This is a genomic window from Paenibacillus mesotrionivorans, assembly GCF_046098205.1.
GTDB classification, from domain to species: Bacteria; Bacillota; Bacilli; order Paenibacillales; family NBRC-103111; genus Paenibacillus_AR; species Paenibacillus_AR mesotrionivorans.
The window spans coordinates 173,014-230,684 of the sequence record NZ_JBJURJ010000011.1 but is presented as its reverse complement, the minus strand read 5'-3'; the positions used below and the strand labels follow the sequence as shown (position 1 = coordinate 230,684).

At 55.9% G+C, this 57,671-nt stretch carries 49 protein-coding genes (2 of these 49 only partly in view); 32 read left to right on the top strand and 17 right to left on the bottom strand.

What is annotated here, in order from left to right; translation table 11 throughout:
• Positions 1 to 67, bottom strand: the start of a protein-coding gene (locus tag ACI1P1_RS17790; protein ID WP_416217777.1) for an extracellular solute-binding protein. The gene continues 1,472 nt to the left of window position 1, outside the view; only the first 67 of its 1,539 coding nucleotides appear in the window; it begins with the start codon at positions 65 to 67; its stop codon lies off the left edge, out of view.
• Positions 68 to 138: 71 nt separating this feature from the next.
• On the opposite strand from ACI1P1_RS17790, the gene ACI1P1_RS17785 reads away from it, so the two are divergent.
• Both ACI1P1_RS17785 and ACI1P1_RS17780 read left to right on the top strand, forming a co-directional pair.
• Positions 139 to 582: a GNAT family N-acetyltransferase gene (locus ACI1P1_RS17785; RefSeq protein WP_416217776.1), complete on the top strand. Its 444-nt coding sequence runs from the start codon at positions 139 to 141 to the stop codon at positions 580 to 582.
• Between the two features lie 130 nt (positions 583 to 712).
• Positions 713 to 3,043 (top strand): AraC family transcriptional regulator, encoded by a 2,331-nt coding sequence (locus tag ACI1P1_RS17780; protein WP_416217775.1) that lies wholly within the window; start codon positions 713 to 715, stop codon positions 3,041 to 3,043.
• Here ACI1P1_RS17780 and ACI1P1_RS17775 read toward each other — a convergent pair.
• Complete coding sequence (locus ACI1P1_RS17775; RefSeq protein ID WP_416217774.1) at positions 2,976 to 3,833, bottom strand: hypothetical protein; 858 nt, start codon at positions 3,831 to 3,833, stop codon at positions 2,976 to 2,978. The genes ACI1P1_RS17780 and ACI1P1_RS17775 overlap by 68 nt on opposite strands.
• A gap of 181 nt (positions 3,834 to 4,014) precedes the next feature.
• On the opposite strand from ACI1P1_RS17775, the gene ACI1P1_RS17770 reads away from it, so the two are divergent.
• Complete coding sequence (locus ACI1P1_RS17770; RefSeq protein ID WP_416217773.1) at positions 4,015 to 4,719, top strand: pirin family protein; 705 nt, start codon at positions 4,015 to 4,017, stop codon at positions 4,717 to 4,719.
• A gap of 60 nt (positions 4,720 to 4,779) precedes the next feature.
• Here the strand turns inward: ACI1P1_RS17770 and ACI1P1_RS17765 are convergent, their stop codons facing one another.
• Positions 4,780 to 5,895: a DUF4037 domain-containing protein gene (locus ACI1P1_RS17765; protein WP_416217772.1), complete on the bottom strand. Its 1,116-nt coding sequence runs from the start codon at positions 5,893 to 5,895 to the stop codon at positions 4,780 to 4,782.
• Between the two features lie 202 nt (positions 5,896 to 6,097).
• Here ACI1P1_RS17765 and ACI1P1_RS17760 point away from each other — a divergent pair, with 202 nt between their 5' ends.
• From ACI1P1_RS17760 to ACI1P1_RS17750, 3 genes are all read left to right on the top strand, one after another.
• Entirely contained in the window at positions 6,098 to 7,096 is a 999-nt protein-coding gene (locus ACI1P1_RS17760) for a GNAT family N-acetyltransferase (protein WP_416217771.1), read from the top strand.
• A 262-nt stretch (positions 7,097 to 7,358) separates the two neighbouring features.
• Entirely contained in the window at positions 7,359 to 8,096 is a 738-nt protein-coding gene (gene pyrH, locus ACI1P1_RS17755; RefSeq protein ID WP_416217770.1) for a UMP kinase, read from the top strand.
• A gap of 29 nt (positions 8,097 to 8,125) precedes the next feature.
• A complete protein-coding gene (locus ACI1P1_RS17750; RefSeq protein WP_416217769.1) occupies positions 8,126 to 8,902 on the top strand; it encodes an AAC(3) family N-acetyltransferase in 777 nt (258 codons plus the stop codon).
• A 16-nt stretch (positions 8,903 to 8,918) separates the two neighbouring features.
• Here ACI1P1_RS17750 and ACI1P1_RS17745 read toward each other — a convergent pair whose 3' ends face one another.
• Positions 8,919 to 11,942 (bottom strand): ATP-binding protein, encoded by a 3,024-nt coding sequence (locus ACI1P1_RS17745; protein WP_416217768.1) that lies wholly within the window; start codon positions 11,940 to 11,942, stop codon positions 8,919 to 8,921.
• A 259-nt stretch (positions 11,943 to 12,201) separates the two neighbouring features.
• Between ACI1P1_RS17745 and ACI1P1_RS17740 the strand changes: the two genes are divergently transcribed.
• Positions 12,202 to 12,948 carry an ABC transporter ATP-binding protein gene (locus tag ACI1P1_RS17740; protein WP_416217767.1) on the top strand — a complete coding sequence of 249 codons (747 nt, stop codon included), beginning with the start codon at positions 12,202 to 12,204 and terminating at the stop codon, positions 12,946 to 12,948.
• Complete coding sequence (locus ACI1P1_RS17735) at positions 12,945 to 14,912, top strand: FtsX-like permease family protein (protein ID WP_416217766.1); 1,968 nt, start codon at positions 12,945 to 12,947, stop codon at positions 14,910 to 14,912. The genes ACI1P1_RS17740 and ACI1P1_RS17735 overlap by 4 nt, the downstream gene beginning before the upstream one ends.
• Before the next feature lie 39 nt (positions 14,913 to 14,951).
• Here the strand turns inward: ACI1P1_RS17735 and ACI1P1_RS17730 are convergent, their stop codons facing one another.
• Both ACI1P1_RS17730 and ACI1P1_RS17725 read right to left on the bottom strand, forming a co-directional pair.
• The gene (locus tag ACI1P1_RS17730; RefSeq protein ID WP_416217765.1) at positions 14,952 to 15,947 is read right to left on the bottom strand and encodes a sensor histidine kinase; all 996 of its coding nucleotides are present in this window, start codon (positions 15,945 to 15,947) and stop codon (positions 14,952 to 14,954) included.
• The gene (locus tag ACI1P1_RS17725; protein ID WP_416217764.1) at positions 15,944 to 16,615 is read right to left on the bottom strand and encodes a response regulator transcription factor; all 672 of its coding nucleotides are present in this window, start codon (positions 16,613 to 16,615) and stop codon (positions 15,944 to 15,946) included. Before ACI1P1_RS17725 ends, ACI1P1_RS17730 begins: the two co-directional genes overlap by 4 nt.
• A 146-nt stretch (positions 16,616 to 16,761) precedes the next feature.
• Here ACI1P1_RS17725 and ACI1P1_RS17720 point away from each other — a divergent pair, with 146 nt between their 5' ends.
• The 3 genes from ACI1P1_RS17720 (at position 16,762) to ACI1P1_RS17710 (ending at position 18,913) form a co-directional block, all read left to right on the top strand.
• The gene (locus ACI1P1_RS17720; RefSeq protein WP_416217763.1) at positions 16,762 to 17,334 is read left to right on the top strand and encodes a CBO0543 family protein; all 573 of its coding nucleotides are present in this window, start codon (positions 16,762 to 16,764) and stop codon (positions 17,332 to 17,334) included.
• 157 nt (positions 17,335 to 17,491) lie between these two features.
• Positions 17,492 to 18,331 (top strand): KPN_02809 family neutral zinc metallopeptidase, encoded by an 840-nt coding sequence (gene ypfJ / locus ACI1P1_RS17715; protein ID WP_416217762.1) that lies wholly within the window; start codon positions 17,492 to 17,494, stop codon positions 18,329 to 18,331.
• 207 nt (positions 18,332 to 18,538) lie between these two features.
• Positions 18,539 to 18,913 carry a hypothetical protein gene (locus ACI1P1_RS17710; RefSeq protein WP_416217761.1) on the top strand — a complete coding sequence of 125 codons (375 nt, stop codon included), beginning with the start codon at positions 18,539 to 18,541 and terminating at the stop codon, positions 18,911 to 18,913.
• A gap of 87 nt (positions 18,914 to 19,000) precedes the next feature.
• Here ACI1P1_RS17710 and ACI1P1_RS17705 read toward each other — a convergent pair whose 3' ends face one another.
• On the bottom strand, positions 19,001 to 20,023 hold the full coding sequence (locus tag ACI1P1_RS17705; RefSeq protein WP_416217760.1) for a 3-oxoacyl-ACP synthase III family protein: 1,023 nt from the start codon (positions 20,021 to 20,023) through the stop codon (positions 19,001 to 19,003).
• A 383-nt stretch (positions 20,024 to 20,406) separates the two neighbouring features.
• Between ACI1P1_RS17705 and ACI1P1_RS17700 the strand changes: the two genes are divergently transcribed.
• The 8 genes from ACI1P1_RS17700 to ACI1P1_RS17665 all read left to right on the top strand — a co-directional run bounded on the left by ACI1P1_RS17700 (position 20,407) and on the right by ACI1P1_RS17665 (position 32,348).
• A complete protein-coding gene (locus tag ACI1P1_RS17700) occupies positions 20,407 to 21,465 on the top strand; it encodes an LLM class flavin-dependent oxidoreductase (protein ID WP_416217759.1) in 1,059 nt (352 codons plus the stop codon).
• Between the two features lie 760 nt (positions 21,466 to 22,225).
• Positions 22,226 to 23,224, top strand: a complete 999-nt coding sequence (locus tag ACI1P1_RS17695) for a substrate-binding domain-containing protein (protein ID WP_416217758.1) — start codon at positions 22,226 to 22,228, stop codon at positions 23,222 to 23,224.
• Positions 23,221 to 24,696, top strand: coding sequence for a sensor histidine kinase (locus tag ACI1P1_RS17690; protein ID WP_416217757.1), 1,476 nt, complete (start codon positions 23,221 to 23,223; stop codon positions 24,694 to 24,696). The genes ACI1P1_RS17695 and ACI1P1_RS17690 overlap by 4 nt, the downstream gene beginning before the upstream one ends.
• On the top strand, positions 24,671 to 26,023 hold the full coding sequence (locus ACI1P1_RS17685) for a response regulator transcription factor (RefSeq protein ID WP_416217756.1): 1,353 nt from the start codon (positions 24,671 to 24,673) through the stop codon (positions 26,021 to 26,023). The genes ACI1P1_RS17690 and ACI1P1_RS17685 overlap by 26 nt, the downstream gene beginning before the upstream one ends.
• 188 nt (positions 26,024 to 26,211) lie before the next feature.
• On the top strand, positions 26,212 to 27,660 hold the full coding sequence (locus ACI1P1_RS17680) for a sugar porter family MFS transporter (protein WP_416217755.1): 1,449 nt from the start codon (positions 26,212 to 26,214) through the stop codon (positions 27,658 to 27,660).
• Positions 27,661 to 27,942: 282 nt separating this feature from the next.
• Complete coding sequence (locus ACI1P1_RS17675; protein WP_416217754.1) at positions 27,943 to 28,458, top strand: SRPBCC domain-containing protein; 516 nt, start codon at positions 27,943 to 27,945, stop codon at positions 28,456 to 28,458.
• Positions 28,459 to 28,609: 151 nt separating this feature from the next.
• Complete coding sequence (locus ACI1P1_RS17670; RefSeq protein WP_416217753.1) at positions 28,610 to 30,712, top strand: carbohydrate-binding domain-containing protein; 2,103 nt, start codon at positions 28,610 to 28,612, stop codon at positions 30,710 to 30,712.
• Between the two features lie 394 nt (positions 30,713 to 31,106).
• A complete protein-coding gene (locus tag ACI1P1_RS17665) occupies positions 31,107 to 32,348 on the top strand; it encodes an MFS transporter (RefSeq protein ID WP_416217752.1) in 1,242 nt (413 codons plus the stop codon).
• Between the two features lie 65 nt (positions 32,349 to 32,413).
• Here the strand turns inward: ACI1P1_RS17665 and ACI1P1_RS17660 are convergent, their stop codons facing one another.
• Positions 32,414 to 33,649 carry a GIY-YIG nuclease family protein gene (locus tag ACI1P1_RS17660; RefSeq protein WP_416217751.1) on the bottom strand — a complete coding sequence of 412 codons (1,236 nt, stop codon included), beginning with the start codon at positions 33,647 to 33,649 and terminating at the stop codon, positions 32,414 to 32,416.
• 94 nt (positions 33,650 to 33,743) lie between these two features.
• Positions 33,744 to 34,982: an NAD(P)/FAD-dependent oxidoreductase gene (locus tag ACI1P1_RS17655; RefSeq protein WP_416217750.1), complete on the bottom strand. Its 1,239-nt coding sequence runs from the start codon at positions 34,980 to 34,982 to the stop codon at positions 33,744 to 33,746.
• Between the two features lie 817 nt (positions 34,983 to 35,799).
• On the opposite strand from ACI1P1_RS17655, the gene ACI1P1_RS17650 reads away from it, so the two are divergent.
• A complete protein-coding gene (locus ACI1P1_RS17650; protein ID WP_416217749.1) occupies positions 35,800 to 35,982 on the top strand; it encodes a response regulator in 183 nt (60 codons plus the stop codon).
• A gap of 4 nt (positions 35,983 to 35,986) precedes the next feature.
• Here ACI1P1_RS17650 and nudC read toward each other — a convergent pair whose 3' ends face one another.
• Positions 35,987 to 36,832 (bottom strand): NAD(+) diphosphatase, encoded by an 846-nt coding sequence (gene nudC, locus ACI1P1_RS17645; protein ID WP_416217748.1) that lies wholly within the window; start codon positions 36,830 to 36,832, stop codon positions 35,987 to 35,989.
• Between the two features lie 124 nt (positions 36,833 to 36,956).
• Between nudC and rlmN the strand changes: the two genes are divergently transcribed.
• A complete protein-coding gene (gene rlmN, locus ACI1P1_RS17640; RefSeq protein WP_416217747.1) occupies positions 36,957 to 38,015 on the top strand; it encodes a dual-specificity RNA methyltransferase RlmN in 1,059 nt (352 codons plus the stop codon).
• Between the two features lie 83 nt (positions 38,016 to 38,098).
• On the opposite strand, the gene ACI1P1_RS17635 is transcribed toward rlmN, so the two are convergent.
• The 3 genes from ACI1P1_RS17635 to ACI1P1_RS17625 form a co-directional block, all read right to left on the bottom strand.
• The gene (locus tag ACI1P1_RS17635; RefSeq protein ID WP_416217746.1) at positions 38,099 to 38,503 is read right to left on the bottom strand and encodes a DUF2752 domain-containing protein; all 405 of its coding nucleotides are present in this window, start codon (positions 38,501 to 38,503) and stop codon (positions 38,099 to 38,101) included.
• Positions 38,478 to 38,822, bottom strand: a complete 345-nt coding sequence (locus ACI1P1_RS17630; RefSeq protein WP_416217745.1) for a DUF4234 domain-containing protein — start codon at positions 38,820 to 38,822, stop codon at positions 38,478 to 38,480. Before ACI1P1_RS17630 ends, ACI1P1_RS17635 begins: the two co-directional genes overlap by 26 nt.
• Before the next feature lie 105 nt (positions 38,823 to 38,927).
• On the bottom strand, positions 38,928 to 40,010 hold the full coding sequence (locus ACI1P1_RS17625) for a DUF3048 domain-containing protein (protein ID WP_416217744.1): 1,083 nt from the start codon (positions 40,008 to 40,010) through the stop codon (positions 38,928 to 38,930).
• Between the two features lie 166 nt (positions 40,011 to 40,176).
• Between ACI1P1_RS17625 and ACI1P1_RS17620 the strand changes: the two genes are divergently transcribed.
• Genes ACI1P1_RS17620 through ACI1P1_RS17595 form a run of 6 tightly spaced genes read left to right on the top strand, consistent with a single transcriptional unit; the run spans position 40,177 to position 48,589 of the window.
• Positions 40,177 to 41,322 carry a hypothetical protein gene (locus tag ACI1P1_RS17620; protein WP_416217743.1) on the top strand — a complete coding sequence of 382 codons (1,146 nt, stop codon included), beginning with the start codon at positions 40,177 to 40,179 and terminating at the stop codon, positions 41,320 to 41,322.
• 22 nt (positions 41,323 to 41,344) lie between these two features.
• The gene (gene wsfD, locus ACI1P1_RS17615) at positions 41,345 to 42,898 is read left to right on the top strand and encodes a glycan biosynthesis hexose transferase WsfD (protein ID WP_416217742.1); all 1,554 of its coding nucleotides are present in this window, start codon (positions 41,345 to 41,347) and stop codon (positions 42,896 to 42,898) included.
• Positions 42,899 to 44,314, top strand: coding sequence for a hypothetical protein (locus ACI1P1_RS17610; RefSeq protein ID WP_416217741.1), 1,416 nt, complete (start codon positions 42,899 to 42,901; stop codon positions 44,312 to 44,314).
• A gap of 9 nt (positions 44,315 to 44,323) precedes the next feature.
• Positions 44,324 to 45,574, top strand: coding sequence for a glycosyltransferase family 2 protein (locus ACI1P1_RS17605; RefSeq protein ID WP_416217740.1), 1,251 nt, complete (start codon positions 44,324 to 44,326; stop codon positions 45,572 to 45,574).
• A 19-nt stretch (positions 45,575 to 45,593) separates the two neighbouring features.
• Positions 45,594 to 47,738, top strand: coding sequence for a cellulose biosynthesis cyclic di-GMP-binding regulatory protein BcsB (locus tag ACI1P1_RS17600; protein ID WP_416217739.1), 2,145 nt, complete (start codon positions 45,594 to 45,596; stop codon positions 47,736 to 47,738).
• On the top strand, positions 47,735 to 48,589 hold the full coding sequence (locus ACI1P1_RS17595; protein WP_416217738.1) for a diguanylate cyclase domain-containing protein: 855 nt from the start codon (positions 47,735 to 47,737) through the stop codon (positions 48,587 to 48,589). The genes ACI1P1_RS17600 and ACI1P1_RS17595 overlap by 4 nt, the downstream gene beginning before the upstream one ends.
• A 13-nt stretch (positions 48,590 to 48,602) precedes the next feature.
• Here the strand turns inward: ACI1P1_RS17595 and ACI1P1_RS17590 are convergent, their stop codons facing one another.
• Complete coding sequence (locus ACI1P1_RS17590) at positions 48,603 to 49,994, bottom strand: aldehyde dehydrogenase (protein ID WP_416217737.1); 1,392 nt, start codon at positions 49,992 to 49,994, stop codon at positions 48,603 to 48,605.
• A gap of 148 nt (positions 49,995 to 50,142) precedes the next feature.
• Between ACI1P1_RS17590 and ACI1P1_RS17585 the strand changes: the two genes are divergently transcribed.
• Positions 50,143 to 50,928 (top strand): DUF6492 family protein, encoded by a 786-nt coding sequence (locus ACI1P1_RS17585; RefSeq protein ID WP_416217736.1) that lies wholly within the window; start codon positions 50,143 to 50,145, stop codon positions 50,926 to 50,928.
• A gap of 487 nt (positions 50,929 to 51,415) precedes the next feature.
• Here the strand turns inward: ACI1P1_RS17585 and ACI1P1_RS17580 are convergent, their stop codons facing one another.
• Positions 51,416 to 52,282 (bottom strand): transposase, encoded by an 867-nt coding sequence (locus ACI1P1_RS17580; RefSeq protein WP_416217735.1) that lies wholly within the window; start codon positions 52,280 to 52,282, stop codon positions 51,416 to 51,418.
• Positions 52,283 to 52,684: 402 nt separating this feature from the next.
• On the bottom strand, positions 52,685 to 53,524 hold the full coding sequence (locus tag ACI1P1_RS17575) for an AraC family transcriptional regulator (RefSeq protein ID WP_416217734.1): 840 nt from the start codon (positions 53,522 to 53,524) through the stop codon (positions 52,685 to 52,687).
• 167 nt (positions 53,525 to 53,691) lie between these two features.
• Here ACI1P1_RS17575 and ACI1P1_RS17570 point away from each other — a divergent pair, with 167 nt between their 5' ends.
• The 3 genes from ACI1P1_RS17570 (at position 53,692) to ACI1P1_RS17560 (ending at position 55,442) form a co-directional block, all read left to right on the top strand.
• Positions 53,692 to 53,838 carry a hypothetical protein gene (locus tag ACI1P1_RS17570; protein WP_416217733.1) on the top strand — a complete coding sequence of 49 codons (147 nt, stop codon included), beginning with the start codon at positions 53,692 to 53,694 and terminating at the stop codon, positions 53,836 to 53,838.
• 203 nt (positions 53,839 to 54,041) lie between these two features.
• On the top strand, positions 54,042 to 54,773 hold the full coding sequence (locus tag ACI1P1_RS17565; protein WP_416217732.1) for an SDR family NAD(P)-dependent oxidoreductase: 732 nt from the start codon (positions 54,042 to 54,044) through the stop codon (positions 54,771 to 54,773).
• A 30-nt stretch (positions 54,774 to 54,803) separates the two neighbouring features.
• On the top strand, positions 54,804 to 55,442 hold the full coding sequence (locus ACI1P1_RS17560) for a ThuA domain-containing protein (protein ID WP_416217731.1): 639 nt from the start codon (positions 54,804 to 54,806) through the stop codon (positions 55,440 to 55,442).
• A 41-nt stretch (positions 55,443 to 55,483) separates the two neighbouring features.
• On the opposite strand, the gene ACI1P1_RS17555 is transcribed toward ACI1P1_RS17560, so the two are convergent.
• The gene (locus ACI1P1_RS17555) at positions 55,484 to 56,377 is read right to left on the bottom strand and encodes an AraC family transcriptional regulator (protein ID WP_416217730.1); all 894 of its coding nucleotides are present in this window, start codon (positions 56,375 to 56,377) and stop codon (positions 55,484 to 55,486) included.
• A gap of 183 nt (positions 56,378 to 56,560) precedes the next feature.
• On the opposite strand from ACI1P1_RS17555, the gene ACI1P1_RS17550 reads away from it, so the two are divergent.
• Positions 56,561 to 57,671, top strand: the start of a protein-coding gene (locus ACI1P1_RS17550; protein WP_416217729.1) for a tetratricopeptide repeat protein. Its footprint extends 2,312 nt past the window's final position; only the first 1,111 of its 3,423 coding nucleotides appear in the window; it begins with the start codon at positions 56,561 to 56,563; its stop codon lies beyond the right edge, outside the window.

Below are 57,671 nucleotides of genomic sequence, written 5' to 3'. Positions count from 1 at the left end.
AGCCGGCCGGGACTAGCCCTAAGCCCAATAGAAGCGGTATCATGAAGTAAGACCGGAAACGGCTCATATCCTTTTTAAAACCTCCTGGTGACACATGTAAGGTAAAGTTGATTGATGCTCGTAAAAGGAGAATCTGCGGTGAATGATATCTCGGCTAAAATTGTCATTAGAAGTGCAGTCGGCGGCGATGCCGATACACTGCGCAGTATCTTTCGTTGCGCTTCGCTGACCTATGAGGGTGCCCGTGAGCTCTTCGCTGCCCATCCGGAATGGCTCGAGTGGGACGATTCCATGCTGCCGTTCGCGCGTGTTGCTGTTGTGGACGGACGTGTGGTCGGTTTTGCGTCTGCACGTCCTGTTGATGATTTCCTTGAGCTTGAGGATCTGTTCACAGATCCCCATTGGATGCGCAAAGGCGTTGCAACTGCCCTGATCGAAGACGCTGCGAGCCGCGGCTTGCGTATTGAGGTAACCGCCAGCCCGCAGGCGGCAGGGTTTTATGAATCTGTTGGTTTCATCACTAACGGCGTAACCCACACACAAGGGGGACCGGCGCCGCGGATGCAGCTTGATGTTACGTGAGCGGATGTTCGCCGGACTTCTTCTCCTGCCCATTATACCTGATATCACCCTGCTTGCCTCAACGAAATCGCGGCGATGTGGTACACTTTAACCAGCTTCGAACAGCATGGTTTTACCGGAGGTCCTTATAGTGAAGCATAGAAGCATTTACCGCAGTTTATTATGGTTCGGGTTCGCCATCGGCGTGATTCCGGTGTTGGCGTTCGGCGTGTTCTCTTATATGAAATCCAGCGGTGAAATCCGCTCCCATCTGGATCAGACCAGCCATGATCTGCTCCGCCAGCTGGCGGGCAACGTGGAGCAGGTGCTGAAAAACACCGATACCAACCTCAACCAGGTGGTGAATTCCGCCGCCGTGCAGGATGCCCTGTACCAGCCCATTACCAGCCGGGAGTTTGCTCTGAACAACAGCTTCCGCAAAAATCTCAGCAACCTCCAGTCAGGAGGCTCTCCGGTGACGGACGTGGTGCTGTTGAACTTCAGCGATAATTGGCTGATTAACAACGAGCGTCTCTATGAGTTTGAAGAATTCCCCGCCAAGGACGCGCTTCTGGCATTCAACGACCTCCCGTATGACTCCAGCTGGTCCCTGCGGCAGACGGGATCTCTGGGATCTCCGTCCTCGGAGGTGTCCGGGTGCAAGTATACCATAGCCCTGTCCAAAAAACTCCCCGTCCGCAGCTCGGAAAAGCGGGGCCTGGCGATGGCCTATATCCCTAGCTGCCGCCTGGATCAATGGGTGGATCTGGAGTCGGATTTTCAGGATATGTTTATTATCGGGCCCGACCGGCATCTGCTGTTCCACCGCGACCCGGCCCTGACCGGCATGTCCGCCATGGATACGGGCTATATCACCAAGGAAACTCTGGATAGGCTGACGGAAGAGAGCGGCCAGATGGAGGTCGAGGCAGGCCGGGGGGACTATACCCTTACTTATGTCCGCTCGGATTACAACGGGTGGATCTACGTGCTGGTAACGGATCTCAACCTGATGTCGGCGCAATCCACACAGCTGGCGTGGGTGATGCTGATTATATTCCTGGCCATCGTCTCTGTTACCCTGTGTTTCGTCTGGCTGGGCAGCAGGAGCATGTATACCCCGATTCAAAGCCTTCTGCAGCGGATCGGCAAGCGCCAGCCTGTGCGGGCACAGAATGAATTTCAGATGATCGAGGAGCACCTGGACCATTTAACAGCCTCTAACTCCTATATGAAAAAGGAAATCTCCATCAACACCCGGCAGCTGCGGGTGCTGTTTCTGATGAAGCTGTATCAGGGCCAGCTGAAGGAGTCGGAGATCGGGGAGCAAATTGCCCGTTACGGCTTGGGGGAACGGATGAAGCAGTGGGACAGGCTGGCCGTAGTGGCCATGCAGACCGATACTCTGGAGGGAACCCCGTATTCCCCGGGAGATGCTGATCTTCTTTTGTTTGCCGCCAATAATATCGTAGAGGAGAGTCTGGGGCCGGAGATTTGCTTTCCTCCCGTCACTCTGGACCAAACCCAAATTACCCTGATCGGGGCGGCAGGGATGACGGAGGATGCGTTCCGCCGGCATGTTTTTTCCCTGACTGAAACCATGCGGCGGAATATGGAAGCTTATTTGAAGCTATCCATCAGTATGGGCATCAGTCTGCCCTTCCGAAGCGTGCGGGAGTCCGCACGGGGGTACAGAGAAGCGGCGGATGCCCTGAAGCACCGCCTGAAGCTGGGAACAGGGGTAACCATCCATTTTGCAGACGTCAACCGGGGCCATCATTCCGCCTTGTACCATTATCCGCGGCAGCTGCTGCATGAGCTGACGGATGCGGTGAAGCTGGCGGATGAGGAGAAGGCGCTTGGAATATTGCATCAATGGATGGAGGAAACCTTCTCAGCTGAGCGCAGCCCGGGTGAATACCAGATTGCGCTGGTCCGCCTCCTGAACGATTTGATGATCCTCATGCAGGAGTCCGGGATAACGCTGTCCCAGCTGGAGGCGGAGGAGTATGCCCAGCTGTATAATGAGCTGCTCCAGCTGTATGTGCCAGGGGAAATCGAAAAATGGTTTGCCCGCCGTCTGGTGGCACCTTTGGCCCGCATCTTCCAGGAGCGGGGGGATTCCCAGTACCGCAATCTTTCCGAGGCTATGATCGACATGATCCACAAACGGTTTGATACGGATTTCACCCTGGAGGAATGTGCTTCGATCCTGCACTACAACACCCATTATCTCAGTGGTGTGTTCAAGCGGGAGACCAACCAGCTGTTCAGCGAATACCTGGCCGCCTACCGGGTTCATATGGCCAAGCGGTGGCTGGTGGAAACGGATATGCCCATAAAGGACATCGCCGAACGCCTGACCTATAACAACTCGCAGAACTTTATCCGCTTTTTCCGGAAGCAGGAGGGGATCACCCCCGGCCAATACCGGGAGCGGAACCGGCAGGACGGCGGAGGAGCCGCATCGCCAACCAAATGAGTCCGGCTCCAACCAGAAGGCTGATAGTGTAAATCGGCCAGTAGGTCCATGGGGAGATAAACAGCTTCAGAATACCCGCGCTGACGAGAACATAGTGGAGGCCGAGCAGAACAGCCACAACTGCCAAGGTCCACCGGAGCTTCCGCGTCCAATAAATGGCGTTTGTCAGGAGGATCCCCTTCAGGAAAACATACGGAACCGTGAAGGCAACATCATCCCGTGTTGGATTTTCAAAAAATCCCGGCTCGAAAATACCTATGTTCACTAGCATTCTTACAAATGCCAGCGTATTTAGGACACTTAAGGAAAACATCAGCAGGCTGACGTATTGGAAGAGGCGGTTTCCGTGCTCAACTCGGCGCGCCCAAAAGCTAACCAGCCAAAAGAAGAAAATAAACGCGACGAAGGAGTAAGACAGTCTCCACCATTCATGCTCATAAATTCCCAGCCTCAAAAACAGCCACTCAATCCCAATCATTAAACAAGAAAATAGGATGGCCCAGCGGAACCTCAGCCGGTAAATCACCATGGCCAGGCCTAGGGTAGGGACCGTCAGGAAATTGGAGATAAACGCACCCATCATGCTGTCCATATACGGGTCTGGCAGCATCCGGGGATGATAGGTATAGGAATGGAACAGGACCAGAATGACATATTCGAAGACGTAGATCATGCCGACATACGCTAAGAACAGGAATACAATGAAGTAGCTTTTAGTCCGGACAATAAAAAAGATGAGGGTAGCTAAAGCTATTAGGGCCAGCACCGCAAACGATACAGTATTCATCATATTTTGGGGTCCGTCCTTTATAGGTGTGTTGGACCGGAGAGTGTGCACCCTCCAAAAAGGCCTAATTAGCAGTATGCCCCAAATGTAAAAACCCATGAATTTTACTACACATATATTAGTCGCTTGACAATAGTAAGTAAATAACTCTATAATACAGATATACGAAATGGAGGGATCACAAATGATTAACGTCTATTCTGCAGCAGACAGATTCTCCGCAGACCATGGTTGGCTGCAAAGCAATTTCAGCTTTTCCTTTGCCGAGTACCGCGATCCGGACAATATGCATTTTGGTCCGCTCCGGGTGTTCAACGATGATTTTGTCGCCCCGCTGAAGGGCTTCGGCTCCCATCCCCACAAGGAAATGGAGATTGTGTCCGTCGTGTTGAAGGGGGAGCTCCAGCATCAGGACAGCACGGGGAACCGGGAGGTGCTCCGGCGTGGTGAGGTTCAACGGATGACCGCTGGTACCGGGATTGTCCATTCGGAGATAAATCCATCGGGGGAGGAGGAAGTGAACTTCCTCCAGCTGTGGTTTATGCCCGGCGAGCAGGGCTTGCAGCCATCCTACGAGCAGATCGCCTACGATCTGTCCGCCATGAAAAACCGTCTGCTGCCGGTTGTCTCCAACACAACCCATTCTGACAAAACTGTGTTTATCCACCAGGATCTGACCCTCTACCTATCTGAGCTGGAGGCAGGGCAAACCCTCACCTTCCGGCAGGAAGCAGGGCGCCGGATTTACCTCTTCGTTATCGAGGGTGAGCTGACGCTGAACGGAGAGGAGCAGCTCGGGAAGCGGGATGCCGCCCGGATCAGCGGTGTGGAGGAGCTTAACCTGAACACGGCCGCGGGAGCCAGCTTCATGCTTATCGACCTGCCGTAACGCAAACAAGGACGCTCCCAGTGGAGCGTCCTTTAATGTGTGATGTTCAGGCAGACGTCATCAGACCATCATGTCGCCGATTCCCGTGCGGTCGATATCAGCCTTCATTTGATACAACGTTCTGAATTTGCTGTAATGCTCTGCCCATACAAGAATATAGGGACTGGTCACAAACTGGTCTACACCGCCCGGAATCTCCAACTGGCAGAGCTCCGGGGACAAGGAGGCTGTCAGTACTTTCTCCAAGGAGCTGTAGGAACGGTCCTGCAAACCACGGGCATAGGGATGCGAAGCTTCCAGCTTGACGGGAGCCGTAATCCGGAGCTGGTTATGCAGGTCTGCCAGCTCCTCCAGAACCTCTTCGATCCGGTGGACAGCCTGGGCGGCATCCGGCTCCAAGATGGCCGCTTCCAGCATCCGGCCTTGCCGAGCGGCGGCGGGACCAATCCGGGCAAGCTCCCGGGATATCCACTTATAGGTGCCAGGACGGTATTGTCGATTGTACAAAAAGATCAGCTGCACCGCTTTTTCCGCCAGCCGGTTGAGGGCAAGCCGGGCGGAGAAGGAGTCCCCCCTGCGGTCCGCGAGTACCGGCACATACAATCCTCCAAAGTGGCTCCAGGCCTCCTTCAGCTTGTACAGCCAAACCCCTTCCGGCAGATAAGCCAGCCTTTTGCGCAAGGCGGTAATTTCCCCCGGAGGGTCTATAAATATCCGCCCCCGAGTCCATTCCAGCAGCTTCTGCTCGGGGATAACCAGCCAATCCACCCAGGCTGGCTCCGCAGCAGTCATTCCCAATTGGATGTGCATGTGGCGGGAAAGGGTTGTGATGGCGACATGATGCAGACCGGTGCTGTCCTTATGAGGAACAAGGACCTCCCCGGCTTCATCCGGGGTAAACCGGGCCGGACAGCCTCGAAATGAGACGGGTACTTCTTCAGTCAAGGCCCGGTCCAATCCGGCAGCATGCTCCGCATAATCTCTTTCGGTTAGCCAGATATGGCATCTGGCTCCCCACTCGTGATCGCGGGACCATTCATCATCATGCCCCAGCACATCTGAGCCGTACCCAATCAATCCGGCTGCGTGCCGCTCCAATAAAGACGGAAAGCGGTGGGCTATAATCGGCCTTACCACCTCCCAATAGAATGCTTCGCAAAGATCAAGTCCTTTCACTGATATGCTCCTTTTGCAGGCGCGCCTTGCAGATATACCGGTACCCCTATCTTACCAGTTTGCTCCAATTTTACTAGACTGTTCATAACGGTTGTGTTATCATTTAGATTGAAGTCTTGGTGGAAATCCGGACTCTTTTTTATAAAACTAAAGCCTGATGCGATCAGGCTTTTTTATTTATATACGGGAATGAGGGAAGCCAATGAGGATCGTCAGATTTGAATCTTCCTATGCAGAAGCCGCGGGCCGCCTGCTGGCTGCGCGCCATGCGGCTGAGAGGCAGGGCACACCTGTCCTGCAGCAGAGGTTCGAGGAACCGGAGCAGGCCGCCCGGATGATAGAGGATCTTCTGGCCCCGCCGGGAGCCGTCGGAGTGGCTGCGTTCCGGGGAGAGAAGCTGGCCGGTTATCTCATCGGCAAGCTGGAAACAGATAAGCTCCGTGAGCGCCATGTATGGGTGGCCTATGCCGGAGCGGCGATTGCCGAAGGGGAAAGTGCGGAGCTGTACCGTGATTTGTATGCCGCCGCTGCGGCGGAATGGGTGAAGCGCGGTGCCTTTCGGCATTATGCGCTGGTGCCTGCCGGAGATGCCAGAGCTATGGACGGGTGGCTGCGGCTGGGCTTCGGGTATGAACAGGTGCATGGGGTGCAGACGATTCCCCCGGAGCTTGAATTGCCTCAACGGGCCGGCGGTATAGAAATCCGTCTGGCGCGGAAGGAGGACGAAGCAGCTATACGGAAAGCGGCGGTATATATCATGGAGCATCAGGCTCAGGAGCCTGTCTGGGGTGTGGCTTATGCCGAAGACCGGAAGAGATTTGAGGATGGTTATGCGGCTCTCATTGACGATGAATCCGGGTTTTTATGGGTGGCTGTCCAGGACGGCGAGCTGCTTGGATTTCAGGCCTTTTTTCCGGCGGAGGAGTCGGAGTCCGATATGATGATGCCCGGCTCGTGCATCTGCCTGGAGGTGGGGGCCACTGCTCCCCATGCCCGGGGGTTGGGTGTGGGCAAGTCGCTTACCCGTTATGGCCTCGTCCATGCGCGCCAGGCAGGGTTTGTGAACTGTGTGACGGATTGGAGAATCACCAATCTGGAGTCCTCACGGTTTTGGCCCCGACGCGGCTTCGCGCCTTATGCGTATCGCCTCGTTCGGCAGGTGGACCCGCGGATTCTGTGGGCTACCGGCAGAGAAGGGTAACAACCGGCCTTGTATAGGGATGTGGGATGAAAATCCTTTTTGGCGTGTTGCATTCCTCCGCAGCCCGGTATAGAATAAATCAGAGAAATCTTGGAAACCTGATTTTTTATAGTGAATAAGGGGTGAGAGTATGAAGCGCCAGCACCGGATACGGACCTGTTCAGTCTCAGCCCGGAGGTTGGTCATTTCATATATTTGCTTCATGGGGACACTAAAGCGGCAGCCGCTTTAGTGTTTTTTTATTTGATAAGGAGGCGGTTGTATGACCAGGTACAAACGGGTATTGATTAAGCTGAGCGGAGGGGCGGTGGCTGGAGCATCGGAGTTCGGATTCGAGCCGGAGCGGCTGGACCATATCGCCAACGAGATTCTGTCTGTGGTAGAGTTGGGGGTAGAGGTGGGGCTGGTTATCGGGGGCGGCAATATCTTCCGCGGCAATATGGGGGAAGCCTGGGGAATCGAACGGGCGGAGGCGGACAACATCGGGACGTTGGCCACTGTCATTAACAGTCTGATGCTGCGGGGAGTGCTGAAGTCCAAAACCACCCGGGAGGTCCGGGTGATGACCGCCATTCCCGTTGCATCCGTGGCAGAGCCTTACATCCGGTTACGGGCCGTGCACCATCTGGAAAAAGGCTACATCGTCATTTTTGCCGGAGGCAACGGTCAGCCCTATGTAACGACGGATTATCCCTCTGTGCAGCGGGCCATTGAAACCGGCTGCGACGCGCTGCTGGTGGCCAAACAAGGGGTGGACGGCGTGCTGCATGCCGATCCCCGCAAGGACAAAACGGCGCGGCGGTTCGTGTCCCTGCACTACAATGACGTGCTCTCCCGCGACCTGCGAGTGATGGATCAGGCGGCATTCATCCTCGCCCGGGACTACGAGCTGCCCATGCATGTATTCAATTTTGACCAACCCGGCTCCATGAAGGCCATCTGTCAGGGCATTGACCGCGGCACTTATATCAGCAGCCGTTCGGTGCTGGAGTTGGAGTAACCATCGACAACAATAAAGGAGAACATACGATGCACACCAAAGAAAGCCTGTTCAAGCAACTGGAGGAAGCCCAAATTCCCAAGGAGGGGACTGTGCTCATGCACTCCTCCATGAAAAGCATCGGCCAGGTGGACGGCGGAGCGGATACCGTCTTGGATGCGCTGTCCGACTATATGAAGGACGGCCTGCTTGTGCTGCCCACCCATACCTGGTCCTATATCAACGCGGACAACCCCCGCTATTCGGTTGAGGATTCCCCCTCCTGCGTGGGTATTCTCACCGAGCTGTTCCGCAAGCGCCCCGGGGTGATCCGCTCGCTGCATCCTACCCATTCGGTTGCGGCCTTGGGACGGGAGGCGGCGGAATATGTAGAGGGGGCAGAGTGTTATGATACCCCCTGCCACCGGGAATCCCCCTGGGGCAAGCTGCTGGACCGCAAGGCTACCATTCTGCTGGTGGGGGTAGACCTGAAGCGCAATACCTTCATCCACGGGATCGAAGAGTGGGTGGACATTCCCGGACGGCTGACCGACGGGCATGAACCGCTGGTCACCGTACTGCCGGACGGCAGGGAAATTCCCGTACCGTCCCGCCGGCACTGCGGGCTCCGCTGGTCCCTTCACTTCTGGAAGGTGGAGGGAGTGCTGGAGCGTGCGGGAGCCATCCGCCGGAGCCAACTGGGGGATGCTCTCATGTGGGTATGCGATACGGTCCGGATGAACGAGGTGCTGTCGGACATGCTGAAGGAGAATCCGCATCTCTTCTCCGACAATGAGCCGCTGCCGGGAGAGCCTGCATCCTCTTAACGCATTGCCAAATCCTTCAATCGTCGGGAATGGAGAAGGAAACTCTCGTCCCTTCATTAGGCCCGCTTACAATGGACAAACCCTGGCCGTACAACTGGATCAGACGCCGGTTGGTGTTGAAAATACCGATGCCGCCGGTTCCCTTCCGGGTCGGCTCCAGGAGCTGGTCAATCTTCCCTTGGTCCATACCCTTGCCGTCATCCCGGACTTCGAACCGGACGGCATTGTTTTGCCGGGAAATGCGGATGTATAACGTGCCTCCCTTGGATCTGCTGAAAATTCCGTGTTTGATGGCATTCTCTACCAGCGGCTGCAGCGTCAGGGGGGGCAGAAGCGGATTAAGGTGGGGCTCCACCTCCCACACCACGGTCAGGGTGTTTTCGAATCTTTCCTTCTCAATATACAGATAGGCCTTAACCAGCTCCAGCTCATGGGAAAGCTCCACCAGTTCGCCCGTATTCATAAAATCAAAGCTCACTCTCAGATAGGTGGCAAAGGAATACACCAATTGCTGCATTTTGGCTGTGTCCAGCTCGCTCAGCGCCATGATGGAGTTGAGGGTGTTAAACAAAAAATGGGGGTGGATCTGCGCCTGGAGATAAGCCGCCTCCATCCGCAGCCGCTCGTTGACGGATTGCTTCAGCCGGATCAGGGCGCTGATCCGGTATCTCAGCTCCAGAGCATCCACAGGCTTGGTCACATAATCGTTGGCTCCCGATACGAAGCCGGTATAAATATCGGCGGGCTGGCTGCGCGCCGTCAGGAGCAGCACCGGGAGCTCCGATACCGAGTACAATTCCCGGACCCGCTGCGTCAGCTCATAACCGGACATAAAGGGCATCATCACATCGGCAATCAGCAGATCCCACTTGCGGGTCCCCAGGAGCTTCAGCGCGTCACGGGCGGAAGTGGCTGTGGTGACGGAATAAGGCTCTGTAGAGAGGATGCCCGCCAGCACCGTCAGGTTCACCGGGTCATCATCAACCGCCAGGATTTGGGCTTTTCCGTTATGCCAAGGCACCGGCAGAGGGCCGGGGTCCGTAACCTTGCCGGCGTTTGCATTCAGGAAGAAGGGCTCGGCGTTTCCCGTCACTTCGGGGGAGAGGCCGGGCTCTTCCTTTTGCGGCGCGGAGGAACCGGCTGTATCGGCCACGGGCAAATCAAAGCGGAAGACGGAGCCCTTGCCTTGCTCGGAGCAGACCGTTAAGGCTCCGCCGTGCAGCTCCACCAGCTGCTTGCAGATGCTGAGGCCAAGCCCGATGCCCTTGCCGTCGTCAGCTCCCTCCGGGCCTTGCTCATACGGCAGGAATACCCGTGCCCGGGTTTCCGCATCCATTCCCATCCCCGTATCGGAAACATGAACCAGCAGGCGCCTGTCCCGCTTTTCCGCAGAGACAGTAATAAAGCCTTCCTCCGTAAACTTAAGTGCATTGTGCAAAAGATTGTACAGGATTTGAATCAGTCTTTTCTCATCCGCCATAACCGGCGGCAAGGAGCCAGGTATGTCCGTTTCCATCTGAATCGCCTTACCCTCCATCATAAATTGAAGCATGCCGATCACTCCGGGAACTACGGCTTGGATCAGCACAGGCTTTTGCTGCAACACGATACGCTTCTCCCTCAGCCGGGCGTCATCCAGAAGATCGTCCAGCAGGTCGGACATGCGGCGGCTGATGGTAATCAGCAGCTCCATATCCCGGAAGCTTTTCCCGTCTATCTTGTCCTTCTCCTTCTCCGCTACGGTCCGGGCAATATTCAAAATCCCGTGCAGAGGCGTTCTCAGCTCGTGGGAGGTATTAGCCAGGAAGTGGTCTTTCCGCTTATCGGCCCGGCGCAGCTGTTCGTTCAGGACTGCATTCTCCCTCGCGTGGAGGTAGTACTTTTTGAACCAGTACGCGCAATAACCGATAATGGCAATAATGATATCCAGCGGATAAAAGACGGGACAGGACGTGTTCCACAGCCCCCAAGCCGTGTCGTTCATGATACCCGCGGCGGAGAGGAGGAAGTATGTGGTGCCGTCACCGGATTGCCTCCGGAAAATCATGGTGCCGAACATACAGGCAAACCAAAGAAAGGGAAGCAGATAAAACATGTGATAGATTCCCAATGCCGTAGAAATATGAATCCAAGGAGCTGGTGCAATCAAAACAAAGCCGGAATAGGCCAAAAGCGCTGCGGTAAACAGACGGATCGGCATATTGGCGGCGGGAGCGGAGGATAGCCGGCGGAATAACAGCAGGATAAGATAGGCATACCACACATAGGAGAGCAGCCGGATTTTCAGAGCCCCTGCGTAATTGACCGGCAGCCATAACAAGAGAATATTGTCATTGCCGACGATAACGGATACGGCCACCAGCAGGGTAAGCAGGCAGACAAGCAGTAAGGTCCGCTCTTGAGTATGAAATGAGAAAAGTATAAAGGCATACAGGGCATGCAGCAGGAGCACCAGGAAAACCATCAACTGAAAGCCGATGGAATACCAGCGCACAAAACTGATGGAGGCCTGAGAGCCGAAGCGGAGAGTGTGCAGGATACCACCGTTTACCGGGTTTTCGTAGTTGGCCACATGAATCAGGACATCAAGCTCATCAACTCCTTCCACGTCATAGCAGGTGGCCGTGTATGAGATGCTTTTCGGCGAGTACGAATCATCCCCCTGACGGGAATCCCGTTTTTCGTCCATATCTGTCCCGTTGATGTATACGGAGGACGAGGCCTCCACCCCGGCCATCCAAATGGAAAGGGGGTTTTTGACGGGATCAATCAGAATGCGCAGCCGGTAAGTGCCGGTTCCGTAGGCCTTGCCGGAGGCGTCGGATACGAGGCTGCTCCAGTCTCCCGGTACCTGAATGGGCCGGAACCCCGTCTCCAGCTGGGGAAGCTCATCCTGATATACCAGCCTTCCCGGGTAAAGCTGCCATTCGCCATCCAGCCTAAAGGTCGGGGACTGCTCCAGATTGCGGCCCCGGAGGTCCAACACGCCATTTACAGCGGAGGCTTGTTCCGAGGAAGGGAAGATGCTCCCCCACATCATCCGTAACCCGAACAAGAACCCGACAAATAGAAGGACAAGAAGAATGTTTTGGAAGGGTCTATTGTTTAAAATTGGAATCATGCCCATTATTTCGGCGCGTTCCGCTGAATTCCTCTTTTGCGTGGCTAAACCCCTCCTCTAATTTTTCCTCCGCTGTTTCCGTCCCAAGATGACGAAACTGTCACCTTCCGCTGTCCTAAAGACATGGTTAGAAATCCGCCTTCCGGCTATAGTAGGTAACAGAATAGGAGGAAGCGCCATGGAACCTGTAATCCGCACCAAAAACCTGACCAAGCATTACGGCAATACGCCGGTGTTGAGGAACCTGGACCTGACCATCACCGCCGGGGAGTTTACCGCCGTGATGGGACCGTCCGGATCGGGCAAGTCCACTCTGATGAATGTGCTCTCCACCATTGACCGCTTCTCCGGCGGAGAGGTCTGGGTGAAGGAGCAGTCCCTGCTGGATTTGAACAAAAATGAGCTTCGGCGGTTCCGCCAGGAGCATGTAGGCTTTATTTTTCAGGATTACAATCTGTTGGATACCTTGACGGTCAAGGAGAATATTCTCCTTCCCTTATCCCTGCGCGGATTCAAAACCGGAGAGATGGAGGCCCGGCTGGGTCCCTTGGTGTCGGCGCTTCAGATCGGAGAGGTGCTGGAGCGGTATCCCCATGAGATATCCGGGGGCCAAAAGCAGCGGGCCTCCTCCGCACGGGCTCTCATCACCAAGCCGGACATTGTGTTCGCCGACGAGCCTACGGGAGCTCTGGATTCACGCTCGGCCACCCAGCTGCTGGAACAGCTGGCCCAGCTTAACGGCTCCTTCGGCACCACCATTCTCATGGTGACCCATGACAGCTATGCGGCCAGCTATTGCCAGCGGGTTATTTTCCTGCGGGACGGTTCGGTCGTCAATGAATTGTATGCCGGCGGGCAGAGCCGGAAGACCTTCTATGAACGGATTCTGGACACCCAGAGCATGCTGGGGGGACAGGCGGGATGAAGCTCTTCGACCTGACCCTGCGCAATGTCCGCCGGAATTTTCGCCTGTATACCATTTATCTCGTTTCCATGATCATAGGGGTCATCATCCATTTTACGTTTTCGGCATTGATGTTTAATCCGGATATTCTGGATATGGTCAAGAACCGGGGCAATTTTCAGAACGGCATCAGGATTGCCTCCGTCGTGGTATTTGTGTTCATTATTGTGTTTATCCTGTATGCCAACTCCTTCTTCATGCGGCAGCGGCAGCGTGAATTCGGCCTGTATCTGCTCTTGGGGCTATCCGAACGGCAGATTACCTGGATGGTTTTCTATGAAACCTTGATCCTGAGCGGCATCTCCCTTTCGGCAGGAATCCTGCTGGGTGGATTTCTCTCCAAGCTGTTCGGGATGCTGCTGATGAAGCTGATGCAGTATGAAGAGACCGTGTCCTTCTCCTTCCCGCTGCAGGCCATCGGCACTACAGTGGCGCTGTTCCTGCTGCTGTCCGTGATCATTGCCGTCCAGAGCCATATCGCTATCCGGCGGGTGCAGCTGGTGGAGCTGTTCCATGCCGGGGAAACGGCGGAGAAGCCGATCCGGTCTTCCCCTGTCCTGGCGCTGCTGGCTGTTCTTCTGCTGGGCGAGGCGGTGTTTGTGTTAAGCCGGGGGATGAATTCCGCCCTTTGGCGGGAGCATGCTACGGTTTGTATGATTCTGACGGCTGTGGGGGTACTCGGGGGAACCTATCTGTTCTTCCGGCAATTCTCCGGATGGATCTTGGGCGTGATTTCCCGCAGGAGGCGCTACTATGAGGGCAATACCATGCTGTGGACGTCCTCTCTCCGCTTTCAGGTGCGGGGGAATACCTCCAATCTCACCTTTATCACGCTGGCAGGGGCGGCTATTATTCTGTTAACCTGCTTTGTGGTGGTGAACTACCGGGTGCAATTCGACGCGGTGCGGATGAATGTGCCCAACGGCATCGCCTTCGAATATCCGGGTGAGCGGGCCAGTGCAGCCATCCGCAGCACTATTGAAGCGTCAGAGCATCCGGTGAAGGATTACCGAAGGCTGGAGCTGATCCGCACCCAGGCCGTGACGGACCGGAGCGTGGCATTCGAGAATCCGCAATATTACGAAGAGCCGGTTCTCCTCATGGCGGCAAGGGATTATAACAGCCTGGTTGCCTGGCGCGGGGATGATGAGCGGGTGCAGCTCCGGGGAGAGGAGGCGGTTTCTCTGTCCCAGGGAACGGATCTGGCCCGGACGTATCCGCCTGAAGCGCAGCCGGAGTTTGTAGTGGGTGCGGCTTCCCGGACTACACTCCGGCTGGCAGAGATGAAGGATTACGCTCTGCTCGGCTGGGCTACCATTCCCGGCCATTCCATGGAGAAGAAGCCTGCCGTCATCGTGATCTCCGATGGAGCGTTCGAGCAGGCCCGTCAGGCGGGTGAAGCTGTTATGCTGGAGCTGTACCAGATCCGTGACCCGGAGCATGCGGAGGATTTGTCGGCGGAGGTGTACCGGCTGGCGGGAGAAGGGGCCCGGCCAGGTTGGTATTACTCCTCCTATGCGGATGTTTATTCCATCCAGATTGAGAGCTCGTCGCTGCTCCTGTTCGCGGCGGCCTTCCTGGCTCTGATCGCCGTATTCGCCCTGGCCAGCGTGGTCTACTTCCGCCAGCTGAAGGTGGCGGCGGAGGAAGCGCGGCAGTATGCCGTCCTCCGCAAGCTGGGTGTGGACAACCGCCGGATACGGAGCGCTATCCGCAAGCAGCTGGTGTTTATTTTTGCTCCTCCGCTGATTTTGGCCGTGGTATTCAGCTGGCTGGTCATCCGGTATTACATGCTGGAGTCGCTTCAGGATTTCCCTGATCTCCCCGGGATTGTCCTGGTTATTCTGGGCATATACGGTCTGGTTTATCTGTTCTTTTATCTGTCCTCCGCCAGTCTCTATTACCGGATCGTCAACCAGCGTTAAACCAATAAGAAGCCCTGATAGACCGTCTGCCGCGGTTCATCAGGGCTTTGTTGGTGCAACGGTATCCAGATAGGCGTCATAATTGCGGGGGAAATGAACGGTCATTTCCGTAAACCGGCCCACCTCCGAAGCACAGGTAATGTAGTGCCCCAGCTTCCTGGACAGCTCCTGGGCCAGATACAAGCCCATGCCGGTGGAATGGGCGTAGGCTCTCCCGTTGGTGCCGGTGAAGCCGCGGTTGAACACCCGGGGCAGATCCTTCGGCTCAATGCCGATGCCGTTGTCCCGGATAATCAGCAGCCTCTCCTCTGTGGTGGCGGCCAAGGTAATGGAGATCTCCCCCTGGACGGCGGTATATTTCAGACTGTTGGTCAAAAGCTGGTTCAGGATAAAGGCCAGCCACTTGGCGTCACTTTGGACGGTGGCCGGAGCCAGGTCCAGCCGGAGCTGCACCTTCCGGGAGATGAAGGTTTTCGCATGGTTTTTCACCAGCTCCTTCACCAGCTTCTCCAGGTCGCAGTTCACCAGCTCATAGTCCTGATTAAAGCTGTCCAGCTTAGCGTAATAGAGCGCCTGATCCACATAATGCTCAATCCGGGAAATCTCCTCCTCCAGGCTGTTCGCGTCCATGCCGGTCTGCTGCAGAAGCCGCAGCACGGAAATGGGGGTTTTGACCTCATGGAACCAGGAGACGATGTAATTGTAATGATCATTCTGGCGCGCCCGGACTTCGTTCAAGGTGCGGATATGCACTTTCTCCCGGGTATCCAGCGCCTCCCGGCACAGCTCCGCCTCCAGGGACAGTGCGGCCGCTTCCGGTTCGTACAGCTGCCTGGCGGCCTGCAGGGTCAGGACATACCGGCGGATGAAAAAGCAGCTCCACAGGAGCACCAGAAGCGCCAGCCCGTACAAGGCGGTCTCCCCGCGCAAAAGGGCGGCCGGATCGGCCGCAACCACCGCCAGCATAATGCCGTACCCCGCCAGAAAAACAGCCAGGTACGGCAGCTCATATTTGAAAAACCGCCACAGCTTCATTCCGCGATATACCCCATTCCTTTGCGGGTGGTGATCAGATCCTCCATCCCCAATTGAGCCAGCTTGCGCCGCAGGCGGTTGACATTGACGGTGAGGGTATTGTCATCCACGAACTGCTCTTCCCGCCAAAGGGCCTGCATCAGCTCCTCCCGGGACACAATTTTGCCGATGCTGCGCATAAACAGCTGCATGATGATGAACTCATTGCGGGACAGCTCCGTGCTTTTCCCCTGGTAATGAAGCGTGGAGTTGGCCACATTCAGCGTTAGTCCCCGGTGGGCCAGCTGCAAGCTCTCCTCGTGGTACAGATAATTGCGCCGCAGCAAGGCGTTCACCTTGGCTACCAGCACCCCCAGATCGAAGGGCTTCTGGACAAAGTCGTCGGCTCCCATATTCATGGCCATAATCATGTCCATATTCTGGTTGCGGGAGGAGAGGAACAAAATCGGCACCTTGGAGGCGGCTCTAATCTGCTGGCACCAGTGGTAGCCGTCCAGTACAGGTAAATTGACGTCCAGCAGCACCAGCTGCGGGCCCAGCCGGTTGAACTCCGCCAGCACCTGGTCATAGGCTGTTACCTCAAACACCTGGAACTGCCACCTGCGCAGCGTATCGGCCACAATGGTGCGGATTTTATCGTCATCCTCTACCAGCATAATGGAAAACATGGATATTCCCCCGTGGAAAAAGAATGCAATCATTTCCTCCAGTATACTAGCTGGCCCGGGGAAACACCAAGCTTATGCGGTGTGGCCGGGGAATGGATATTTTGCAGCGGGATGGGGATAGTATTCCTGAAAAGGAGTGATATCCCATGAGTGCGGAACAGGAGCAGCTTGTCCGGGAATTATCCGATCAATTGTCTGCCTTCACATATAACTGGAGCATCTACTGGAGTACTTATTCCTTGTTCACCTGGCAGTTCTGGGTTTTGGCAGGGGTTGTGCTGATTCCCCTCCTGGTGCTGTTTTGGAGGTTGGACCGGCAGCGTCTCCTGCAGGTTCTTTTTTATGGACTGGGGGTGCATACGGTGGCGCTGTATTGCGATTTGTACGGCACCTCCCATGCCATGTGGGTGTATCCCTTCGTGCTGCTGCCGTTTCCGACAGCCAGCTTCGGGCTGGATGCTTCACTCATACCAGTATCCTACATGCTCATGTATCAGTGGACAGTTCACCGCCACAAAAACTACTACTTATACATGCTCCTGCTGTGCGTCGCCTTCGCCTTCGGAGTGAAGCCTCTGATGCAGATAACCCGGTTTATCCGGATTCGCGATACGACCTATTGGGAGCTCTTCCTGTTCTATGTGGTCATCGGCCTTGTACCCAAGCTGACAACGGACCTGTTTCTGGCTCTCCAGCGGAAAGCGAAGAGCCGGGTTTAGCAAAAAAGAGCTGGTGGGCACCTTGCCCCTATGCGGATCCCTTAGCTTATTGCCGTCAGGACAGTGTCCTGGCGGTTTTCGGTTTGTCCGTATGCTTACCTGTATCCGCTGCCGGGTAAAGATGTGATACCGACAGAATGCGGAAGGAGGAAGCATAATGAAATGGAGCGGCAGAAGAGGCAGCGCCAATGTGGAGGACCGGCGGGGAATGGGCGGGGGAACACTGGTGGGAGGCGGAGTAGGCGGAATTCTGATATTGCTCTTGGTAACCCTGCTGGGCGGAAACCCAGCGGATATCCTGGGCAATATGACCGGCAGCTCCAGCCAGCAATCGGCTTATCAGGGCACGGCCCAGGAGGAGGAGCTGGCCCAATTTGTTTCCGTGGTTCTGGCCGATACCGAGGAGGTCTGGGAGGAGCTGTTCCGGGAGAAAGGTATACAATACAAGGACCCGGTGCTGGTGCTGTACAGCGGAAGCGTAAGCTCGGCTTGCGGCAGGGCTACGTCAGCGGTGGGGCCCTTTTACTGTCCAGGAGATCAAAAGCTGTACATAGACCTGAGCTTTTATGAGGAGCTGCAGCGGACCTTCAAGGCCCCCGGCGATTTTGCCATGGCGTATGTGGTGGCCCATGAGGTTGGACACCATGTGCAGACTCTTCTGGGCACCTCGGCCCAGATGGACGCGCTGCGCCAGAAGCTGAATGAAACCGAATATAACCGGATGCAGGTTAGAATGGAGCTGCAGGCAGACTACTTCGCCGGGGTATGGGCCCATCACGCAGAGGATATGGAGGTGTTGGAGGCGGGGGATATTGATGAGGCGCTGACGGCGGCCAATGCCATCGGCGATGATACCCTGCAGAAGCAGGCCCAGGGTTATGCGGTCCCGGACAGCTTCACCCACGGCACCTCCGAGCAGCGCAAACGCTGGTTTCAGAAGGGCTACGAAAGCGGCACGATTGAGGGTGGGGATACCTTCAACGCCGGTGAGCTTTGAGCAGTAAGGTCCTGGAAGACTTGTTTTAGGTATGACAAACTTCACAAGTCCCGAAACTTGACGGCTTCGGGGCTTTTTTCCATTGATATATATTCAAATACTTACATAATTCGATAATATACTGCTTGATTTTTCAAATTATTTGGTATATATTGTAGAAAATTGCCCTAATACACACCATAATAATCCAGAATGGAGAGATCATTAATGTCTAACCAGAATTACGGAGTTGCGCTGAATACTTCCGAAAAAACCATTATTTCTCGGGCTTCCGGCTTTATTAAGGTAGAGGACGCTGCCGAAATTATCCGTCAGTTTAAGGAAGCTATCCAGAAGGTGAACACCAAGGAATATGCGCTGATTATCGACGGTAAGGATGCTAAGACTGTTTCCGCCGATGTGGTTCCGCTGCTTCAGGAGGTTATGACCTTGTACACTAACACTCCCTTCAAGGCCAAATACATGATTGAGCTGAGCTCGGGCATCCAGGCTAACCAAATCAAGCGGGTAGCCGGCGATCACAATGAGCTGGTGAAGATCGGTTCCGTGGAAGCCGCAATCGCAGACTTCAAGCAGCTGTAAGAGAATAGTCGAGCAGAAATAACAAGCCCCGTGGGCGCAGTGATGCGTGCCGGGGCTTTTTTATGCATCGTATGAAGGAAATAGGGCCTATTTCAGAAGCGCACCGTCAAACTTGTACAGGAATGAGGAAATGATGTATCCGGCTCCGGCGGAGATGAAAACCACATTGTCCCCGTCCTTGATTTTCCCGTCTTGCAGGGCGTGGCTCAGTCCGAAGATGGGGCTGGTATGGCCGGTATAGCCGTACTTGTTCCCCACAAAGGTATACAGCCGGGGATCATCCTCCAGACCCAGGTTTTTCAAGGCTTCCTTAATGGCATAAATGGAGAATTGCGAGAAAATGATGTGGTCGATTTGCTTCAGCTCCAGGCCGTTGCGCTGGGCCAGCTCACGGATCAGGATGTTCCACTTTTCCGGCAGGAAGTCGAAATCCACCGGCTCCCAGCCGCCCTTGCGCTTAGCCAGGGGAAGGGACTCGTCATGGATGCGGGCCATGCCGCTGTCCGGCATTGTGGTCATGCGGTAATAGCTGCTGTCGGAGAAGAATTCGGAATCGATCACACCGAAGCGTTCGTCGCTTTCCACACGCTCCAGAACTACTGCTGCGCCGGAATCCCCCCACGCCCCGTAATACAACTCATCATCCTCATTGCACCAGGGAGAAATATGTACACTGCTCACCAGAAGAGCATAACGGAGCTTCTTATGGTCCATGTAGCGGTAAACCTGGTCGATAGCGGTAATCATACCGGTGCAGTTGGCATTGAGGTCGTACACAATATGAGCGTTTTTGGTTTCCAGTTCCCTGCTGATCAGAAGGGCGTTGGTAGGAATCAGGTACTCCGGGGTATCGGAGGCAAACACAATCATTTGAATCTGGTCAGGAGAGAGGTTGGCATCTTCCAGAGCCCGTTTGGCAGCGATGACGCCCATGGTAATGGCGGTTTCACCCGGATCGGCGTAATAACGCTCCTCACGGCCCAGATGCTTGTACAGGCTTTCCACATCCTTGCCCACCTTGCGGAAATGCTCAAAAATCACTTCGTTGGTCAGTTTGTTCTGGGGATGGTACGTGCCGACTCCGGAAATTCTAACATTAGAATGCTGCATCAGAATATCTCCCTCCACGAAATGGTTTCTACCTGCTCTTTATGTACTCCCATAACCAGCTATAAGGAAGCTTGGTGCATTATGCTTCTTATGGTTATAACTTAGTATAACAGGCACATCTTGGAAAATAAAACCGATAATAGTCGGCGATTTAGTAATAAAATCGCAGATTATTCGTCTAATTAATGGATTATTAGGAGGATATCAGAGTAATTTGGCGTTTTTTGGCCAAATTAGACAGTTATACCGTTAGATTCGTTATAAGCTGGGATAAATTATAGGAGAAGGCATCACTTCGGCTATCCAAATCAGAAGAAATAGTGCATACTAAAAATAAGGTACTTACAATATTTCGGCTTCTATGCCGTTTGGGAGGAATAGGTGTGGAGATTGGGATCAGCACATTCGTAGAAACTACCCCGGATGTGAAAACAGGGGTATTAAAAAGTCATGCGGAGCGGCTGGCGGAGGTTGTCGAGGAGATGGAGCTGGCGGACCAAGTGGGACTGGATGTGTATGGCATCGGGGAGCATCACCGCCAGGATTATGCCGCATCATCGCCGGCTGTGCTGCTGGCTGCCGGAGCGGCGAGGACCAAGCGTATCCGGCTGACCAGTGCGGTTACGGTGCTGTCCTCCGATGATCCGGTGCGGGTGTATCAGGATTTTGCCACCCTGGACGGCATCTCCGGAGGAAGAGCGGAGATTATGGCTGGCCGGGGGTCCTTTATTGAGTCCTTCCCTCTGTTCGGCTATAACCTGGCGGATTACGACGAGCTGTTCGAGGAGAAGCTGGAGCTGCTGCTGCAGATCTGCCGGGGCGGCAAAATCAATTGGAGCGGCAAACACCGCCCCGCCATTTCCGGGTTGGAGATTTTCCCGCGGGCGGTGCAGAATCCGCTTCCTGTCTGGATCGGAAGCGGCGGCAATCCGGAGTCGGTCATCCGCGCAGGCATGCAGGGATTGCCCTTGGTGCTGGCCATTATCGGAGGCAGCCCCTTCCGTTTTGCCCCGCTGGTGAAGCTGTATAAGCAGGCGGCGGCCCAAGCGGGCTTCGATCCCGCCAAGCTGCCTATTGCCTCCCATTCCCACGGCTTCGTTGGCCCAGAGGATAAGGCGGCAGCCGATTCCTTCTTCCCCTCCACCCAGGCGGCGATGAATGTGATCGGCCGGGAGCGGGGCTGGCCCCATTATGACCGGGCGGCGTATGATTATGCCCGCAGTCCGGAGGGAGCGCTGTATGTGGGGGACCCGGAGACGGTAGCCCGGAAGATCATCGCCCTGCGCAAGGAAGTGGGCATCACCCGTTTCTTCCTGCATCTGCCCTTAGGCACCATGCCCCATGATGAGGTGATGACCGCCATTGAGCTCTTGGGCACCAAGGTGGCGCCTATTGTCCGGGAGGAGATCACCCGCTGGGAAGCGGAAGGGAAGGCGGACTGAAGCAGACGAGGGGAAGCGGCGGCGTTTCCCTCCGGAAAACACAAATAACCCCCTCAGCTCCATGCTGCAGGGGGTTATTTGTCCTTGTGGCTAAGCAATGAATTCGTTCCTCCTCACAATCCATACCACTGACATGGCCTGTCAATTCGATGGTCACTTGCTGCCGGCGGCAACTTGACTGCCTGAACCGGATAAGGATTGTTTACTCAAATACAACGTGCTTGTTTGCTCCTCCGTTTCTGACGGATTCGGATTCGCCCACCGAAAACTCCATGTCTTGCGCAGATGGCCTGCGTAGGCATTGCACTTGCTTGCTTAACCCTCGGTGCTTGCATCACCCTTCCGGAAGGTTTACGAAAAAATGTCGGCGGCTCCCAACCTTAGGCTTTACTGTTTGTGGAAACAGCCTCTCAGGGGAGATAGATGCAGCTTTACATCCGCTGCCAGCCCTGCCGCACTCTTTTCCTGTTAGGGATACGTCCCTTACCCGTTTCGCCGTTTGCCGGGTTGGCTTTCATTACTTTCGCTTCCTTTGTGGTGATGTCTATATCATAAGCCATCCCGGCGGAATTGAAAACCTCGGAAATCCGCCATTTCCGGCGATAGTTTTGAATTTTCAGTCTATTTCTCGCGTATATTCGCGTATCCTTACAATTTCTTAATAAAACGCTTACAAACCGTTGTCCATCCGAAGTGCGTTTACCGGACACCCCTCTATGGTATAGTAAGCAATAACCAAATTGAAGCGGAGGTGGGGGCCATGTACGGGCGGAAATGGGGCATCGGCGTGCTGGTGCTGTTTATTTGCTTTGCGCTGGCGCTGGGTCTCTTCTTCCGGTCCACCGCCCGGATCCGGGATATGGTGGAGCCGCTGGCTCCGCATGGCGGTGAAGCCCCCCGCAAGCGTATTGTGCTGGTGTCCCAGGAGCTGGACAACCCGTATTGGCGGGCGGTAGAGGAGGGGGCGCGGGCCGCCGGGGAGGAATACGGCATGGATATCGAATATACCGGCCCTTACCGGATCAATCCGGAGGAGCAGCTCCGTCTTCTGGATCAGGCTATCGCTTCCAGAGCGGACGGCATTCTGATTCAAGGGACGGGGGACCCCGGAAGCCGCGCTTTGGTTTCCAAGGCGGCGGAGAAGGGCATTCCGGTGGTGGCGGTGGATGCGGATGAGCCGGACAGCGGGCGGGTTGCTTACACCGGAACGGACAATGAAGCGGCGGGAGCGGCCATGGCGGAGCTGGTCGCGGAGGCCTCCGGGGGAGCGGGCCGTGTAGGCATCCTGGCGGGTACCCTCCGCGCCGACAGCCAGCGTCTGCGGGTGGAGGGTTTCCGTCGGGCCTTGGCCCGTTATCCGGAGCTGACCGTAGCCGGAGTCCGGACGACGGACATTTCCCGGCTCCAGGCTGCCAATGAGGCGGAGGTTTTCCTGTCCATGGAGCCGCCAGTCCGCTTTATCGTGAGCTTCAGCTCTCTGGACGGTCTGGGCGCCCTGGATGCTGCAGAGCGGCTGCGGCAGCCATCGGAGCTGCCGGAGATCTTCGCCTTTGATGATCTGCCGGACACGGTGGCAGCCATCAGTCAGGGCCTGATCCGCGCCTCCGTGGTCCAGGAGCCGCGGCAGATGGGACGGGAGGCGGTGGTTTTGCTCCAGGCCAGGCTGAATGGCCAACCGGTGCCGGAGAAACGCTATACGCCGATCCGCATTCTTCAGGAGCCGCCGACTGCTGTGACGAAGGGCGGTGGCCGCTCATGACGGTCCGGCGGCGCCTTCTGGTGCTGGTTCCCCTATTGGTCGCGATGATGAGTGCGGTGCTGTTCCTGGTGTTTCAGAGCGGCCGGCTGGTGCAGGACGGGTACGGACTGATGATGAACCGGCTCCTGCTGTATCAGGAGACGGTGCAGGCGGCAGAGGCCGGCATTACTGCATTGAACGAATATTTAATTCACCCCGCACCCGAAGAAGAAACCCGTGCGGGCATAGCCCTTGCGGAGCTGGAGCGGCTGCGCGACTCCCTGGAGGGCCAGGCGGGCGGGCATGAATACGCCGCCTCCCTGAAGGGCCACGCCGGTATGCTGGCTACCCTGGGCGAGCAGGCCGGCGGAAGCTTGAGGGCTGCACAGTCGGGGCAGGTCTCCGCCGCCTTGGATCGGTACCGGGAGGCGGAAACCACCCTCGGCTATATCCGGGAAGGCGGCCAGCGTTTGGCCGGCCAGGAGCTGGCGGCATACCGTCCCTTGTACGCCGGCATCCAGGCGGAGAATGAGCGGCTGAACCGCCTGGGGATTGCGGTGTTTGCCATCGGCACCCTGCTGAGTGTAGCCATGGCCATTTGGGTGTCCCGGAGTGTGACGGAGCCGGTGAACCAGCTGGTCCGGGCGGCGGAGGCGGTGTCCTCGGGCAATCTGGAGCCGCGGCTTCCAGAAGCCCGTTCCGGCAGCGAGCTGGACACCCTGACCGCCTCCTTCCGTCAGATGCTGGAGGGTCTGCGGGCGTCCATTGCCAAGGACCGGCGGCTCTCCGAGCAGGAGCGGCTGGTGAAGACCTTGGAGCTGCAGGCGCTGCAGAGCCAGATTAATCCCCACTTTTTGTTCAACACCTTAAATTCCCTGTCCAAAATGGCCCTGCTGGAGGGTGCGGATAAAACCAGCGGCTTCACCGTCCAGCTTTCACAGCTTCTGCGCTACAATCTGCGCAGTCTGGATGCGGCCACTACCCTGCGGGAGGAGCTGGCCCATGTCCGCACCTATCTGGGCATTCAAGAGGCCCGCTTCCGGGGCCGGGTGCAGGTGGAATTTCAGGTGGAGGAGGAGGCGCTAAGCACCCCGGTTCCGCCGCTTTTGCTGCAGCCCTTGGTGGAGAATGCTTTTGTCCATGGGGTGGAAAGACTGGAGAGCGGCGGACAGATCAGAATTGTGCTGCGGCGGGACGGCAACGATACCGTCATTGAAATCGCTGATAACGGACAAGGCATGGACACGGAACGGCGGGCGGCGCTGCTGGAGCCGGGAGGCGGACCTGTTGCGTCCGGCAGCGGCTCCACGGGGATGGGAGTCCGCAATGTGTTCCGCCGGCTGGAGCTGGCCTGCGGTCGGGAGGATCTGGTGGAGATCGACAGCGCGCCGGGACAGGGCACACGGATCCGAATGCGGGTGCCTGACCCCGTGGAGAACCTGCGCATCATGGAAGGAGGGGATGCCCATGTACCGTCTTCTCATCGCGGATGACGAGCCTTTGGAGCGGGAAGGACTGGAGTGGATCATCGGGAAATCGATGCCGGGCAGATTCACTGTCACCCATGCGGAGAACGGCCGGGGGGCCATTGAGCTGGCGGCGGAGGAGCGTCCGCATATCATCTTTATGGACGTGAACATGCCGGGAATTCAGGGACTGGAGGCACTTCGGGAAATCCGCTCCTTCCTGCCGGAGGCCAAGCTGGTGATGGTGACCGCCTACGATTATTTTTCCTATGCCAAAGAAGCGTTGTCCCTGGGAGTGAAGGAGTACATCGTCAAACCCGCCTCCCAGGAGGAAATTGTGCTGCTGCTCCAGCGGCTCACGGAGGAGCTGGACCGGGAGAAGCAGAAGCGGGCGGCGGAGCTTTTGCTGCAGGACCGGGTATCCCAGCTCCTGCCCCTGGCTGAGAGCGAGCTGGCCATGTCCTTGATGCTGCGCTCCCGTCCGGAAGGACCGGGCAGCCCGTCGCCGGACTGGCTGGATTTCCCTCTGGACCGGGGGCTGGCCGTGGTGGCCGCTATGCCCGCTGTGCCGGAGGCTGCGGAGCGGCGGCTCTACGACGCCTTCCGGCGGATGGCGGCAGGCTTCGGGCAGGGCATCACCAGCTCCCCGGTGGACCACCATTTGGCCATGTTCCTGCGGATGCCTCCGGAGGGGCAAGAGGCGGACTGGATGATCGGCGTCCGCCGCTTCGGGGAGCAGCTGAGGGAATATGCCCTGACCCGGCTGGAGCTGTCTGTTTCGCTTGGCATCGGTACGCTGCAGGAGGGTGCTGCCGGGTGGCACCGCTCCTACTACGAGGCGGTATTTGCCTCCGGCGCGGCCCAACCGGGAGGGCCGGCGGTTTTCTTCGCCGATCTCAAGTCGGAGGAGCGCCTGCTGTATGAGGAGGAGCCGCAGGGGGAGGCCTCCCGCAGAGAGGACCGCAGCTATGTGCTGGCTGCGATGGCCCGCATCCGCCAGGAGCGGGAGGAGGAGACCGCCACCCTGATGGACAAGGCCAAGGCCTTCATCCGGGCTCATTACACCGAGGAGCTGTCTTTGGAGAAGGCGGCGGATCACGTCCATCTCAACGCGTATTATTTCAGCAAAATCTTCAAGCAGCAGACCGGCGAAACCTTCATCGACTACCTGACCTCCCTGCGGATCGGCAGGGCCAAGGAGCTGATGGCCCAGGGCGGCTACAGCCAGAAGGAAATCTGCTATCTGGCGGGCTACAATGACCCCAATTATTTCAGCCGCGTATTCAAGAAAGTAACCGGCCTTACCCCCACGGAGTACCGGGACAGCCGCAGCGGAGAGGCGGAGGACGGGTAGGAAGGAACGGAATAGAAAGCCGCATCATTTTGCCGCCCGCCTTAAAATAATGCTACTCCTGTGTCTTCGGCGGGCCGCAGCGGCCCGGATCACAAAGAAGTGCTGGGAATCCGCTAAAAACCTGCTGGAGTTGGACCCCTTCCTTACATACAGCCCGCGCTATACTGGAGAGGAAGGAGGAATGACCGATGAATTCCGACACCATTCTTACACAGACACCGGAAAAAGGCAGTCTCCGGTTTGTTATACTCGTATCCTTAGTCGCCGCGTTGGGCGGCTTTCTATTCGGCTTCGACACCTCCGTGATGTCCGGTGCCAACGGCTATCTCCGCCTGCGCTTCGGCTTGGGTGACGCCATGCTGGGCTGGACCGTCTCGTGCATCATCATCGGCTGTATTGCCGGGGCGGCCTTCGCAGGCATGATGGGCAACCGTTACGGACGCAAGCGGGTGCTGATCGTATCCGCCCTGCTCTACATCATCGGCATCGGCGGCTCCGCGCTGGCGGGCGGATTGGTCCCGTTTATCGCCCTGCGTATGCTGGAGGGTGTGGCTATCGGCATCAACTGCTCCCTGTGTCCCATGTACAATGCGGAGATTGCCCCGGCCAAATACCGCGGCAGGCTGGTGGCCATGACCCAAATGGCGACCGTTACCGCTATTCTCAGCGGCATGCTGCTCTCCTATTTCATTGCGGGAGCCGGCAATGAGGCCTGGAACATCACCTCCGGCTGGCGTTTTATGTTCGGAGCCGGTGTGGTGCCGGGCACCTTGTTTCTGATCCTGCTGTTCTTCGTTCCGGAAAGCCCCCGCTGGTTAATCCAAAAGGGCAGAGCGGAGGAGGCCCTGCCCATTCTGCTGCGGATTCACGGGAATACCGCCGCCCGGCAGGAGGTGCTGGACATTAAACGCTCCTTCGCCGAGGAGACCAAGCTTTCCTTCGGGGAAGCGGCCCGCCAGCTGATGAAGGGCAAAACCCGGAAAATCCTGGTTATCGGTACGATTGTGGCCATGACCCAGCAGATCACAGGGATCAACGCGGTGATGTATTATGCGCCGGAGATATTCCGGCAGACCGGCTCGGGCACCAGCGGCTCTCTTTTGCAAACTCTGCTGGTCGGTGTCGTGAATGTGGTGTTCACCGCCCTGTCCTTGTGGCTGGTTGATAAGCTGGGCCGCAAGCTGCTTCTCTTGATCGGCTCGGGGGTGATGACCGTAAGTCTGCTCCTGATCGGAGTGTCCTTTGAGCTGGGGCAAACCGGGGGTGTCGTCATTATAGTATGTATACTCGCCTATGTGGCTGCCTTCGCCGTGTCTCTCGGGGCGGTGGTGTGGGTGCTGCTGGCGGAGATGTTCCCCAACCGTATCCGGGGTGTGGCCACGGCTATTGCCAATATGGCGCTTTGGGCGATGAACTTTGTGGTCTCCCAGTCCTTCCCGTCTCTCCTGTCCTCCATCGGACCGGGCAAAACCTTCTGGATTTATGGAGCGGCTGCGCTGTTCACCTTCCTGTTTACCATGTCCCAGGTTCCCGAAACCAAGGGCAAATCCCTGGAGGAAATCGAAGCCATGTGGGAAAAAAACCACGCCTCCTTAGCGGATGAACGGGGCTTTGCCCCCAGCCTGCAGGAGAATTAATCGGACCCTACCCTGAAATAACATGGTCTGTGCCGCAGGCCGGATATGTTATGGAAGCCTCGAAACCGGCAGAACCGGTTTGAGGGTCTTCTTCGATATTTCATCGAAATACGGTGCGGCGGGAACCGCAGCATGAGTCGCTATACGCTTGTTCACAAATTTGTAATAAATCCATTGCGGAAAGCCTGTCCCTGGGATATAGTAACGTTGAAGACCATTCAGGGCATCTGTCCGTGGAATGCCAGAACACTTCACCGGACAAGTCCACAGGAGGGAATTGCGATGGCTGAGGCAGGCAAAACCGCTGTCCGGATAGAAGGCCGGGAGTTTATTCTGGAGAAAACCTTTGATGCTCCGCGGGAGCTGGTTTTCCAGGCGTTTACGGAAGCCGGACACTTAAAGCATTGGTGGGGGCCTCAGGGCTGGAGTATGCCCCATTGCACCGTCGACCTGCGGCCCGGAGGCGTCTGGCATTATTGTATGAAATGTGAGGATCCCGAGCAGGGGGATTTTTACGGTATGGAATCCTGGGGCAAGGGTGTGTACGGTTCGATTCATGCTCCTGAGGCACTTACCTATACCGACTACTTCTCCGATGCGGAGGGCAATGAGGCGGAGGGGATGCCTGCCACGGAGGTGGAGCTCTCTTTTGCTGCAGACGGGGACAAAACCCGGGTGGTGTGCCGCAGCATCTTCGATACGGAAGAGAGTCTGCGCCAGGTAATGGAGATGGGGATGGAGCAAGGCATCCTGGAAACCTGGAGCCGCTTGGAGGCCTATCTGCCTTCAGTAAAATAAAGAAGCCTTGCAGCAGGCCCGTCCATGATGGAACGGGTCCTTTTCTATTTCAGGCACATTCACAGCCAGCTTTCAGAAAGGGTTCAGGGGGCTTTCAGCTTGGCAGGATACTGTAGAGGTATTCCAAAGACTGAAAGGATGGGTGCAGAACATGCGTAACCCTTTAACCTCCAAATTGCTGTCCTTTGCCCTGTTGTCGACAGCCCTGGCCGCCTGCAGTGCGGCTCCGGACAATGCAGCGACCTCGGCATCCGCCTCTGCAGCTGCGGGCTCCGCTTCTCCGGCAGCCTCCGCCGTCGTGGAAGGCAATGTGACGGCAAGTCCCGTAACCGCCAAAATGGTCACTTACACCTCTGACGATAACTATACCGACTGGACGAAGGAAAAACCCAATACCATCCAGCTAAATGGCAATACCGCCGCCATTACCGGAACCGGCGCAGCCGTGGAGGGCTCCACCGTTATGATCGCGCTCCCTGGTGTGTACGTAATCAGCGGTACGCTGAACGATGGCCAAATTGTCGTAGACAGCCAAGGCTCCGGAACAGTGAAGCTGGTGATGAACGGTGTGGACATTACCAGCAAGTCCAGTGCTGCCATTTATGTGAAAAACGCCGACAAAACGGTGGTTTCCTTACCCGACGGCACCGAGAACGTCCTGACGGATGCGGCGGAGTATGTCTACAGCGATCCCAAGGCTGACGAGCCCAACGCGGCGCTGTTCAGCAAGGACAATCTAACCATCAACGGCACCGGGGCGCTCACCGTGAATGCTAATTTTAACAATGGCATCATGAGCAAGGATGAGCTGAGGATCACTGGCGGCCGCATTACGGTTTATTCCGTGGATGACGGTATTGTGGGCCGGGATATGCTGGCCGTGAAGGATGGCAGCATTGTGGTGGAGGCCCAAGGCGACGCCCTCCGCTCCACCAATGACGAGAAGGCGGACAAGGGATATATCGCTTTGTCCGGCGGGACCTACAAGCTGACCTCCGGCAGGGACGGCATCCAGGCCGCAGGCTCTCTGCTGATCTCTGGCGGGCAATATGCCCTGACCACGGGTGGCGGCAGCGCCAATGCGGCGGCCAAGGCTGAGGACAGCCGGCAGCCTATGGGCGGCGGCTTCGGGGGCGGAGCTCCCGCAGGGAATGGTGCGCCGGCTGGCTCCGGCAACGCGGCTCCGGTGGGCGGCTCCGCTGCCACAACAACCGCCGCAGCCACCTCTGCCGCAGCCGCGCAAACCTCCAGCGCCAAGGCCATCAAGGCAGCGTCCGATCTGGCGATTACCGGAGGTTCCTTCACCATTGACTCCGCTGACGATGCCATTCACAGCAACAATACCCTGACCATCGGCGGTGGCGAGCTGAGCATCACCTCCGGGGACGACGGGCTGCATGCGGATTCCGCGCTGACGGTTTCCAATGGTACGATCTTCATCAAAAAGAGCTATGAAGGTATCGAAAGCAAGCAGATTACTCTGGCCGGGGGCAAAATCGAGGTCACCGCCAGCGACGATGGCATCAACGCAGGCGGCGGCAATGACGGCTCATCCGTAAATGGGCGCCCGGGACAAAACGGCTTCAGCGCCTCAGGCGACACGTGGCTGAATATTACCGGCGGCAGCATCGCCGTAAATGCCGCCGGCGACGGGCTGGATTCCAACGGGCTTATCAAGATGTCGGGCGGAACCGTTACCGTTAACGGCCCGTCGGACAACGGCAACGGGGCGCTGGATTACGACGGCACCTTCACTATGACCGGCGGCTCCCTGGTGGCTGCAGGCAGCTCCGGCATGGCACAGGCTCCTTCGGAGGAATCCTCCGCGTATTCCGTCATGATGAGCTTCTCTTCGGCCCAAAAAGCAGGCACAACGGTAACCCTGACGGATAAAAGCGGCCAGGTGGTGGCGTCCTTCACCCCCGCCAAGCAGTTCCAGACCATTGTGTTCGCTTCCCCTGGTCTCAGTAAGGACGGCACCTATACGGTTTATTCCGGCGGCACCGTATCCGGTCAAACCGAAGCGGGCCTCACCAGCGGCGGAACCCTCTCCGGCGGCACCAAGGTGGTGGAATTTACGCCGTCGGGTCCAGTGACTTACCTGTCGGAGACAGGTGTGACCACGAAGCCTTCCGGCGGCATGGGCGGTGGCCGCATGGACGGCGGCAAGGGCGGCCAAGGCCAGATGAGCGGCCAGCAGAGCCAGCGCGGCCAGCGGCCGAACACGCAGGGCCAAACCGGGGGGCAGCAGTAGGGTCCCGGTGTCCTGCGCCAAAATCGGGAAAACCCCTAACGAATCTGCCCTAACGAATCTGGGCATCGCTATTTGCCTACAAATGAGTGTTTTTAAAATCTAACGAATCCTAGCCACGTTATTTCTCCGGATTGGCGCAGAAATGCTTCCAAACGGCCGAATAACGTGCCACAGATTCGTTAGATTTTTTTCATGCCCATTTGGGCCAAATAGCGTGTTACAGGTTCGTTAGGTCTGTCCTCCATCCCGTTTCCCCTAACCCATCGGCGGGCAGAATCGTTTCAATGATTTTTTCCGGATATTCTCGGGCTTGGGGCGGACATTTATAAGAATCGGTTATGATATAATGGTCCAGAAACGTTCAAATTTGAAGAAACGGAGCGTGCCCTGAAAGATGGACACCAACTGGAAACGAAGAATTACCCTGTTTCTTGCCACTCAGACCATATCCCTGTTCGGTACCGCGCTGGTGCAATACGCCATTACCTGGCATATTACCCTGACCACCCAATCCGGCAGTATGATGACCATCGCCATTGTGTGCGGCTTTTTGCCCACCTTCTTCCTGTCGCCCTTCGCCGGAGTATGGGCCGACCGCTATAACCGCAAGCGGCTGATCATGATTTCCGACAGCGCCATTGCGCTGACGACTCTAATTATGGCCCTGCTGTTTATGGCGGGGCATGAGTCCCTATGGCTGCTCTTCGTGATGTCGGCCATCCGTGCTTTGGGTTCGGCGGTCCAGACGCCTGCCGTCGGGGCGATTCTGCCGCAGCTGGTGCCCGAGGACCAGCTAACCCGTGTGAACGGGATCAACGGGAGTATCCAGGCCTTGATTATGCTGGTGGCCCCAATGGCCAGCGGCGCATTGCTGGGATTGGCCCCCCTGTCCACCATCTTCTTCATCGACGTGGTGACCTGCTTCATTGCGGTGAGCACCCTGTTCCTGTTTCTCCGGGTTAAGGACCACGACCGGATGCAGAAGGCCCAGGAGGGCGGATATTTCGGCGATCTGCGGGAGGGTGTCCGGTTTATTGCCACCCATCCGTACCTCAAGCAGTTCTTTATTTTCAGCGGGTTTTTCTTCGTGCTGGTGGCGCCTGCCGCCTTCCTCACGCCGCTTCAGGTCGCCCGCAGCTTCGGGGACCAGGTATGGCGGCTGGTAGCCATTGAAATTACCTTTTCCGTAGGTATGATGCTGGGCGGTCTGCTTATTGCCTCCTGGGGCGGCTTCCGCAACAAGATCCACTCCATGACGTTGTCCGGTGTGGTGATGGGTGCTTGTACAGTAGCCTTCGGCTTGGTGCCGTTCTTCTGGATATACCTCGGTTTTATGTCCATATTCGGCTTGGCCTTGCCTTTGTTCAATACGCCCTCCACTGTACTGCTTCAAGACCGGGTCGATAAGGATTTCACCGGACGGGTATTCGGGGTGTTCGGGATGATCAGCAGCTCCATGATGCCCATGGGGATGCTGGTATTTGGCCCGATGGCAGATAAGGTGGCTATTGAATGGATTATGCTGGCGACCGGCGCCCTGCTGATGCTTTTATCCCTCTTGCTGTTGAAGAATAAAGCTTTGTTAAAGGCTGGGTCGCCACTGGAGCCCGCTGCGGCGGAAACGGGAGCAACCTAGGGCAACTCCCTCTCGGAGCAAAAAAACGTCCTGCATTCTCCCCAGGGGAGGTTGTACAGGACGTTTTAATTTTGGCCGGGTCCGTAATCGTACCCGCGCTCCGGATCAAACTCATGCTCGGCCATTTCCGCCACCACCTCTGCGTCACCACCGGCTGCCGCTTCCCCGTCACCGGCCGCCGCCTCCAAAACCGCCAGTCTTGACTGGTCCTCCAGCAGCTGTGCGGCCTCTTCCTCCAGCAGGGAGGGTGGGGCGTTATCGCCCAACCATGCTTGATCCAATTGACGGCTGCAGGCAGCGTTACTTTGCAGATAGCTGTAGATGATTTGCGCCTCATCCACGTCAAACCGGGTAATGGGGCCTTGTGTATCCGCCCCGGCAGAAACATAGGCGGACCGGACCCGTGCAGCGATTTCCCGGGCAAGAGCAGGCGTTGTCTGTTCGTCGGCGGCAAGAGACAGCCGGTGATTCAGGAGCAGGCGGTTGCCTTTGATCAGGAACAGCTTGGCCCATCCACCGTCCATCTCCTCCAGCACTACTGAGATATGCCCCGTTTCCGCAAAGCTGATCATCTTCTCCTTTTGCAATAGATACGCGACTGCCCGGCCTTCATCCCTGTATCTGGCGGCGGCCTCAAAATCAAAACGTTCGGCGGCCTCCACCATCCGTTTTTCCATCAATTCGGGAATGTCGGTGCTCTGCCCCTCCAGGAACAGGATGATCCGGTCCACAATCGCCTCATAGGCCTCCGCTGCTTTGCCTCCGGCACACATGCCGATGCACCGTCCCAGCGCATGGTTCAAGCAGGGGCCGCTGCGGCCGGAAGGGTTGCTGCAGGCAATCCGCAGACCTTCCTTGATGCCCTCTAACGCGCGTTCCACCGTGCCGCGGCTGCTGTAGGGGCCGAACCGTCGGAGGCCAACCTTATCCTCCGGACTGTAGCTGACGGAGAAGTAGCGCAGGCCGTTTTCCCTGGCCCGGTGGAGGGTGATGTAGGTGTAGGTCTCGGGGTTTTTCATTTTGCGGTTATAGGCGGGGCGCAGCTCCTTAATGAGGCGGCATTCCAACAGAAAAGCCTCAAATTCCGTATCCGCATGCCGAACCTCCAGATCACGGATATGGGAGACCAGCACCCTGGTTTTGGGGCTGTGGCCGCTGTTTTTGACAAAGTAGGACTGAACCCTCTTGCGGAGCTGCTTGGCTTTGCCCACGTAGATGATATTGCCCAGGGAATCCTTCATCAGATAAACACCGGGGGTAAGGGGAAGCGCCTTGACCTTCTCTTTTAATTGCTGCTGCATGCGAGCGCCTGCCCTCCCATCCGGCGGGTTTTTCGCCGTTTTCCTTAATGATAGGACAGACAGGGGGGCAGTGCAACCAGAGGGTCTTGAATTCCTAACGTGACGCGGCTGTATCCGGCGCCGTCCGACCCGGCCGGGCCAGCTTCACTAATTCGGCTTTGGCATCGCTCTTGCCCAGGATCAGGTCACGGATAATCTCGGAACCGAGTGTGCTGTATACCGTGCCGTTCCCGCCATAGCCCAAAAGATAGTACAACCGCTTCCGCTCCGGATGCTGCCCGATAAAGGGCAAATTATCTCTGGATTCTCCGAAGACCGCTGCCCAGGCATATTCGATTTGGATATCCAGCATGGGAAAAAGACTCACCAGCTCCTGCTTCAGCGCCTCTGCCCGGCGGGCAATCAGTTCCTTGTTATGGGGCACCTCCGGCTTATCCTCATCCAATCCTCCCGCCACAATCCTTCCGTCCATGGTGGTACGCAAATAGAAGTACGGGCGTCTGGTTTCCCAAATCAGTACCCTGTCCTTCCACGCGGCTTCCAGATTCTCCAGAGGGCGTGTAGCGACGGCATAGGAGCGGTTAAGATCCACTCCGCTCTCCTCCAGCCCGGGAGGCTGGCTGTAGCCGGTGGTCACGATGACGTTTTCAGCGGTAAAGATGCCTTGGGGGGTGTGGACGCTTATGCCGTCCGGTCTGTCCTCCAGGGATGTGACCTCCGTACCCTCGAAGAAATGAACACCCTTTTGGTCCAAATATGTAAGGATAGCTCTGACGAACCGGAACGGATTCAGCTCCGCGTCCCCGTATGTAAGAAGTGCCGCCGGTTTCCGGAAGGGGTAGCGCCGTGACACCTCATCCGCAGTCAGGTAGTCAACCGGGAAGCCGTTTTCGTGGAGGGCTTGAAATTCCTTTTGCAGCAGCTCCACATCCGGATCGACACTGGCAAAGTACAGACTGGCCCGGCGGATAAAATCTGTCGGCTCATGCAAAGAACGGGCAACCTGCTCCAGCCGGTCGATGGCCTTCACACACATCCGGTAAAACTGCACCGCCTTGGTTTCGCCGATCTGCTGCATAAGCTGGTGAAGCATGATGTCATTGGAGTATTGAATGAGCCCCGTGTTGGCCAGACTGCTGCCGCAGGCCATGGCACCCTTGTCCATCACCGCCACCTTGAGTCCTTCTTCGGCCAGAGTATACGCGGTTAAAGCGCCGGACATGCCTCCACCCACCACAATGGCATCATAGCGGGAAGCGGGCTCCCTTTGAGTCAGGCGGAGCACCGAAGCTCCGGTAGTGTTCCAGTATAATGTGCCATAGTATAAATCCATCCCCATCAGCCTCCTGCTGGTTTTACCAATCCTTACCCTGGAGGAGCGGCGGCAAACCGCTGCTTCCTGCGGGACTGCTTGGTCCGCCGTTGTCTGCTCTGGAGCTGCTTACTTCACCGCTGCCCACCGCTCCTACTGCTGCCACTCCACCACTGCCGTTCCACGGTTGCTGCCCTGCGACTATTTACTCCAACGCTGTTTACTTCACCGCAGTCAGATCTGCCCCAGTCTGTTTCCGCATAGTTGCTCTCTCTATCACAGTCAGCTCCGGCTCGGCCGGACGCCCTGGCGCCTTTGTAGGATGTTCCTCGGGAGGGGAGGTCATACTCTTCAGTGCACGATTGGCCGCCGAAGTCGAAATTGGTGTTTTGGCTAAGATGAAAGTGGATTCGGCGCTGGGATGGAGGCGATCATTGGCCAGAAGGTAGGTGGCGCGCTCTAACGGAACTGGGAAACCCTTAGGGGGCGAAACCGGGTGTTTGACAAAATAACGGAACTATACGCCCCTTAAACGGCCACGGGGCAGGTTTTTCTGCCTCTTTGATGCGCTAAGAGTCTGTTAGTTCCGTTATAATTTGGAACAGCTAATTTTTCACGTTTAAGAGTCGCTCAGTTCCGTAAGCCAACCTCGTATGAGGATAACTAAGCTGCATAAACGGTAAACCAAGCTGCATATACGCTGCCAGGCTATACCCGCTGGATTTCGGTCATTTTCTGCTGCCCTTTCATCTATCTCCTGAGCCAATGGGATAGTGTCCGAAAGGACTCGGCGATACACCTTGTATCCGCCAGCCTGACGCATGATTCCCTCCAGGTTTTGAAGCGGATCCTGAAGTTGGACCCGCATGCCAAGGTGGTGATGTGCTCCGGCAGAGGCACTCCGGAGGTAATACAGGAATGCCTCGGTTACGGAGCGGCAGGATTTGTGGCGAAGCCGTTTCTGCCCCATGTATTAGCGGATGCAGTTGCTGCGGCCCTACATTTACCCGTCTTCGGGTGACGTACTAACCCGCATACTGCTCCACGTACCAGTCCAGCATTTTGCGGGCGATGCTGACGGGTGAAGGAATAACGGGAAGCTTGTCCGAGTCAAACCAGCCGGCTTCCACAATTTCTTCACCGTCCACATGGATCTCGCCGCTTTCGTAGTCTGCGATAAAGCCGATCATCAGGGAATGGGGGAAGGGCCATTGCTGGCTGCCGAAATAGCGGATATTGGTCACGATAATCCCAATCTCCTCTTTTGTTTCCCGGCGGACGCAGTCCTCCAGTGTCTCTCCCGGCTCCACGAAGCCTGCGATGAGACCGTACATATTATTGGTAAAATGCTTGGCCCGGGCGAGGAGCACCTGCCGGTCCTTGAGGATGACAGTAATCACCGCAGGCGCCAACCGGGGAAAGCTCACGCTTCCGCAAGCCGGGCACAGCAGGGCATGCTCCTTGGGCGATGGGACGGTTTCGGTGCCGCAGGTGCCGCAAAAGCGGTGGGTCAGTCCGAAGGCTGCCAACTGCACAGCCCGGCCCGCCAGATGGAACAGACCCTCGTCCATTTTGCCATAGAGGCTGCGTAAGGGGTGGAAGGCCAAACCTTCAACTGACGCGATCTCGGATTCTGCCGACGCGGCGTAACAGGGGGTGCCTTTCCAGGTGCCCACATATTGAGTCCGCCGGATAGCAAGACCCAACTCCCCGGATTCGGCGGCTTCTGGAATCTCTACGCCGTCCGCGGTTTCCCGGATCAGGAGATTTCCCGTCCGTGAGATAAACCAATAGGCAGCAGCGCCCGGCTCGTGGTCGGGAATATAAGCGGGTTGATAGTGGGTGTAGATGCTCTCTCGAGGTGCAAGCATGTGCAGGACCCTTTCTCGTCGAGTCTTCATTGTCAATATTCTAAAGATAGCAGATGTCCATAGGGCTGGCAATTTGTCTTGGAATTTGGGACAATACAGACAGAACGAAAAAAGGAGAGTCCTTATGAACAAGCCTTCGATTTACGGACTGGCCTTTGATGAGCTGGTAGCTTGGCTGGAGAGCCGGGGACACCGGAAGCACCGGGCGCTCCAGGTATGGGATTGGCTGTATAAGAAGCGGACGGCTGAGTTTGCCATAATGTCTGACGTCCATGAATCCTGCCGCGTATTGCTGGAGGAGCATTTTGCCGTCCAGACGCTGGAGGAGCATACCCGGCAGCAGGCAACGGACGGTACAATCAAGTTTTTGTTCCGTCTGGCCGACGGCGATCTGATCGAAACGGTGCTGATGCGCCATAAATATGGATTATCGGTTTGTGTTACCACACAGGTGGGGTGCAATATAGGCTGCAGCTTCTGCGCCAGCGGCACCATGGCCAAGAAGCGGGACCTGATGGCCGGAGAGCTGACCGGCCAGGTGATGATGGTACAGGCATATCTGGACCGGCACGAACCAGGCGCTGCCGTTACCCATCTGGTGGTGATGGGGATCGGGGAGCCTTTGGACAACTGGGATAACCTGATGGCCTTCCTGCGCATTGTAACAGACCAAAAAGGCTTGGTGATCGGGCCCCGCCATATTACCGTCTCCACCAGCGGGCTGGTTCCACGGATCCGGGATTTTGCCGACGCTATGCTGAAGGTGAATTTGGCTATCTCCCTGCACGCTCCCAATGATGAGCTGCGGACCCGGATTATGAAGATCAACCGGGCCTATCCCCTCCGTGAGCTGATGGACGCCATTCATTATTACCAGGATACCACCAGGCGGCGGATTACCCTGGAATACATTATGCTTCAGGGCGTCAATGACCAGCCTGCCCATGCTCTTGAACTGGTCCGTCTGATCGGCGAACGGAAGAATGCCACCGGAGTGAACCTGATTCCCTACAACCCGGTGGATGAGTTCCAGCAGTATAAGCGGAGCAGCAAGGAGGCGGTGGATGCGTTCTACGATGTTCTCAAAAAACACGGCATCAACTCCACCATCCGCCAGGAGCAGGGGGCGGATATCGACGCGGCCTGCGGCCAGCTGCGGTCCAAGCAGCTGCGCGGCGTTTAGACCGGCGCAAGCAAAAAACCTTCGGATCTGCCGGAATGGCAGGCTCGAAGGTTTTAGCATGTCCGGTAAGTAAACTGTCTGTTTTAGGGCGGTGCCAGCCAGTAAAAAACCTCAAAATTTCGAAGCACACCATAAGACAAGGTCAAAGCCAGCATGATTCCCATTACAACACTGCTTGTGCGCTTCATTCCCTTGCGTTTTGTTGTCCAATGAAGCAAGTATAACGGAATCAATACAAAAGGAAGTGCATTGAAGCGCAGGGCTTGTGCAGGCTCAAGCTCCAATAAAGCCAGGAGCATCCGGGTGATTCCGCAGCCGGGGCAATAAAACCCGGTGACCGTGTAAACCGGGCATGGAATCCCAATATGCGTGTAGGGAAGCCATACCTTCAGGTAGAGCAGCCCACCCGCCGCCGCTGCCGTCAGAGGCAGCAGCTTTTTTGGCAATGGGCGGGGAAGACGGTTAATAAGAGGCCATTTTGTTAACATCGGACTGAACCAGTGCCATGACGACAATTCCCAAGCCGAAGAAATTCAGGATCAGATAGATGAGTGCATTATCGGAGGCGTGCCAGCCCCTTTGATGCTGGGCCTGCTCCACATGCCGTCCGACTTGGAATGCCCATACATAGCTCCAAATTCCGCAGGTGATTAACGATAGGAGGAAATGCTTGCCTCCGGTAAAATCACGATCGCCGCTTACCTTCCCAACATCACTCGTCAAAACAATAAACCAATAAATACCATAAATCCCACAGGTAATTAATGTGAGGATCACTGCAGCTGCTACACTGCGCTGTTCTGCCATGGTTCACCGTCCCAATAAAATGTCGTATACTTGTCTACAAAAAACGACAAAGACTAGCTTGAGTATACTGAATTGTATTGGAAGGTTCAAGAAAAAATTCCTCTGTTATTCCATCTGCAATGCCGTTCCTTCGGGAACTACCTGTACCCAAGTGTTGCCCGGCAAAAGGGGAACCTCCTTGCTGTCGGCATACACGCGGAGCATACCGTCCTTTTGCTGCCAGGTAACGTCCAGCGCTTTACCCTCTTGGATCAGCGTGCCCTTGCCGGGACCGGTGACGTCCACGCTGCGGCGCCCTTCCTTGTCCAGCACGGCATGTTTGGCCTCCAGCACCAGCAGATTGCGTGTATGAAGCTGTACCCCGGTTTCCTTATCTGCGTGGGGTTGGCCATCCATACTCCGCAGATAGGCTTCTTTTGAGGTATCATAGTCATAGGACACTACATATCCCCGGATATACGGAATCTGTACATGGGTGGCTGGAGCAGTGGTACCGGCGGAGCCGGAGGCCGCAGGGGAGCTGCTTGGTTTGGCAGCAAACAAAAGGCCCTTTTGCTTCCACTCCTTGCGGAATTTCCGGGCTTCCGCACCTTCGGCAATTTTGGCGGTGGAGGTGTAGAGGTTATGTGGCGCTTTGCGGTCTGAGGCCCGCCAGTAGAAGGCATGGTCCCCGTACACCTGGTCCAGATGGTTCAGCTTATGGCTCTGCAGCAGGTTCATGGCATCCTGGCTCCAGCCTGCATGGACGATCACGGCATCCAGCATTTCACCAAGCTCTACGAAGTAAGGCCTGATGCTGCGCACAGGTCCGATGATCTCGGCAGGCTGGCTTTGGAAGACGCTGACGAACCGGGTGATTTCCCCCTCCGCCAGGATTTCAAAAACGATATCGGCTTGCTGCAGACCGGATTGCGGTCTGGCCTGGGGGGCATTTTCCACCATAACCATATAGGGGCGTGTCAGCATTTCGGTCTGGCTCCCCAGCCCTGTCAGGGGATAACGAAAGGGAGCGGGAGTAGGTGTGGCCGGCAGGGCGGACGCGCTTTGGGAAGCGGCAGCGGATGGAGTAGATGCACCCGGCGGACCCTCGGAGGAAACATCCGGGGAGCAGGCCGTCAGAACGGCGGCGGTGCAAGCTCCCATCAGCAGAAGACGGAAGCGGGACATGTGGCGGGATTTCATAACCATCAGGGACAGCCCTCATTTCTGTTATGGGCGGTCTCGCCCAACGGATTCGTCTACTTTCATTTCGCCGCGGAGCCGTCCGAATCCTGTTGGGTATACTGAAAAATGGAAACGTTTGGTGACATAGAGTGAATACGCCTGACCACAACGCACAACGAGGAGGGCTATAATGAAGCCTGCCCACAACATGATCAAACGCGCCGCGGCCGCCATAACGGCCGGAATCTTGCTTATTGCCGGAACGGCGTGTCAGTCCTCCGGCAGCGGCAATATCTCTGGCCAATCTATGCTTCCCGCTTCTTATTTCGGGGGCCAAATCCAGGGGGCGGCAGACCGGGAGGAGCAGCTGCACCGGTTTATACGGGAAAAACTAAGCGGCCCTGACGGTGTTCAGACCAATTACATCGACACCGAGCAGAACAGAGAGCTGGCTACCGGGCATGAAATTTTAAGCGAATCGGCGTCTCTTCTGCTGCGTTACCAGGCACTGTCCGGCAAGCGGGAGGAATTCGCGGTGGGCTGGGAGCAGGCCAAACGGGTATTTGACCGGGAGCGGCTGTTCAGCTACCGGTACAGTCCGAAGCTTCCCAAGCAGTATCCGCTGAATGCGGCAGTGGATGATCTGCGGATGATCCGCGCCTTGTATGAGGCGGGGGAGGCCTTTAATGACAATGCATACACGTCACTGGCGGACAAGTACGGGCTGCGCTTTGCCAAGTACAATATCTTGGACGGTGAAATGCGGGATTTCTATGACGAGACGTACAATAAGGCCAATTCGTTTATTACGCTGTGCTATATTGATCTGAAGACACTGGGCAGGCTTCCTTTACCCTCCAAGGAGCATTCTGATTTGATAAATAAAATGCAGAAAATTGTCGCAAATGGGTACATTTCCGACTTGTTTCCCTTCTATCAGACAAGGTACAATTATGAAAGCAAGTCTTATGAAGCAGATTCCATTCATACGGTAGAATCGCTTTTGACTATACTTTCGTTGGCCGAAATAGGCCAAGCGCCGGAAGCCAGCCTCCGTTATATCAAACAGGAGGTGCTGCACGGCGCGCTGTTCGGTGCATATTCCCTTGCCGGGAAGCCGCTGAACGGCATCCAATCCACCGCTATCTATGCCTTGGCTGCAATGATCGGCTCCGAGACTCGGGACCGGGAGCTGTATGAAGCGGCAGTACAAAGAATGCAGGCTTACCGGGTCGATGATCCCGCCAGCTCTCTGTTCGGGGGCTTCGGCGATACCGGAAGCGGCCAGGCTTACTCCTTCGACAACCTGATGGCCCTTTTAGCCTACCGTTACTAATAAATATGGAGGGTGATGCAGCATGGGTTTTCCGCGCATACCGTCCGGGTTACAACGGGCCGCAATTTTTGCGGCCCGTTTCGTTTCACCGGCGGTGTTGGCAGCGTCCGGCGTCCTGATTATTACGGTGCTGGCTCTGTTTGTGCCACCCTTCGTGGGTATGGCGGATAACGGCGACTACTACCGGATCCTCTACGGCAATGGGATTTATTTCAGCCAGCCGGATTATGACAGCCAGTACCTGGGCCACTTTGTCCGGGAATATGGCATTTTTCAATATTTTAATGAGCATCAGACCCTGCTTTATTCATCCCAATCCCTGTTCATTCGCCTGGCTCTGGCGGTGAACAAGCTGGTTTACAGCACGACGGTATTCGATATCCGCATCCAGGCGGCGCTGCTGACCCTTATGTATACGGCGGCCATCTATCTTCTGGTGGAGGGGATAACCTGCCGGATGTCCCGGCTGAAGGGTTATGCTGTTGCCGCCATAACGGTGTTCATGTTTGCAGATACCGCCTATACGGCTTACTTCAATTCCTTTTTTGGAGAAAGCATTGTTTTGATCACGATGGTTTTCTTAGTGGCGTCATGGCTGCTGTTCTACCGGAAACGGTATAACGATTACTTCCTGCTAAGCCTGTTTACTGTCAGTGCTCTGCTTCTGATTACCGTCAAGCAGCAGAATGCTCCAGTGGGTGTTGTTCTGGCTGTGGCGGGGGTATCCCTGCTGTTTATGCGGCGGGACAGATTGTTCCGGTTTTCGGCAGGCGGGGTTTTGGCCTTGCTTTTTGCAGCGGGCATTGCCACCTATGTATGGATTCCCAAGGATTTCGTAAATATTAATCAGTACCATGCCATGTCCCGGGGGGTATTGCAAACCACAGATAATCCCGAGAAGGCTCTGGAGGCCTTCGGCATGGACCGGCAGTATGCCCTCCTGAAGGGCACCATTTATTATGCGCCGTATTCCAGTGTGGATGTGAGCGGTTCTGAGCTGGAGAAGACGTTCTACGGGAAATACGGGTTTGTTTCCATTGCAGCTTATTACGCCGCTCATCCCGGTGAAATGGGAGCCCTTCTGAACGTGGCGGCCCGCAATGCCTTCACCATCCGGCCCGAGGCTATGGGCAGCTACGAGCAGTCAGCAGGCAAGGATTTCGGAGCCCAAAGCCGCTTTTTCTCCGCCTACAGTCTCCTGAAGCAAGCCGCCGCCCCAAAAACCTTCGGCTTCATCGTGATTTGGATGATGCTCGTCGCAGGCTTGTATACGCCGGGATTTGTCCAGGCAGTTAAAGCCCGGGACATGCGCCATATCCAGAAGCTTGCGCTAATTGTGGCCGGTATGGGCATCGGGCTGTCGGGCATTATGGTTTCCATTATCGGGGCAGGCGATGCGGATTTGGCCAAGCATGAATTCCTGTTTACCTTGGGATTTGACCTGGTCAGTGTGCTGGCCATTGCGGACCTGATCGGCGGGGAGCTGGGTTACCGCCAAGCGTCGGATCAAGCGTTCGAAGCTCCAATACATGGAGCGGTGCTTCCTTCATTAGCAAACAAAGGTGTGAATGCCTGAATGCCTTCTATTGTGCCCAAAAGATTGTTTCGCCTGCTGCTGATCCTGGCGGCGGCCGTATGGTTTTGGCTGCCGTATGGCGCAACAGCCACTGCGGCAGCAGGTGCTTCGCCGGCTCCCGATGAAGGTACGCCGGTATTGTTGTTATATGACAGCTTGGCTATAGGCACAGGACGAGAAAATGAAGCCAGCGCTGCAGCGCGCTTTCTTCAGACACTGGGGGCCAAGGTGACGGTAGAATCCATGAGCGTCTATCATTCCGGCGCTCTGGCGAACTATGAGCGGCTGGTGATGCTTACCCTTGATCCAGCCCAAGAATCGGCTGCCCCGCCAGAGCTCCGGCGGGAGTTGGAGAGCTTCACCGGCAGTGTGCTCCAGTTGGGTGGGGCACCGATATTAGCAGCGGGGGACCCACCGCTGCGCCGGTACGGCCCCGCTCCGCAAGGCGGGGCCGAGGGGCGGCTGGCAACAGCCCGGCTGCTCCGGGAGTGGATGGGGCTGTCTGGCCACGGTCAGCTGTATGCGCTGATCCGCGGCTTTACCCCCTACTCCGATTACAGTCTCCTCCGCAGTCTGGCGGATGAGCTGTACGAAGGAGGCATCCCTTTTTTGGTGGGAGCCCGGCCTGTGCTGGACAACCTTCAGTTCCCCGCCGCCAAACGCTACGCGGAGGCGCTTCGTTACATCCAAGGCAAGCAGGGCAGTGTTTTGCTGGAGGCTCCCGCCGTTTTTCCCGTTATTTCGGCAGGAACCGACCCGCTAAAGCTGCAGACCGGCTCATTTCTTGATATGCTAATGATTGCAGGTGTGGCTCCCCTGGGCATTGCGGCGGAACAGTATTGGACCTTCGACCGCCACTACAGCCGGGAGGGAATGGGCTTCTTCAATTCGGCGGTGGTATACGCAGATAAGACGGAGTCACCCGTATACAGGGAGAGAAGCACCAGCCCCGCTTATTTTCCCTCCACTTTATACAGCGTCAGCCCTGATTTTCCCGACGAATGGGAAATGCTAAGGGTATCCTCCTCCACCTATCCCGTGGACACTGCGGTTACGCTGGATTTTCCGGAGAATAAAACTGAGCTGGACGCTTTGGTGAAGGCCCTGAAAGCGTACCCTGCCGTTTTTGCCGATTACCGTGAGCGGGGGCATACCACCCGGACCGCTACCCATTCGGCTTCGACACTAGGGGGCAAGGTGAGGATCGACGGGGCACTTCTTGCCGCGGAAACCCGGGATGCAGGTGATGCGCAGGATGAGGACTACACCTATATCGAACGGGAGAAAGCCAGCTTCACAGGCTTTTTTCAGGCCCAAAACCAGATCTTCCTCGCCGTGGTCGTAGGCGCTCTGGCCGTGTTCACATTATTTATCGCCGCGGGCAGACGGCTGTACCGGCGCAAATTCTTAAAATAGGGGTTATGTATGAGGCTTCCAGATCTACTGATGGTTATGGCAGTGGTGGCCATCTGGTCATTGCTGTTGGTTAATGTGGCACTGATCATAGCGGGGTATATCTATTACATACGGACCGAACGCAGCCCTTCACCCAAGCTGCAGGGGGAACACCCTTTTGTCTCTATTCTGGTCCCGGCCCACAACGAGGGCAAAGTGATCGTCCAGACCGTGGAGTCGCTGCTGGCCTTTGATTACCCGGCGGACCGTTATGAGCTTATTGTCATCAACGACAATTCCTCCGACAACAGCGCTGCTCTGCTGGCCGATGTGCAGCGGCGTTATCCCGGCAGGCAATTCAAGGTCATCAACACGGACAAGGTTACCGGCGGCAAAGGCAAATCCAACGCTTTGAACATCGGCTTTAAGGAAAGCCGGGGGGAGCTCATCGCCATCTATGATGCAGACAATACGCCCGAGCGGGACGCCCTGAGTATCCTGGCTGCGGAAATCACCGGAGATTCTACGTTAGGTGCGGTTATCGGCAAATTCCGCACCCGCAACCGGGATGCCAGCATGCTGACCCGGTTTATTAATATCGAGACCCTCTCTTTTCAATGGATGGCTCAGGCGGGACGCTGGCAGCTGTTCCGGCTGTGCACCATTCCAGGCACCAACTTCATTATGCGCCGCAGCATCGTGGAGGCAGTGGGCGGGTGGGATGTGAAGGCGATTGCCGAGGATACGGAAATCAGCTTCCGCATTTACATGATGGGCTACCGGATTAAATTCCAGCCCAAAGCCGTCACCTGGGAGCAGGAGCCCCAGACGGTGAAGGTATGGTTCCGCCAGCGCAGCCGCTGGGCTAAGGGGAATGTGTATGTGATCGTGAAGAATATTCCGCTTTTGTTTAAACGCTCCGCCCGCAAAATCCGGTTTGACATCCTGTATTATATATCGATTTATTTCCTGTTAGTGGGTTCTCTTGTCACCTCCGATATTCTGCTGGTCCTCCATGCGCTGGGGTATGTCCACACCTCCATTGCCGGAATCAGCACCCTGTTGTGGCTGCTGGCTATTCTGCTGTTTGTGTTAGGCACCTTCACGACGCTGACCACGGAAAAAGGCGAGATGTCCCTCTCCAACCTGTGGCTCATCATGCTGATGTACATTACCTATTGCCAGATGTGGATGGTTGTGGCCGTGTACGGCCTCTATAATTTTGCCAAGGATCAGATTCTGAAACGGGAAGTGAAATGGTACAAAACGGAGCGGTATTAGCCCAAAGGAGAACACATCTATGATCTTTAAAAGGATAACGCTGCCGGTTTTTATCGTACTCGGTCTGTTGATGCAAGGGAGCTGGGCCCAGGCTGCCATTTTGCTTACCAAAACCGGGACCCACAGCTATACAGTCCCTTTTGTGAGAGAGGATGTTTCCCTCTCCGGCTCTGCAGGTTCAAGTGAAACCACCTTTCATCTTCCTGCCTATTGGGAGATCAGCCGGGTGAAGCTGCTGCTGGAGGTGCAGGTTAGCGCGGTTTCCCGGAAGGAATGGTCCACGGTCACCCTTTTGCTGAATGGGAATCCCTTTTATTCCTTCCACCCGGAGACGGGAACGGAGACCAGCCAGCGCCTGGAGATTCCGGTGCCGGCAGGGCTCTTGGCACAGGGGGGCAACACCCTGAAGCTGCAGACGGAGCTGCGGTCTTACGCAGACGAACAGGTCTGCCAGGAGGATACCGGGATTGGCCATTGGCTGCGGATCGGCGGCGCTTCCCGCATCGAGACGGAATACACGCTGCGTCCGGTGGAGGATTCCATCCGGGACTTCAATGCCCGGATCACCGGTCCGGATGCCGTTGCTGCAGGCCGCAGCCTGGTGGCCCTTCCCGCCGACCCCAAGTCTTCCGATTGGGAAGCCGCCGTTTATGCCTTGACCGGGTATGCCCGGACTAATCTGCTGACGGAGAATGCCATCCCGCTTTTGCCGTATTCGGCGGAGCATATCCAGAATAAAGATTATGTGACCGCAGTCGGCCTGTATGACAGCCTGCCCCAGGAGCTGAAGGAGCCGGCTGTAGCTGGTTTTCAGACTCCGCCGGACCTGGACCATCAAGGTATAATCCGGCTGGTGAATGTGCAGGACAAGGCTGTGTTGATCGTAACCTCCCGCTCCCCGGAGCTTCTCGTGAAGGCTGGCAGGCTGGTAGCCAACCAGGAGCATATGGCCCAGGCTGCTGGCAATACACTGCTGCTTGATGCAGCAACCGATGTAGCCAAGCCTGCAGCCGGTTTCACTCGGGAGATTCGCCTGACGGAAAGCGGGAGTGTGCTTACAGGACCCTTCCACCAGGAGTACAACTACTACATCGCCATGCCCGGAAATCTGGAGCTGGGAGATGCCAGCAAGATCAATCTGGATTTCCGATATGCGGAAAATTTGAATTTTGACCGCTCCCTGATGACGGTGAAGATTAATGGAGTACCCATCGGCAGCAAAAAGCTCCACAAGGAGCTGGCCCAAGCCGACCGGGCAGTATTCACGGTGCCTGGGGATCTTGCGGTTTCCGGAAACTTTACTGTAACTGTAGCCTTTGATCTGGAGGCAGACTTCAATGCATGTGCCGCCAACCGGGAGGATACCCCGTGGGCATACATTACCCCGGAGTCCCTCCTGCAGCTGCAGACCCGGCAGGGTACAGAGCTGCTGCTGAACAATTATCCGTACCCGTTTATCCAGGACGGGCAGTTTGCTTCCGTCTCCGTGGTCCTCCCTGACCGGCGGGACAACGAGCTGTACCGGACCGTGGGCAATCTGTTTCACCTTTTGGGCCGGTATGCCATCGGCAATACGGGTGAAGTCAGGTTCAGCCAAGCCTCAGCTGCGCCGGAGGAGCTGAAGGACCGGAACCTGATCGCCATAGGCTCTTTGCGGGACAACGCGGTAATTAAGGCGCAGAATGATAATCTTTACTTCCGATACGACGCGGAAGGGACACGTATCCTATCCAATGAAAAAATAAGCCTGGAGCCCGGGTATGCATCCACGATCGGCACCCTCCAACTGCTGCCTTCGCCATACGGTAACGGTGGGATGCTGGTAGTGACGGGAGCGGAGCCCGAGTCTGTCTTCCGGGCATCCCGCCTGCTGGCTGGGGAGGAGGCGCGGTGGAAGGTTTATGGGGACGGTGTATTAACGGACAGAGATGGCAAAACCCAGGCCTTCCGCTTCAAAAAAACCGCGGCCCCCAAACCTCTCACCGGGCTTGACGAAATCCTGCAGAGGCAGGATGTGGTGACCTTCACCGCGGCAGCCGTCTTGGTGCTGGCGCTGGTTCTGGTGTCGCTGATTCTGCTGATCAGAAAGCACACCAGAAGAAAAACGGCACAATCCAAGCCTGCTTTGCCGAATGAACAACTGACAAGGAGGAAACGGCCATGAGACGGACCTCGCCCGCTCTAGTTTCAGACGCCGCCCTCATTGGCTTCATGCTCCTGTGCCTGATCTCCATCCTGTTTATCAGCGGAGATCCGCAGCAAACCATGACCAATTTGATAATGCTGGCCATCGCCTTTTTTATTGCGGTAATCACCTTCTTCTCCTCTGTGACCGCCGGGCTGATCATCAATGTGGTGTTCATCTTCGCCTATGGCAGCATGGTCCTCTACCAGACGGTTGCCCAAGCCGGAGTGATTGAGGGGCGCACCTATTTCTGGCTGCTGATGACTCCGCTCTTTACCTTGTCCATGTGGCTGTATTCCTGGTCTGCGCGCCAGCTTCAGGAGGAGAATACTGTCCTGCGGGAACAGACAGCCAAACTGGCCACGCTGGATGAAAATACGGATCTGAAGAACAGCCTTGCCTTCCAGAAGGATGCTACTGTATTCACCGGTATTTCCGTCCGGTACAACATTCCGTTAACCTTGCTGGTCATTAAGGTTAAATATTGGCGGGAAATCCGGCGGTTTATTCCCCCCGACCAGTTGACGGAGGCTATTCTGGACATCTCCCGGATCAGCCAGTCCAGCATCCGGACCAATGATATTCTGTATTTGCTGGATAAAGAAGAAGCCACCTGGGGACTCCTCCTGTTTACGGAAAAGGAAGGGGCCAAGGTGGTTATGGAACGGATCAGGCAGAAGCTTTATGAATTTAATACCGAGGAGTTCAACGACAAGTACAAGGTGAAGCTGATCCTCAAAATCGGGGCGGTGGAATACAACGCCGAGACCATTCCCTCGCCCTTGGATTTTATGGAGCAGGCCGTCAAGCAGCTGGAATACGACGTGTAGCCACTGGGGGCCGTTACTTCAACAATCGGCGCACCAGCTTGATCTTATCCTTGTAAGGCGGAAAGGCCAGTCCGGTTTCCAACCGGCTGGTCTTTTTTAATATGCTCTTGTGGTGGGAAAACAGCTCAAAGCTATGATGTCCGTGATAGGCTCCGATTCCTGATTGTCCGACTCCTCCAAAAGGCAGCGCCGAGCTGGCTACATGGGAGATGGTATCATTAATGCAGCCGCCGCCGAAGGAAACCCGGCTCAACACCAGCCGCTCCACACTTTTGCTCTCCGTAAACAGATACAAAGCCAAGGGCTTGGGCCGGTCCTGAATCTGCAGGATGGCATCCTCCAGCCGGTCATAAGTCAAGATGGGCAGAATAGGCCCGAAGATTTCTTCTGCCATGGAGGCATCCTCCCATTGTACTCCGTCCAGCAGGGTCGGCTCCATAAACCGGTTCTCCCGGGAAACCCCTCCTCCATGAACGATACGGGCACGGTCCTGCTCCAGAATGGCGGCCAGTCTGTCCAAATGCCGGGTATGGATAATCCGGCCGTAATCCTTGCTGGCTGACGGATTCTCCCCATAGAAATGGCTAATCGCCTCTTTCATCAGCCGGACCAGCTCATTCTTGATGCTGGAATGAGCCAGCACATAGTCCGGCGCAATACAGGTTTGCCCCGCATTAATCAGCTTGCCCCAGATAATGCGTTTGGCAGCCAGCTCCAGGTTGGCATCCGGCTCCACGATCACCGGACTTTTGCCCCCCAGCTCCAGCGTCACCGGCACCAGATTCTCCGCTGCCGCCTTCATCACAATTTTGCCCACCGCCGCGCTGCCTGTAAAGAACATATAATCAAAAGGAGCGTGAATCAACGCCTCCACGGTTTCCTTTTCCCCTTCCACCACCCGGATATAATCCTCGGGGAAGGTTTCTCCGATCAGACGGGCGACGACCGCCGCTACGGATGGAGCAGCCTCCGAGGGCTTCAGCACGGCGCAATTGCCTGCCCCCATAGCACCGATTAAGGGTTCGATCAACAGCTGGAACGGGTAATTAAACGGACCGATGATCAGGACGGAACCATAAGGCTCCGCTTGAACCCAACTGCGGGAGGGCTGCAAATGAAGCGGCACCGCAACCTTCTTGGGCTTCATCCACTTCCGGAGCTTCTTTGCAGTTTCACTGATGCTCTTCAGACAAAACCCCAATTCGGTGGTATAGCCTTCAAACTCGCTTTTCCCCAAGTCCTTGCTGAGGGCTTCCAGCAAAGGCTTTTCAAACCGGAGCAGGGCGTCCTTCAGCTTCTGCAGCTGCTCCAGACGGAAATGCAATTCAAGCGTTTGACCCGTTCTCCATAGGCGCTGCTGCGCTTCCACAATATTGCCTGCTTGCTCCTTTGTTGATACCTGCATTCTTAAACTCCTCCAATACAAGGTAGGGGCGTAGACGAGCCCTGTTTCTCTCCATACTACTGTATGCCCGATTCGCGAAGCAACTGCACCGTGTAAGCTGCAGCGGCATATCATAAGGGGAAAATTCGGCCGCATCGGAGATGAGCATATGGCCTTACCCCGGATAGACATTGTGATTCCCGCCATCGAAAAGGACATGGCAACCCTGCCCCATGTCATTGATGCCCTGCGCAAGCAGGTGCAGCATCCCATCGGACAAATTCTCATTATTGCTCCCCGCAAAAAACGGATCCTGGAGCTTTGCCGCGTGAAGGGCTGCCGGTTTGTGGACGAGGACACGGTACTCCCCATTACCAAAAAACACATTCACTACAGCTCCAGCCGCTGGGAACGGTCAGGCTGGCTCTACCAGCAATTGCTGAAGCTGGGCGCAGCCAAGCTTTGCAGCTCCAGCTATTATCTGGTGGTAGACGCAGATACGGTGCTGATCCGCCCCCATCGGTTCCGGACAGGGGAAGGGAAGACCGTCTTTTATACCCGGAATTGGAGTCAAAGCGAATACTTCGTCACCTACCGCAAGCTGATGGGCCAGCGGCCCGCGGCTCCTTCCTCCCTGGTCACTCACTATATGCTGTTCGAAAAAGCGCAGGTCACCCAGCTGAAACGGACTATTGAAGCCCGGCACGGAATCAGCTGGTATAAAGCCATTATCCGCAGCATGAACAAGAGAAAGCAATTCGCCTTCTCCGAATTCGAAACCTATGGCAACTTCCTGTACAGCCGTATGTCCAACAAAGTGCTGCTGCGTCCAGCCCGCAACAAAGCCCTGCACATCCCCTTCCGCCTGCTATCCGCCGCCAAGCTAAAAGCCTTAACCTCCCGCTACCGCTCCATCTCTCTGCATCAACGCAAGGACTACAGCAAACGCGGGTAACTCCACATTCGCCATCTTGTATCACCACTGCATCATTACATTGGAAGAATATAGATATTATTCGACAAAGAGGGCTGGATATCCACCCTCTCTTTTTCCTTTCCAACACTATCCCATTGACTCAGGAAAAGGTGGAAAAGGCGGGGATAACCAAGTACATAAAGTTAAAAGGAGCATTCACACATAAGGAGCGGACAGGTCAAGATACGGCTAAGGCAGGAAGGTACCCAAAGAACAGGAGTACAGAGCGCAGTCTGATGCCGCATAAAGGGAAAAGAAGCGCAGAAAGCAGAGCGGAGGCCGATGCGTATGGGGTAGCGAGCTGTAAATGGGATTGAGGCAAGGAACTAGAAGGAGGGTAAAGAACCCAGTATGAAGTGAACGGAAAGGGCTAACAAAGCAAAGGTTGCCGCTTTTGGGGCAGGGTCCAGTGGACGTGAAAAAGATCTGACTAGGTGACTAAGACGTGTCTATTTAATAGTGGCTATCAGGCCACCGTTCTGCTGTCTGTGCAAATTTGACTGATGGTATGGAAAGCCGGCCGGCCCGCCAGGGACAGGTTCACACGGCAGCAGAATTCCAGCAAATAAGACTGCAGATACTTTTTCCCGATGCCATGGAAGGTGTTGTTCAGCCATCGGGCTGCATCTTTCATTACAGACAGCCTTTTCTTATGGCGGGGAGAGGCATAGAAATTGATAGGAGAATAAACCAGCCTGGCTTTCCAGTCCATGCGTGTCTCCATAAAATGCCGGATAGCACTCCGGTTGAAGCGCCAGCTGTTCCAATGCTCTCGGGCTACAAGCTGGATGGTTACGCGTTCGGGTTCCCCAGCCTTGGACAGGGTGGCCCCCACGATTACCCGGCTCTCCCGGGGATGTGGCGACAATGAACCATGATACCAGGGGCTGGCATAAGTGTCATTATGGATCGCAACCTCCCCTTCCAAGGGAAAATCCAGCTCTTCGCTGGCCATAGCCGTGCGGATCCGGTGAAGCATGGTCCAGGCTGTCTTATAGGTAAGCCTAAGCTCCCGGGATAAAGCCAGTGCGCTAATTCCATTATCCATGCTGGACATAAAACGGATGGCGGCAAACCATTTTACCAGGGGGGTTCTGGATCTCTCCATAATGGTGCCGCTGGTTAATGAAGCTTGAAAGCTGCATTTTACACATTCAAATAAAGGCAGTCTGCGGGTGGCAATCGTGTAGGCTTTACAATGGCGGCACTCGGGGCAAACAAATCCGTGGGGCCATTTAAGCGCAAACAAATAAGCCGCGCACGCCTCTTCCGAGACCAGTTCATGCTCCCCAGCCGATAGAATTTGCTCATAATTGACCTGTGACACCAGCATCGCCTCAACCTTCATATACAGCGAAACAAGAACTTATGTTCCCATTATACCAAACGTTTGTTCCTGTTTCAAGCTGTAACTCGATTATTTTCTGGACTTGATTATTTGAAATTTATTCAAACAGGGGTTAGATCGCAACCAAACAGGGCTTAGATGGTAAGCAGACAGGGGTAAGATCATAGCGAACAGGGGTTAGATCATAAGCGAACAGGCTTAGGCCATAAGCCTGTTTCTGAGCAGATGGGATAGTGTTCGAAAGAAGAGGTAGGAGGGTATTTGGTGGAGAAGGGGATGTAAAAAAATACCATAGAAAAGGAATATCAGCTCATACCGGAAAAACATAAACAAACCGCCTCCAACGCCGGAGACGGTTTGTTTGTTCTGCGTATTGCGGCCTGCCATCTACATTCTGTGCTGCTTCCGGTAGTGGAGCGGAGAGGAGCCGGTAATACTTTTGAAGGTTTTGTTAAAGTGGGAAACATGCTCGAAGCCTACCTGCTCGGCAATCAGCTGAATCTTTTCCCGGGTGTTGCGGAGCATATTCTGGGCTTCCCTGACCCGGACCACCCGAATGTATTCGCTCAAATGGAAGCCTGTCAGCTTGAGGAACACCCGGCTAAGGTAAGCCGGACTGATGTAAAATTGCCGGGAAAGCTCCTCCAGCGTCAACGGCTCCCGGTAGTGCTCGTGAATATAGGCGGAAATTTCCGAAATCTTTTGGTGCATGGGATGTCGGGGCTGCGGCATATCGTCGGCCCCTAGAGCAGTACGGTGTACACGGATAAGGAATTCAGTCAACAGCTGTCTGACAAAGGTCTCATAAAAATTGTGGCTTTCCTGGCATTCGGCCAGCATGCCCAGAAGCAGTCTTTCCAGCTCGGGCTGCTCCTTCAAGGGCAGATGAATCATTCCCGACTCCAAAAAAGGCGCCTGCTCTAAAATCGACCCGTCCTCTCCGGAAAGAAATTCCGGCGAGAAATGGAGAAGCACCCGCTCGAACTCCTCAACCTGGGAGCTGGAGGTGGAGTGCAGGTCTCCCGGCATGACCAGCATCAGGTCGCCTTTGCGGGCTACATAAACATTGCCGTTCATAAAGTAAACACGTTCTCCATGCAGGAGATAATACAGCTCGTAGCAGGTATGGGAGTGGGGACGTGCCATCTTGTCAAAGCCGAGCTTTCGCAGCTGCTGGATGGAGAATGCCTCGCCGATAAAATGTTTTTCAGAGGAACGGTGGTTCACAGCGGGCCATCCTTTCGTCCTGTAGATATTCTTTAAGTATACACTACCTGGACGGGTATCCGAAAGGGCTTACGTTTCATGTGACATTATGCCATAACAATCTTCCATTGGCTTATAGCTGAGCGGATGCGATTGGTCTAATATGGACGGTATGGGAGGCCAATGGAATGATCAATTTGAAACCTTCAGGAATTGCACAGATTTCTGGACGGGATGGACTGGCGCAAGGAGCATGGCGGGATTCCCGCAAGGGGGCAGGCATCTATGTCGGATACCTGCCTGAGCTTTATACTGCAGACGACATACCGCCATGAAGCATTGAAACGGATGAATGAGGAAATCGGCGGACGTCTTCCTGTCCTTTATGCCTGAGCAGGCAGGGATCGGGTGTGCCTTGAATAAAGTCCTGGAACGGCGTCCGTTTATTTGATGGAGCGTCCATGAAAGCGTAAACTTAAGGCTTGAGACATACGGCTTGGCAGGACGAATGAATCGGGAGGAAATGGGGAGCTGCAGCATGGAGCAACAACGATGGGCGCTGGTAAGCGGCGCGGACAGGGGGCTGGGACTGGCCCTTGCCAAGGGTTTATTGGAGCGGGGGTATGGGGTTTTTGCCGGTCTGCTCCTGGAGAAAGGCGATGCGCACAAGGAATTGGAGAAAGCATATAGCGGCCGCCTCCGGTTCGTGACACTGGATATTGCCAGCGACGTGAGTGTGGAGCAAGCGTATGAGCGGGTACAGGAAGAAACCGGGGTGTTGGATATATTAGTTAATAATGCAGCTATCCTGGGCAATATTAGTGCGACGGTGGAGGATGAGCTGGATTTTGCCGAGATGGAGCAGGTTTTTAAGGTGAATACCCTGGGGTCTCTGAGGATGTCCAACCGGTTCGTGCCTCTACTGATGGACAGCCAGGATAAGCTGATCGTGAACATCTCCTCGGAGGCAGGGAGCATCGGAGACTGCTGGCGGAATTCCTGGTACGCCTACTGCATGTCCAAGGCGGCCTTGAATATGCAGTCTATGCTGATCCATAACCAGCTCTCGCCCAAAGGCGGCAGGGTGATGGTGATCCATCCGGGCCATGTGAAAACCTTTATGCAGGGAAAGCTGGATAGAGCGGGGAAATTAACACCGGAGGAATCTGCCGGGTCTATTCTCGACCTGGTGGACAAGCGGCTGGCTCCGGATTATGCCGGAGAGACGATGGCACTGGTGGATTATTCCGGACAGGTACTGCCCTGGTAAAAGAACCGAAATGAGAGGAGACAGGTTAACATGTCTATTCGCACTTTGCTGGTGGGACATAATGAATCCGCCCCTTATCATCCGCTGAATGCAGTTCAGGAGCGGCTGGCGGAAATATGGGGAGACACCTTCCAGGTGAGCCCGGAGGTGGGCACTGCCGCGCTGCGCAAGGAGAGCATCGGTGCTTACGATCTGGTCGTGTCCTATACGGACAGCTGGAAAACTCCAGCGGCCCCCGAGGAAATTGCCGGTCTTCTCGGTTATGTCGCTCAAGGGGGAGGCCTGCTGGTGCTCCATAACGGCATGAGCCTGCAGGCGGCTCCCGAGCTGGCCCAACTGGCGGGAGCGTACTTTACGGGGCATCCGCCATATGCGGAGCTGGAGTTCCAGGTCACGGAGGAGGGCGCTGCGCATCCTCTGTCATCAGGGCTGCCGGGCTTCACCCTGGATGAAGAGCCTTACCGTTATGACATCGACCCGCTGGCGAAGGTTCAGGTGCTGTTGACCTACCGGCATGAAGGCGGAGAGTATCCGGCTGCCTGGGTCCGTCCCTATGGCCTGGGCCGGGTGGCGGTTCTGGCACCGGGTCATCATCTGCCCAGCTTCCAGCATGAGGAATATTCCCGTTGGGTCCGGCAAGCGGCCTTGTGGGCGGCGGGCAAGCTATAAGCTCAAACAGTTCAAACGAAAAAGGCTAAGCTCATACGAGCTCAGCCTTTTTTGGTTTTGCGGTAATCGGAAGGGGCCATGCCCACAATCTTCCGGAACATCCGCGAGAAATAATACGGATCGGTAAAACCCACCTGCCCGGCAATCTGCTTTAAGGTCAGGTCCGTCATGTCCAGGTATTGGCAGGCGCGCTGGATCTTGAGCTTCAGATAAAAATCGATGGGGGTGTAGCCTGTGCGGGTTTTGAACAGCTGCACGTAATGGGGCACCGACAGCCGCGCCGCCTCCGCCAGCTCCTTCAGGGTGAGGGTGGAGCCTACCCGGTCATTCATCAGCTGCACCGATTCCTCAATCATCTGCCCGCGTTCGCTTCCCGGCTGCAGTCCTCCGTGAAGAAAACAGGCTACACCCAGGAGATGCCGCAGGGTCTGGGAGACGTAAACCATGTGGTCCGCGGTAATGCCCTTCAGCAGAATATCGGTGCATTCGTTGAACAGCCCGGCCAGCTTGACGGCTTTCTCATAGCCCACCGGAACGGGATTACCTCCGGAATCTGCAGCTCCGAAAAAAGCTGGGGTATCACTGCCCATCACATGAACCCAGTATATACTCCATGGATTCTCCGCCGATGCCCCGTAGGCATGTCCCGTATCCGGCGGCAAAATAAACAGCTGGCCGCGTTCCACACTCTGTACCTTGCCGCTGCCGATGCGGTACCAGCCGGAGCCCTCCTCGCAGAGCATCACAATATACGCTCCGCAGCCCTCCGGCCGGGTGCGGTTATGGTAGCGCGCTTTCGGGAAATAGCCGATATCGGTAGCGTACAAAGGCCGGATCAGGGGATGCTCCCCGTGCTCCTCCAGGAAGGCCGGAGGAATGACAATGAGCTTCTGGGAGGCGAAACCCTCCATTTTTTGAATAAGGTCGGTTTTCATAAGATTATTATGAACAACAGCCGTTATTCTTGTCAATGCAAGGGTTTGGTGACGCAGGAAAACCGGATATGATCCATCCTAATCCTTACATGATGCATTGGCTTGAAGGTGGCGGAGGGATAGACTTGGGGTATCATCAGCGCCGGTGATACCGGTGTAAGCCGATTGGAAGGGAGAACGGGCATGGAGGAGCAAAAAAAGGGAGCAGGTCAAGAACGGAAGGTGAAGGTGAGAATTTGGGAGGAAACTGTCCATATCCCCACCTACGGAACGGGGGAGCCGGACAAGAACCCGATGTTTTTGGAGAAACGGATTTATCAGGGCAGCTCTGGGAAGGTCTATCCCCATCCGGTGATCGACCGGATAGAAGATAACAAGGAGGACCGTCCGTACCGGCTGGTCTATCTGGAGAACGAATATCTCCTCATTGCCGTGATGCCGGAGCTGGGCGGGCGCATCTACCGGGCCTTGGACAAAACCAACAACTACGACTTCGTTTATTATAACCGTGTTATCAAACCTGCTTTGGTGGGGTTGACGGGACCTTGGATTTCCGGCGGCATCGAATTTAACTGGCCGCAGCATCACCGGCCCAACACCTTCGGACCGGTGGAATACCGGCTTGCCGAAAACGAGGACGGCAGCGCCACCGTCTGGTGCAGCGAGATCGACCGTATGTACGGTACCAAGGGGGAAGCGGGGTTCACTTTGTATCCGGGCAAGGCGTACCTGGAGATACACGGCAAGCTGTACAACCGGACCAGTCTGCCCCAGACCTTCCTGTGGTGGGCCAATCCGGCAGTGGCGGTTAACGATTACACCCAATCCGTATTTCCGCCGGATGTTCATGCAGTGATGGACCATGGCAAACGGGATGTATCCCGGTTTCCCATTGCCGACGGGATGTATTACAAGATGGATTATTCCGCCGGTGTGGACATCTCCCGGTACAAGAATATTCCGGTGCCTACTTCCTATATGGCATACCGGTCGGAGCATGATTTTGTGGGCGGGTACGATCATGGGAAACAAGCGGGTATCCTCCATATTGCCAACCATCACATATCCCCTGGCAAAAAACAGTGGACCTGGGGCAACGGGGATTTCGGCCAGGCCTGGGACCGCAATCTGACAGATGAGGACGGGCCGTACATTGAGCTGATGACCGGCGTTTATACGGACAACCAGCCGGACTTCTCCTGGCTGGCGCCCTATGAGGAGAAAACCTTCAAGCAGTACTTTATGCCGTATAAGGAAATCGGGGTGGTCCGGGAGGCCAACCTGGATGTGGCTG

Coding starts and splice junctions, on each gene's coding strand:
- ACI1P1_RS17680 (WP_416217755.1), top strand. CDS start 26,212: ATGAATTCCGACACCATTCTTACACAGACACCGGAAAAAGGCAGTCTC.
- ACI1P1_RS17610 (WP_416217741.1), top strand. CDS start 42,899: ATGCCTTCTATTGTGCCCAAAAGATTGTTTCGCCTGCTGCTGATCCTG.
- ACI1P1_RS17745 (WP_416217768.1), bottom strand. CDS start 11,942: ATGATGTGGGGGAGCATCTTCCCTTCCTCGGAACAAGCCTCCGCTGTA.
- ACI1P1_RS17600 (WP_416217739.1), top strand. CDS start 45,594: ATGATCTTTAAAAGGATAACGCTGCCGGTTTTTATCGTACTCGGTCTG.
- ACI1P1_RS17630 (WP_416217745.1), bottom strand. CDS start 38,822: ATGGCAGAACAGCGCAGTGTAGCAGCTGCAGTGATCCTCACATTAATT.
- ACI1P1_RS17635 (WP_416217746.1), bottom strand. CDS start 38,503: ATGTTAACAAAATGGCCTCTTATTAACCGTCTTCCCCGCCCATTGCCA.
- ACI1P1_RS17660 (WP_416217751.1), bottom strand. CDS start 33,649: ATGCAGCAGCAATTAAAAGAGAAGGTCAAGGCGCTTCCCCTTACCCCC.
- ACI1P1_RS17720 (WP_416217763.1), top strand. CDS start 16,762: ATGAGTGCGGAACAGGAGCAGCTTGTCCGGGAATTATCCGATCAATTG.
- ACI1P1_RS17705 (WP_416217760.1), bottom strand. CDS start 20,023: ATGCAGCATTCTAATGTTAGAATTTCCGGAGTCGGCACGTACCATCCC.
- ACI1P1_RS17775 (WP_416217774.1), bottom strand. CDS start 3,833: ATGATGAATACTGTATCGTTTGCGGTGCTGGCCCTAATAGCTTTAGCT.
- ypfJ (WP_416217762.1), top strand. CDS start 17,492: ATGAAATGGAGCGGCAGAAGAGGCAGCGCCAATGTGGAGGACCGGCGG.
- ACI1P1_RS17560 (WP_416217731.1), top strand. CDS start 54,804: ATGTCTATTCGCACTTTGCTGGTGGGACATAATGAATCCGCCCCTTAT.
- ACI1P1_RS17585 (WP_416217736.1), top strand. CDS start 50,143: ATGGCCTTACCCCGGATAGACATTGTGATTCCCGCCATCGAAAAGGAC.
- ACI1P1_RS17760 (WP_416217771.1), top strand. CDS start 6,098: ATGAGGATCGTCAGATTTGAATCTTCCTATGCAGAAGCCGCGGGCCGC.
- ACI1P1_RS17770 (WP_416217773.1), top strand. CDS start 4,015: ATGATTAACGTCTATTCTGCAGCAGACAGATTCTCCGCAGACCATGGT.
- ACI1P1_RS17595 (WP_416217738.1), top strand. CDS start 47,735: ATGAGACGGACCTCGCCCGCTCTAGTTTCAGACGCCGCCCTCATTGGC.
- rlmN (WP_416217747.1), top strand. CDS start 36,957: ATGAACAAGCCTTCGATTTACGGACTGGCCTTTGATGAGCTGGTAGCT.
- ACI1P1_RS17750 (WP_416217769.1), top strand. CDS start 8,126: ATGCACACCAAAGAAAGCCTGTTCAAGCAACTGGAGGAAGCCCAAATT.
- ACI1P1_RS17620 (WP_416217743.1), top strand. CDS start 40,177: ATGAAGCCTGCCCACAACATGATCAAACGCGCCGCGGCCGCCATAACG.
- ACI1P1_RS17740 (WP_416217767.1), top strand. CDS start 12,202: ATGGAACCTGTAATCCGCACCAAAAACCTGACCAAGCATTACGGCAAT.
- ACI1P1_RS17580 (WP_416217735.1), bottom strand. CDS start 52,282: ATGCTGGTGTCACAGGTCAATTATGAGCAAATTCTATCGGCTGGGGAG.
- ACI1P1_RS17735 (WP_416217766.1), top strand. CDS start 12,945: ATGAAGCTCTTCGACCTGACCCTGCGCAATGTCCGCCGGAATTTTCGC.
- ACI1P1_RS17590 (WP_416217737.1), bottom strand. CDS start 49,994: ATGCAGGTATCAACAAAGGAGCAAGCAGGCAATATTGTGGAAGCGCAG.
- ACI1P1_RS17695 (WP_416217758.1), top strand. CDS start 22,226: ATGTACGGGCGGAAATGGGGCATCGGCGTGCTGGTGCTGTTTATTTGC.
- ACI1P1_RS17675 (WP_416217754.1), top strand. CDS start 27,943: ATGGCTGAGGCAGGCAAAACCGCTGTCCGGATAGAAGGCCGGGAGTTT.
- ACI1P1_RS17655 (WP_416217750.1), bottom strand. CDS start 34,982: ATGGATTTATACTATGGCACATTATACTGGAACACTACCGGAGCTTCG.
- ACI1P1_RS17685 (WP_416217756.1), top strand. CDS start 24,671: ATGTACCGTCTTCTCATCGCGGATGACGAGCCTTTGGAGCGGGAAGGA.
- ACI1P1_RS17710 (WP_416217761.1), top strand. CDS start 18,539: ATGTCTAACCAGAATTACGGAGTTGCGCTGAATACTTCCGAAAAAACC.
- ACI1P1_RS17555 (WP_416217730.1), bottom strand. CDS start 56,377: ATGAAAACCGACCTTATTCAAAAAATGGAGGGTTTCGCCTCCCAGAAG.
- ACI1P1_RS17625 (WP_416217744.1), bottom strand. CDS start 40,010: ATGGTTATGAAATCCCGCCACATGTCCCGCTTCCGTCTTCTGCTGATG.
- nudC (WP_416217748.1), bottom strand. CDS start 36,832: ATGCTTGCACCTCGAGAGAGCATCTACACCCACTATCAACCCGCTTAT.
- ACI1P1_RS17725 (WP_416217764.1), bottom strand. CDS start 16,615: ATGTTTTCCATTATGCTGGTAGAGGATGACGATAAAATCCGCACCATT.
- pyrH (WP_416217770.1), top strand. CDS start 7,359: ATGACCAGGTACAAACGGGTATTGATTAAGCTGAGCGGAGGGGCGGTG.
- ACI1P1_RS17665 (WP_416217752.1), top strand. CDS start 31,107: ATGGACACCAACTGGAAACGAAGAATTACCCTGTTTCTTGCCACTCAG.
- ACI1P1_RS17730 (WP_416217765.1), bottom strand. CDS start 15,947: ATGAAGCTGTGGCGGTTTTTCAAATATGAGCTGCCGTACCTGGCTGTT.
- ACI1P1_RS17670 (WP_416217753.1), top strand. CDS start 28,610: ATGCGTAACCCTTTAACCTCCAAATTGCTGTCCTTTGCCCTGTTGTCG.
- ACI1P1_RS17605 (WP_416217740.1), top strand. CDS start 44,324: ATGAGGCTTCCAGATCTACTGATGGTTATGGCAGTGGTGGCCATCTGG.
- ACI1P1_RS17565 (WP_416217732.1), top strand. CDS start 54,042: ATGGAGCAACAACGATGGGCGCTGGTAAGCGGCGCGGACAGGGGGCTG.
- wsfD (WP_416217742.1), top strand. CDS start 41,345: ATGGGTTTTCCGCGCATACCGTCCGGGTTACAACGGGCCGCAATTTTT.
- ACI1P1_RS17690 (WP_416217757.1), top strand. CDS start 23,221: ATGACGGTCCGGCGGCGCCTTCTGGTGCTGGTTCCCCTATTGGTCGCG.
- ACI1P1_RS17570 (WP_416217733.1), top strand. CDS start 53,692: ATGATCAATTTGAAACCTTCAGGAATTGCACAGATTTCTGGACGGGAT.